Consider the following 57671-nt stretch of genomic DNA (forward strand, 5'->3'; position numbering starts at 1 on the left):
CAGCGCCCACTGGTCCAGCTTCAGGTCGTAGACCACGTTCTCGCCGCTGACCAGGCCCGCCGCCCGGTAGATGGAGGTTACCAGTTGCTCGGTAATATCCAGCGGGTTGAAGAACTCGGTCAGCGTGGTGCCGTTGTGGGGCGTGGACACCGTGGTGATGCTGTGCACCCAGTTCCTGCCGCCCTCGAACACCGTGCCGGCCTCGTAGTTCTCCTCCGGCGAGCCATCCCGCAGCAGCTTGAGCAGCACCCGGGCCGTCTGGCCGCCCTGGCTGTGGGCAATGATGTGGATCTTGTTGGATGCATCCCAGTCTGGCAGCAACGCGCCGAAACAGCGGCCAAATTGACTGTGCCCATGGGTCGCGGCATGGGTTGCGCCGTAGTTCACACAGCCGCCCTTCAGCTGGTAGTAGGCCTCAACCGCGCGGTCCCAGTTGGAGCTGAGCGGCCCGACCGCCAGGGTAACGGTGTCATGCCCCTGGGATTTCAGGTATTCCTGCAGGTCCTTCTTGCCGTTCCAGCCGCCGCCCCAGTACTTGAAGCCGAACAGCTCGTTGCGGCCCCAACCAGCGAAGCCATGCAGCAGGACGACAGTGTCATTGTTGGCGGCCTGCGCGGCAGCGAAACTGGCGGCGGTTGATAGAGGCTGCAGCTTAAACACCTGGTTGTTGTCGTAATTGCAGGTGTACTGCTCCAGTTCCTGGTAGCCGGAGCTGAACAGACTGTTGTTCACGTCCAGGCACTGGTAGCTGGACTTCGGCCGTATCACATAGCCTGAGCCGTAGGGCACGAAGCGGAACAGCTGGTTGTCACTGCCGAACCCCTCGCCCTGCTCGATTGCCGTACCGGCGGCGTCGGCAAAATCCCGCACCGACAGCGAGAGCCCGCTATTGGTGTTCTGGATTTTGTAGTAGCCGTCGGCTTGGTGGATCAGCTCGAACGTCTGCGCGCTGGTGCCGTTACAGGAGTACTGCTGCAGCTGGGTACCCGCGGAGGTGCTCGATCCCGGCACGTCCAGGCACTTGCCGCTGTGGGTGGCAACGATGTTGTAGATACCGTCCTGCACCGCGGCCTCGTAGACCACCGGTTCCAGCGTCCACTTCTGGTTGTCACCGCCATGCTCGTCCCAGAGGTGAATGTCGGCCCCGCTGTCCATGGAAACACCGGAGACATCGATCGGCTTGTTGCCCGACAGGGCGGTTTTTATAAAGTACGCCCCGTCGCCATTACCCTCGAGCAGGAAGCGCTGGTTGCTGCCCTGGTTGCAGCTGTACTGCTGCACTGGCGTGCCGTTGCCGGTCTGGCCCCAGTAGATGTCGACACACTTGCCGCTGTTGACATTGATGATCTCGTACTGGCCGGCACCGGCGTAGACGAAGTCGAACTGCTGTGCGGCGGTACCGTTGCAGCTCCACTGCTGCAGCTGCTTGCCGTTGGCAGTGCTCGACGAGGGCACGTCGAGGCACATTCCCGAGTGCACTGCCCTGGCGGAGTACCGGCCGGGCGCCAGGGTGCGCTCGCCGTCGATGGTCGGGTCGATGGCAAAGGTCTGCTGCGGTGAGCCGGTACAGGACATCTGCACCAGCCGGCCCCCCTCACCCTGCGACGCACCCGAGAGCTCGACGCACTTACCCGAGTTCCGGTTGCGCAGGAGATAGCCACTGCCGTTCCTCTGCGGCAGGAAGTGCTGGGAACCGTAGTCGTACCAGCTGTACTGGACCACCGCCGCGCCATCCGAACCGGAGCCGCCCTGCACACGCATCGCCTTGCCGCTGTTTGTATTGATGATTTTGTAATAACCGTCGCCCGCCGGGCTGACATCAAAATCCTGGACGGCCGAGCCCGAGCAGCTGGCCTGCTCCAGCTGGACGTTACTGGATGTGCTGCCACCGGGCACATTGACGCATTTGCCACTGTGGGCAAGCGTCAGCGTGTACCTGTCGGCAGGTAAATTTGAAGCGTGGGCAGCCATGCTTAGCTGCAGAACCAATAGCGAAATTATCCCGAGATAAACGGGGGTAAGTCTCTTCATCATGCGCCGAACCTTATTCTCTCTGTGAACTTGATTTGGCAACACGTCAACGATCAATTAAAGGTAGAGCTCGATTCCTTCGGGCAGGCCGGCCAATCCAGAAGCAGACTACGGCAATACGATACTTTGGACACACGGCTACTTGCCGGCGACTGATGATGATTTGGCGTGTTGTCGCTGTTTTTATTGGAAAAAATTTTATTGTTTTAAGAATGCATTGTTACTGACATCACAGCCATGGCGTACCACTCACATGGCTGACGAAGCGATTCTAGTCACGAAAATGAAACACTGTAAACGGCAAAAAAGTGACCGTACGTCCCTTGAGAAACAGCGCACAAACACACGCATACAGACGTACCAGTCCCGGATCGGACGCTTTCAATCGGGATAGCCCGATCAACAGGACGGTGAGAATTGGACAAAAAGATCGACCAGCCCCGTGGAGGGAAATAAATTTGGGGACTTTTGATCGAAAGATTGATTTCATCATCCACTAGGGGACTTCAACATCGTTATTTTACTCTGACTGCGACTTTTGGTTCGTATCTTCCCCTAGGCCTCCATCTGGAAAACCCGCCAATTCCATTCGAAAGTGGGGAGGGCTAGGGAACTCGAACGATTCAGCCAGAAACATCAAAACCTAATTGTTTCTTATGTTCTGCTTTGGCCTGTCTAATCGAGTCGATGATTTGTCGCCTAAAGTCTTCCCTGGAGATCATTTCTTCCACCTGCAGTAAGGTCGCATCAATTGAGACTCCAACAATCAAACCCACCCCAGCGCCTATCACGGCACCCGCAAAAGTTCCAGCTCCGGGTATGATTGAGCCAATCGCAGCTCCGGCAGCCGTTGCCGCACCGCCCGCACCGACTTTCGAAGCCGCAGCCTTGGCGACCGCTTTGGCCGCCAGCCGTAGTGTCCCTTTGGCAGCAGCCTTTGAGACTACCTTTGTGGCTACCATCGCTGAGATGGCGCCCAGCCCAGCGACCGCTCCCCGCATATTGCCATTTATTCGCTCAATTTCGGCTGAAGGCCGCAGTATACTTTCCTGCGAATACTCATCGATCACCCAGAAGTCTCCTTCCGGCATGGAAACCTCATTGTCTTTTAACAGTTTTAGAGAAGCTTCCCTGAAGCTCGCCTCCAAGATATGGTTCTGCTCAGAGACTGCGCGTAAGCTTTTTTCAAACCTTGCAAATGGCTCTCCGCTATTGAGCGTCCTGGTCAGATCCGCGGAAATGCGGCTCTCCAGCGAGTTACTTAGTAATGCCGCAAGCCGCATGTATTCTGCCGGCAGGCTGTAATATGCATCCAGATATGCATCCACATTACCCTCCATCACCCTATAAGCCTCATCCATCTGCTTCTCAAGTAGCTCCATTCCCTGTTGCTGCCGAGCCAAAGTGTCGATAGCCAGAGCATGAAGGCTGTCCCGGGTTCCTGCTTTGTAATAGCGGTTTTCGAACTTCTCGACCTGAGGCTTGATCGCCAGCTCGAACTGGGCAAAGTCACGGGCACTGACCTTACTCGCGACAAGCGTGTCCACGTAAATAGCGAGAGCTGGATAAATAAAGCAGAGTCCGACTGCACACATCGCTCCCAAAGCGCTCGACTTTTCAAATCCAACTGTGGGCACTTCTAATTTCTCGGCCAAAGGTACAGCAATGCGGCGGTATTCCTTTGCTGGAATAAGAAATGCAGAAAGCGCATTCGCGAAACTGGCTAATGCCGCGAACGTAACGAGTAGGGCCATCACGAAATATAGGCGTCCGGAGCTGACCTTTAGGATATGCAGCCCCATATCCATCACCGCTGCATAATAGGTAGTATACCGATCTATTATTTGTGCCAAAACACTCTGTTCTGAAGAGAGCAACACCTTTTGTTGTTCCAGCATTATCTCCGACAAGAGCGGAACGCTGTCACGGGGTATAAGATAGAGATGAATCAATATCCAAGCGACACTAACCAACAGTGCGAATACCCACTGGGACCAGGCCAGTCCCTTGGCGAAAGCTCGATATTCCCGAAACTCATTACGTGCAACTGATAGAAGCTTTGCGTGGATGCCGAAATATAGAGGTATCAAGGCACACAACAGCGCCCACTCAATATAAGAGAGCATATGAAACCAGTACAGCATTCCTATACCGGAACATAGCGAGACCAGAAACCAGAAAGGGGTAGAAAGTAGCCGGCTATTCTGAATCGCACGGAGAAAACCGCCGTGACGATATTGATGGGCATAAAACGTCTTTTGAATAGTACTTATATACAAACGACTCAAGAAAAATGGAAACCCCAGTACTACGGCTCCCAGTAGGAGAACCCACAGCTTACTATCGTTCGTCATTTTCGCGAGCAGCCAGCCTGCGGCTAGCCAGGAATAACTACCGACGAGATATTTCAAAGCCCCACCCCAAATGCACCTGGTTAATCTAACCCAATTTAATTTAGTTCTAATGTGAAAATGTATTTTTTGTTTCTGAAAAGTATCATTAAGTATTCGCTCTAGAAAGCAGCTGCCATAGGTTCAACCTTCTCAGATCTGACAGAGAATTTGCCTTAGTCAAACCCAAATTAGGGCTGCCGACGATCACAGCAAGAGCTTGCGCACGGGAAATGGCCACATTGAGGCGATGCTTATCAAACAGGAATGCTAATCCTCTCGGTGATTCAGCCGCTTCACTGGCACACATACTGATAAAGACTATCGGGGCCTCTTGGCCTTGAAACTTGTCAACACTCCCTACTCTGGCCTCCTCGCCCAATGCTTGCTTCAGTTTATTGACCTGATGGTTATAGGGGGCCATGAAGAGCATGTCCGCCAAGGTTAACTCTCTGGTCTTGCCGTTCTTATCGCAGTAATTCCGACCAAGAAGCTCCTCCGTGCGAGCAACAATTTCGGCCACTTCCTCCTCACTGGCTTGAGTATTTCCCTCATGCTCGACTGGCAGATAAATCACCCCGGCTTCACAGTCCAATGGCCCGTGATAGCTTGAAGGTACGTCGATAACTTGTTTCACATTGTCTGGATGCGCCTCGAGCCTCCCACCATAGAATGCGTGCGAGACAACATCATTGACGGCCGGGTGCATACGATAGGTGGTGTCGAGAAATACTCCCATCTGCTCGTCGATGGCTGCTTGTTCACCCAGCAAATAGTCCAGCACGGAGAGGCCGGCAAGCCCAGGGTGACTGCCCTGAATAGGCTGGCCCAGCTGCATCTGGTCACCCATCAGAACAATATTTTCCGCTGCCCCGCTAATAGCAACAAGATTAGCAAGGCTCACCTGCCCCGCTTCATCCACAAACACGTAGTCAAAACGCCCTTGCAGATCCTCCCGGGCAAATCCCCATGCGGTTGTCCCAACAACGGTTCCGGGAGCCACCGTACCCTCGATATCCTTGTTAGCTAAGACCTGGATACCCAGTTCTTCCAGTTGCGAATCAGTATCTTTGGTGCACACACAGGACACAGGAATCCCCTGATCGTGACAATAGCTGGCGGTACCGATCAATAAATTATTGATAGCCTTGTGGCTATTGGAGCAGATGCCAACAGTTCTCCCCTGTTTGACGAGCTCTGTGATGATGTGCTTACCGGTATAAGTCTTCCCAGCACCAGGCGGTCCCTGAATGGTTAGGTAGCTGGCCTGTAGATTGGAGACGCCCCTGATAACTTGCTTGAGTCGTTCCTTGGGGTCGGTCCCGGTCACTATCGACATGCCCGACGTATGCCCGTTGATGCGGGGCAAGGCGCGGGAAAGAAAATCACCGATTGCACATGCTCGCCACTCACCCCGCTCATACGCGGCAATAACCCGATCCAGAGCCTGCGGAATAGGGTTAGGATTCACGTATTCATCCGGTACCAGCGTGATTACCGCAGGCGGTTCCTGCATAGCGGAAATGACGATCAACCCTACTTCTAAATCACTCTCAGTATCCTCAAAGGAGACCTTCAGGGGTCTGCCCGCATCATCCTCCTCACCGGCCAGATAAAAGGTCTTGGCAGCACCTTTGAACTCCTGATTCGCATCAAATCGATACTCGAAGGCGTGCTTCCTGGCTCTTGGGCTCACCTTGAATGGTGGACGGGGAGTCCGTTCACACTGGGCAAGGCAATCGATATCATCTAGCAATTCATCATGCGTGAGCCCCAAGCGGTCAAAGAGCCTCCAAAACACCGGCTTGGCTTCGCGGCGGTGGAACTCCAATAGCCAGGCGAGGGTCTCGGTGACCACAGACTGAGGCACCCTGCTGGGGTCGGTTTCTTCGCCGCACTCTGATGCACGCTGCCGTTCAGCCAGTCCCAAAAGACGATCACGGAGCTGCGTGCGTTCCGACACCTCTTCAGTGACTTCGCTCTCTCGAGGTTCGGTGGGCCCAACGTAGGTGATACCGTGGCGCTCTTGCTCTTCGCGCAGCCACTCCACCAGCTCCTGAGTAGAATCACAGTCATCAATGTTGTATTCGCGGATGCTCTTCAGGATTTTGGAGGTCTGCCAACTATCCCCATCCCGTTGTTGGCGCCATTGTTCATAGACCACCACCGAATCTCCGCCCGTCCCGACGTCTGTTTCACGCTTTCCCCGATACAGATGTTCAACACTCTTGATCGAGTAATTGCGTTCGCCAAGACGCAACCCATGGCGGACGATCTTATAGAGGTCCACAAAAACCTCATTGCGCAGCAGCTGGTCAACCTCATGTTCACAGACGCCATACCGCCCCATTAGTCGCCGGCATGCAGCGATCTCGTAATTGGCGTAGTGGTAAATATGCATTTGCGGGTCATGCTGCCAGCGTTCATACACCCAGTGCATAAACGCCTCGAAGGCAGCTTTCTCCTCATTTGCATCGTGGGCCCAGAAGTCCCTGAAGCAGCGGTTTCCCGATTCGTCGAAGTAGGTGGCCCCCCAAAGGTACTCTAGCCCCCCTTCCTCTAGCGGGAATCCCTCGATATCGAAGAATACGTCAAGGGTAGAAGGCGGTGGCAACAAGCTTAGCCCCAGATGCTGCCCTGCCTCAGGGATCAATATTTCAAACCTAGGCTTCTCGCAATCCTGGCTAGCCTGCTGAATTCGCGCTTGCGCCTGCAGTCGCGTAAAAACAATATCGTTGATGCCCGGCACCCGGACCAGCTCGGATTCCGCCAGCCCCGTGAGCGTGTTAATACCTGCAGCTTGCAGCTTCTTGACCTGCGCTCGAGTGATATTGGCAACACGGCTGAGGTGGTCTCGCTCCTCCAGGATCTTTTCGGCGTACGTCCCCCAACGCCCCCAGCTCACGGAGTCCGCTGGATCCGGCATTACCTCGGCATTAAAGCTCGTCTCGGCGGATAGGAACTGACTTTTCTGTGCCTGGTAATAACTGAAGTAATCCCGTAGTGGGAAGCTATCTCGCTTACGCGAACCCAAAACAATCGACACACTTTCGGGCAGACACCCTTGGCACTCTGCAAGCATCTCCGCATAAGTGCACAACTGGACCAGATGCGAGGGCTTTACTGCGCCGGAGAGCTTAGTATCCCACACGGTGTAATGATAATGCCCCAGCGATGACGGCCCCTCTACCTTGACCAGGAAATCGGCAAAGCCACGAAAGGGCAGCTTCTCCAGGGCAGCCTGGAATATTACATCTATACCTCTACTCATGGCTTCACGGGTAGCTATCAGCTTCTCTGTGAATGAAAGCTGACTCGAAACCGCAAAAATCGACTTACCCGCATTCCTCATCTCATCGAGATGATCCTGCTCATGCGCGAGTCCGCGTGTTGCCAGTACCGCCTGTAGCGGATCCTCGCCATCTGGCTTGATCCCGCAATCGGGAAAATCCGTTGAAAGGCGCTCCATCCAAGCCGCGAATGGTGATTCTATAAAGCGACATAGATCTGAAGGTGAATAAATCACCCGACCGGACTCATAATACATAACTCAAGATTCCTTTCCTGCCCACTTTACTTACGAGTACTGGTTCAAATCATTTTTGAATCAAACTGTCTCCGTCTCCACCACCGGATAACACGCATCTCCGGGAAATGAATCAGGGTTTAGCATCATAATCTCAATGATTGATGGTACTAATTTCCCCATAATCGCCATTCCATCGCGGATCTGATCACGGTTAACCCGACCCTGCCAAGTGGCTCCACCATGAACTAACTGATTTCTAAGCGTATAGAGTCGGCTAAAAATCACACCCAGTACAGTTTTAGTGTCCGAACTAGCCAAGGAAGCTTTTACTGCCGTATTAGCGGAATTAAAACTCTGCCTCCAACTTTTAGCATCTATCTCTCCTCTCTGATAAGCCCAGAACGGATGAAATATAAATGGATTATCTAACAGCAACCTGATCGATCCGGAGAACTCATGCCAAACATGACTGTATAGATCGTTACTAGTATCCAGATCTACCAATCTATCAATAAACCTTCTAAAGAGATCTTGGTCACCGATACCTAACGTGCGGTCTATTTCCTGGGCGTACGCAGCATTGAAAGAGATCCAGAGAAAAATAAATGCACTATCTACATCTTCACACTGCTCCGCGCGGCAAAGCCAGCTAAGCGCACGGTGCACTCTCAACCCAATGCATCAGGGAACCCATCGCGATTCTCACGCTGAAATGATTTAAGCGCTTTGTGACCAAATTCCATTACCATTTAGTTCCCCTTAAATATGCGCTTAACTTGACACCCAAAAAGTCTATCAAATGGGCTAAATGCTCTAAAAGACCCCACCAAAATCCGAAGCTTCAACGGCCTCATTTGCCACCACCGCATCGCTCAGGTCTATTTTGTTACTTAACAAGCTATCAAGCTGCAGATCAAAGGATGCAATTTCTGGATGGAGCGCCATTGGCAGATATACGTTGACGTTCCGTCTTTGCCCGATACGGTACACCCGATCAGTCGCTTGCGCTTCTTTGGCTGGATTCCAGTGTCTCTCCAGATGAATTACATTATTTGCACCGGTTACGGTCAGGCCAACACCCGCAGCCACTGGAGACATCACTATCACCCCAAATCCAGAAGTGGACTGAAATGCATCAATAATCGACTTACGGGTAAGCTCGGACTGCCGCGTCGATACTGCCTTAGTATCACCATTAATAATATCTACCTTGATCTTATAGAGAGAAGAAATTAAGACGCATACAAACCGCTGAATTGACTTGGTCGTGGCGAAAATAATCACCTTCTCCTCGCGACTGCGAATCTCATCAAGCACGGACAGCATCGACTCGATCTTCACTGAATCCTTGGCAAACTCAATGAGCCCCTTAATATCTGACGGAATATCATGCTGACCCAACAACCTGTGATGGATAGAGCTTACCTTAAGCTTGAGTAAGCTCGGCAAGACCACCCCCCGCCGGTCCTGTTCCGAAGCATTTTTGACATGGGAGACAATATCTTCGTATGCAGAGAGCTGGGGCCCCTTCATCATTCCGGCTAAGGTAGATTGGAACTTAAATTTCTGAGCAGACTGATTACCGGAATAGATTGTCCTCTTGGGAAGTCCGTCAAGACGCTCCTCTTTGGTTCTCCGCAGCATGTAGACACCAACTTTATCTCTTAGCTGCTTACCGACCGTAATTTTTACATCTCTCTTATCCGGCTCAGCAGCATCCAATATAGGGGAAATATAGTTCTCCCTGAATGATTGCCATGCCCCTAAAAGACCTGGAACAGCGGTATCCATGAGACACCAGAAATCCTTTAGCGAGTTCTCAACCGGAGTTCCGCTTGCCAGCAATTTAAAGTCTGCCTTCAGAGCCTTTGCCGCTCGCGTCGCCAACGCGTTGGGGTTTTTGATATTTTGCGCCTCGTCAAATGCTACGATACTCCAATCAACGCGGCTGAGTGAGAACTGGTAATCTCTAAGCGTCTGGTATGTTGTTAAAACAAGTCTTCCCGGCATATCGAGGCGATCTTTGCCATATAACTTTCCAACCTTCAGCGAGTAGCGAATCGAATCAAGGTTACTAATCCCCTGAGCCTCTTGTGAGGTTTCTCTACCGGCTCCGGCGACACGGAATCGCTTTAAGTCTACCCCCGCCTGCAGGGTCACAATATCCTGGAAGGGCGATTTATGGAATGTTTCAAAAACCTCGGACTGCCAGTTTTCAAGGAGGCTTAGTGGCGCCACGATCATTACGGGCTTTTCTAGGCCTCCAGCTTGGCGCATTCGTCGAAGATATTCAGACGCTGCCACCAGGGTCATGTAGGTCTTCCCTAGTCCCATGTCGTCAGCTAATAATGCCCCCGTGTCCCGGCTACCAGAAAGTGTTGATTCCATATGAGCCAGAAGCCAACGAATGCCCTCATCTTGGTGTGGAAAGGCGGCTCTCTTAAGATTGCTCTTATCATAGTCCTGACGATCAACGTCAAATCCATTCAGCTCGGTCTCTCTGCAAAAGTCTTCTTCCTCATCATTAGTACCAATTGCAATCACGACTTGATCAGATGTTGAACTTTGAGCCTCATCCGGTCCAACACCCCTAGTCGGCACATCTACCTCATTCTCAGAAAGACGCCGCTCTGCCGCACGCAATGATTCCTCGACAGCTTCTACATCAGACACGTCAAACTTCCTGCCATCGAATTCGACGACTGTCGCACCGAGCTTCTGAGCATCGCTAACGCGCTGAATGAGTTCATCCAACGTTTCACGACTTTTAGCAAGTGCAGCTATGTTCCCTGTCGGCTCAATAAGCTTACTTTCTGCATCAAACCAATTGGTGCTCGACCTTTCCACATCTCCAAAATACTTATGCTCGAAATGCTCGGCACCAAGCACCCGCAAAGAAAATCCGGTATCGAGGTCAATCATGGCCGCGTTTAGATAAGCGGTTGGGGATTCAAAGAACGACTCTACCTGGGACTTAGGAATCACACGGTTGGTGAGTATCTCCTCGACAGCGTCTACTCTTTCTTGATCTAGCAGTACAAAACGGTTATTTACCCGGAGAATACTTCTACCTTCATCGGCGCCAATCTGCCCCAAACGACGCTTGACGTCATTCAGATCGATACCCGGGCCAAATGTCGGGGTGAGTACCAAATCACCAGTTTCAAGTTCTTCAACTCCGACACCAACAGATTCTGGGCGAACAATATCTATCTGATTAAAGTGCGCAAGATCAATCTCCGCACCTGCTTTCTTTGCAGTTTGCAGCTCAAAAATCAACCAGTTGTTTTCATACTCATTTCGCTCCGAGGCAGATAGACCTTCATGCTGAACAAGCGCCTGCAGCGCTGACCACTGCGCAGGGGTCAGGCGATATTGCTCTGTTTCCCCTAAAAATAGAAATGGTCCTCGAAGACTAAAGTGGGCGACTTCCTCCCCGGCAGGTAAGACCAACTCGGTTCTAACAGCGAAAGAGGACTTACCCGTGCTTCCAGAAATCAAGCACTTAAAAGCTCCCTCAAATAAGGGGGGGAGCCTGAATAGGGCTGCGAAATCTTCATCCAGATTAGAGACAGATGATGATGACACTGTAAAGCAATTAGCGTTTCGACGTGCAACGCCCTGCTCGTGCAGGCTCTTCAGGTATGCATACTTCATTCCGAAGATCGGGTTTTCCAATGAATACCCTTCCGGATCAGCCAGGCCAGGCCCCTTGAAAATAAAGTCCAGCCCCTCGACTGGGTCAATCCGCCAGGATAAAGATTCCTCTTCGTGCTTTCCTGCGAAACGCTTGAGAAACTGCGCTATCGCCATCACACTGCTCCTACTTTTTTCTTGAAGGCGCGATATTGATCCGGATGGATTAACCTTCCAGCCTCAACTTGAACCCCCTTGTACTTCAGATAAGCGATTGCCTTCCTTTGCCAGTTAAAATGGACATCATGGGTCAATTCCAACCCTTCGTCGGTATCGCCATATTCACGACGATAATCAAACATCAACTGGCTACGAAGGTAGCTATCATCAATTGCCCGGATATCGTAGTTTCTAATTTTCTGGTTGGAAGGCAACTTGTCCAAGAGCTTCAGCCTGAAGCTATGACTGCCTTCAATCATGTGAACCTTTCCGCCCAAATTGAGATAGATCATCGAGGTTTGTGGGGAATGCACTCTAGTAAAAGCCGGCAGTTCCTCTCTTTTATATTGCTTTCGCACGTAGTGCTCTGCGTAGGATCCCAGGAATAGTCGAGACTCAGAAACTGCTCCAGATTCAAGCAAACCCTCCATGAATGCTTTTCGCGGCTTGAACATCCGCTCCATGTCATCGATTTTCCCATCCCTGGCGCTCTGCTCAAGCACATCCAAAAATAGCTTAAGGTCAAACCGACTCAACCAGCCGCGGACCTTAGAAACACGGTGCTCACCGAGCAGCGACCACCACTTTTGGTAATTAGGATTTGAGCGGGGAACTCGCGGATCACCGGCAATAGACAAAATTACATTCTGCCACGGTTCACTTACCTCCCCATCTGGACTCCTATCAATGAGAGTCTCCAGCACTTCAAGGCCTAGCAACTTGCCCGGAATATAATTCGAATTGAAAACCGCTGGTTTGCATACCTCTTTCAGCACTGGATCATCAGCGCCGACAGGAATATTACGAATGGTCTCCAGATAATAGATATTCTGACAACGGCTGAGGAATACTCCCCCTGTGAAGCTTCCGAGGTGGAATCTTCTGATCAGCCCATCGAAGTCAATGTTTTGTTCGCGAGCTGCCTTCACCAGTCGATAGGGAGCAGATGGCGAAAAAAGCCGGCCTCGCTGTTCGGCATAGGTCTGAAGATCGCTGTGGCCATCCCTTCGAGCGAGATAGGCCAGTTGTTCTTGCAGGAAGTCAGTCCAAGCAGGCAGCCCCTCGTCTCCGCCAATAGTGTCAAACCGCTCAAAATATGCCCGAATCATTTGTAGGAGAGAGAGTTTGGTCATTGGCTCCCGAACGTCACGTACCCGGGCTAGCATGTCGCTACTGACGCCTACCTGCTTGGCAAATTCGACTTCGCTATATAGAAGGAATGTATAAGCTCTGACGTGGAGCGTATCGTCAATAGCACGGCGAAGCCCTGTACTATCACCTGCTGACGCTAACCTCTTTAGCAGATCACAAGCACGGCGAAATCTTGGTGAGCTTTGTCCAGAACCACTGCCGACTTTCTTTAATTTCTCTTCGGCGCCCCTCAGCGGCAGAAAGTCTCTCTCTGTCCACTCCGGCAATTGGAATTCGAGTCTTGGCAGCATGCTACTTTAATTTGGCTTTAATTTTCTCGAAGTCCGCTAGCGACGGTCGCTTGATTGTAAAGCGAATGTCGATTCGGCGGTTTTTCTTAAGCGACTTCTTGCTATCTGGGTCCTTAAGAGTGTCCAATCGTGGCCTGGTTTCGGCATAACCACTAACGGAAAATAACTTCTTATGGTCATGACTCACTAATTCCTCTGGGCGCTGTCCCTTGGGCAGTTTCTCATTCCAATACCGCCAAACTGAGATCGCTCGAAAAGTTGACAGCCCCCAATTTTCCTGGATAGCGGCATTTCGATAGGGAATTTTATCCGTATGCCCTTCGACAAAGACCGTATCCAAGTATTTCCAGCGATCATTTTTCTCTATCGAGGCAAATAGTACCCGCCCAATCTCCAGCGTAACTTTCTGAGAGCGCTCATCCTCCGGAACTTCATAACGTCCAGAACGGAAAGCAAGAACGTCCTCCGGAATTCGAAGTACTGTATCGTTTTCGCCTAGTGAGACCCGAATATCTTTTTTCCGTAACTCTTGCTCTATCTCCCGCAGTAGTTCTGCTCGGACTTCCTCTGCCTCGCGAATCTCATTAATTGCCGCATCCCAATCTTGCCGCTTTTGCATCAATTCCAGCACCAATGCGACTACAGCCAGGACGAAGATGACCAAGAGACCGGCCATAATGTCGGAGAATGACATCCAATATGGATTTTCCTCATCCACATTCGCGCCTTTCTGTAACGAACTAGCTAATCGCATCGGTTACCCTACTCTTCGAGCCGAACTTGCCATCGATTTCATCTACCAGTTCATTAATCGTACTGACAGCATTAGTCATAGAAGAAACGTAACTATTAGTTTGCTCATTCCACGCAGCCATACGGCTTGTGGTCTGGTTCTGAACTGTTTCTGCGTAGTCATTAAGCAAGCTGCTCATTTTCTCATTAAGATCGGCGACATGCTGCTTCATGCTATGCCCCAGACTATTGAAGCTTTCCTGTACCTTGCTTAGACCAGATTCTGCCAGCTCTGCTGCCGCCTGTAAGTTCTCAGTAGCGGCACCTATCGTTCCTGTGACCTGTTCCATTTTTTTCGACAGCGCTTCATAACCGACCAATACAGCCTGATTCTGATTGGTGATGCGCTCAAATTGATTGGCGGACGATTCAAGGTGCTCTTCTAGGCTATCACTGGCCTGCCGCAGATTAGTCGACAGCATCCCAAGCTGGTTCGACGAGCCTTTCATGTCGCTGGCGGCCTGCTGCATGGATTGGGTTGCTGCCGTATGGCTGTCAGCCAGTTCACGGAATCGCTCGATCAGGCTGTTGAGTTCCGTGCTGATTGACTCGTGCTGCGCCTGTTGGGACTCCAGGGTTTGTTGAATTCCCTGACTCAGGGCATCCTGCGCACTTACAAAGCGGCCAAAATTGGCATCAGCCGCTCGTTGCGCCTGCTCTTCACGCTCCTGCTGCTTCGCGAGATGTGAAGCCATAGCACTTTGCATCTCTTGGACAGTATTCGCACTTTGGGCCGTAAAGGTACCCATTTCACCCTTCAGCTGAGCTGTAAAGTCTGACAACCCGGACACCATCTGCTCCGAAGCATGCTCCATATCGACGGCAGCGTCCTTCATCATCCGCTGCTGAGCTTTACCAGCCTCACCGACACCATCAAGGAAACGCTCAAGCAAGGATTCCAGTGCCTTCTCCGAGCCGGAATGTGCATTCTGCACTAGTTGCTGGATGGCCGGCCCGAGAATGTTATGAAGACTCTGTTCCATGCCATCCCTAATCACCGTGGAAGCCTCTCGCATGGCTTCTTGCATCTTGTGTCCAATCTTCTCGTCCAGCTCAGCGAGTTTCTCCATACTCTGACGGGAGAAATCTTCGATATTTGAAAGGCTCTGTTCCGCCGTAATACGCGGGAAGAGATTGTCGATCCTGGCTTGAAAGCGGCTGATACGCGCTCGGATATTACGCTCTAGTAGCTTTTCGTAAAGATTGAATAGAACACTGGTAAAGACCCCCCAGACAGACGTCATGAACGCGATTTTCGCGCCACCGATCATTCCGAAAATCCCATTTCGCAACTCATCGACATCAGTGGTGGTCGTATCGATGTCCAGTGCGCCAAGCCCCATGGTAAGGCCGGCAAAAGTACCGATCACACCAATAGCAGTTAGAAATCCCGGCACAGCAGCCAAGAGTCGATTCTCGGTGAGGCTTCGCGCTAGCGTATGTGTATTAAAGAAATGCGCCGCATCAAGGGTATTACAGAGGCGCTGCTTCTGCGGAACAGGTACAAGCGACTCATCGAATTCACGCCAAAGATCGCCATACTTGGCATTCTGTAGGGCTATATTTGTCAGATCTCGCCGTCGCTCAAGCAAGCTCTCTGGCTTCACGTTGCCAATCAGCGACTCGTAAAATGCAACGGCTTTTCGGGCAGCAAAGAATCTAGTGAGCGCCCAGCCGCCAAACGCCGCCACGGCGATCACGAGAAACAGTACGAAGCCTGCGCTAAGACCCTCCGGACTCGAGAGCCTTCCATCAAAGATCGCACCGAGGTCGGGCATCAGATTTCCGAGACTGTAAGTTGACTGCTCCATAAGAAGTTTTACCGCATTTAGTTTTTGTTAATTCGACTCAGGCTTGACCCAGTCCACCGCACTGACAATGCCCCAATTGCCAGCGGCGTTGGGGCGACGCCACTTTGCTGTAGGCATCTTTCGCAAAAATTCCAGCGCTTCCATAAAATCGAGAAAATGCCTCTCATCACCCTTATTCCCAACTGTGTAGTGGCCACGTCCGTTACGGACACTAGGGGAAAAGATCGAGCCATCACGAGCGACTGGAAGGGCATCACGCCTTGCAGCCGGAGGCTCGAGTTCTGGAGCCGGCTCCGCTAACTCTGGTGTATTCTTGACTCTGTTGTTTTGATGCCGATCGCCCAAAAGGTAACCAGCACTAACCTCCTGATGCTTCTGAGGCGTCGCATCGCCCAGCTCCCAGTTCGCTTCCAGCTTTCCACACCCAAGCTTCAGGAGGATTTGGGCTTCGGGATTCAGAGTTACCCAAGTTACAGCACCGCTTTTATGCTGGTATGCAACTGGTTCCGGCAGAATGCGGATATCTTCCAACTTCCAGGCGTATCGCCATTTGTAGCCGGGAGCTGTATAGGTATCGGCACCAACCCGATGTTTATCAAAAGACGTCTCAAGCGCATGATCATCTAGGTAGTCGCTCACATCAGCGAGCCGTGCAATCCCTACAACTTCCCCACTACCCTTTCTGATTAGTCCGAACCAGCCTCGATACTGGGTTTGACGGCTGCGTAGCTCCCACGACTTCTTTCCCTGCAGGAGATAGCTGATCCAAGGTTCGTCGATGATCAATGCCTTACTGATTGTCGGCATCCTCTCTCCCCTCCCCTTTTGTCGACTTGCTCCACTTTCTGCTGGATCCATATTGCGCGGACGCCCCAGCTGCTTCCTGGAGCCCCTCAGATCGAACCATCATCGGCGGTACCATCAGGCCATCTGCCAACGGAAACAGCTTCAAGCAATGCGGACAACACACATCCTCGGCATAGCGAACCACAACCTTTTCTGACACAGTCCATCTCCTTCACCAGATTCATATCAGGTGTCATTACAATGAATGTGCCAATTCTTAAAAACCAGATAACCTATTGTTTTTAAACGCTTTTTAAATTTTCGAGCATAAACGGTCGGGCATTGAGATAACGATCCCGGCCGTTGCATAAAAATTTTTATCCAGCTGGGCGTGATCGTCCCGAGAATCCAACGTCTATAGCTGAACCAGGACCTATACCAGCCCGGTCGCAATGAAATCAGTTAGAGGGAAGGCAAAAAGTGTTGCCCGACATCACACTCGTTTCTCGAACCCAATATGGGTACTGGAGCGAGAGGGCCAACAATTACGGGTGACAAAAGAAGAAGAGATATTTACCGAGCGGCTGTCCCTAACCTGCGATCACCGTGATCACATTTTGCCCCCACATCTTTGCCGGTGAATGAATAGACCGGCGAGGGCTTCCAATCCGCTCTTCTTGTTTTTGCAGCAACGGCCCCTTTTTCGCCTCCCCACAGACGACTTCAGTGCCATCGATGTGAATTTATCATGTCACGTTTTGTGATGGAATTGGCACTTAGGAATATTCAATTAGCTCCAGTCGAAGAGCCAAAAACGCTCGCAATGCGTTCACCTATCGACCGGATTGATCACTTTTTGATCGGATTCGTCACACACACGAAAACTGTTCGCTTAGGAACTTATCATTTGGCACCACACGAGGCTGATGTCGGCCGCCGCGATAACCATCCATCCAGACCACCGAACGGCTATTCTCTGGGCCCACGCTGACATGGAACGGGCGGTGAGACGAATAGAAGTACAGGCGGTCAAAAGGCGTGTTCTGAACAATCCAGCGGGCCACCACCAGCGAACTCACGCCCCCTACGTAGCAGTCCACCGCAATACCCCGCCGGTCGCAGATCAATTCCCCTTTGGTGCTAAGCTCTGAACCGGCGTGCTGGTCACCGCGCGGGGTTATGTTCGGGTACGGATTCTGTTTGACGATACTGACCAATGCCGAAGAACTGAAGCCATAGGTCAGATAAACCTGGCCGAACACCTCGGAGACCGGATCCAGGATGTCACGGCACATCTGCCGGATGGCTGCGTATGTTTCCAGTTGCTTGGGTGTATTATCGATCTTGGAGCGCTTCCAGGAATCGCTGCATTCAAAGAAATCACGGTAGACGAAGAACTCGCCGCAGCGATCATCGGGGTGCGGAATGATAGTGGTTATATCCATATTTTCACCATTTGTCTGTATGTCCTGCCCCTATTCGCGGTGACGGCTTAAGGCGTTCTAACGCGCGGAGATCCCACCCCTGTCCGTCTCCGAGACTGGGTCAGGGGTCAGGGGATATCTCGATACCATGTGTCGGGTCAGTGATTAGAGCGTCTCTCGTCGACTCGCGTCGCCCGACAATTCCGAACCCAATTTGGCGGCCAACTCGACACAGAGGTGCAAGGCTGCATATGCTGTCCCCACGCCCACAGGAGAATCTTCCTGATGCTGGCCAAAATCACCAAACCGGTGAACTGCACACATCAACTCGTAAGTATCTTTACCGACCCATTTTGTTACGGGAGAGCTTCTATCGGAGCCTGTCATTAAATTCAGTAAACGGAGCCTTCTTCCTCCTTTAGGGAACGAAGTCGTAAAGTCATCGACATCTCTTTCCCCGTTGTACCTCCATGTCGAAATCCAATCGGAAGGAATCTTTCTTTCTGATAACTCCGCATCCCAGATTAATTCAAAAGCATGGTTGGCAATCCCGCGGATATTCGCAAGAAAAACGCTTGGATAAAGCGGCATATCCTCAACGCCGCGCATTAAATAGCGCTTCAACTCGCCATCTACCGACTCTAATTGTGAAATCCTGAGCTCTAGAACAGTTCGAAAGTGCCTATTGTATTCGCCTTCCTTTCCGAAGAGCCGAAACATCGCACTATCCTCGTTATTTTGCGAACTCAAGTATTTGCACAGCAGTCGATTAGCCCTGAAAAGCTTTCCCCTCCCTCTAGCAACGAAGCCACGGCTTATCAACGCCTCTCCCAGTTCATCGGAGACATCAGTTGTAGCAACTGCATTATCAGACTCTATTCTCCTGAATACTTCCTGTGCAGCAGAAGAACACTCCCCCCAAAGGGTATCGATTGGATCGTAAAGAGAGGAATATGCACTCTGACAGGCATCCCGAACGGCAACATCAGTTACATTTCCTAATTCTTCAGAATCAGCAATACAATTCAGCGTTTCTAAGACCATTAGAGGGAATCCGTTTGTCGAATTCCAAATTTCTGTCAGCGCACCACGTGTAAAGGAAACATGTGAGAGTCTTGTTAGCGCGTCATCCAAGTCATCCTCATCGAAACACCCAACCCGGACTGGATTTGGAGCGAAAATATTCCAAAAATCACTGGTCTGCGCATCCGGCTGACGAATCAGCTCACGAAGACTCCTTCGGCTAGCTGTTACGAATCGCAAACTTGGCTTAATTGCGAGTTCGCGCAACTGGTCCCATAAATTTCGCGTTAACTGCCCGTTAAGTAATGGGCGATCAAACCCGTCCAAAATTGCCAATACTTTCCCGTTCTCCTCTTTAAGGACTTCCAGGACTTCAGCAATTTCCTGATATGACACATCCTCTAGTTCATGTAGATATTCCGACAAATCTGGGTGATTTTTCTTCAGTGCGGAAGTTAGCTTCTCTGTAAACCGGATGATGAATTGCTCATCCGTTTGGGGCGTGCAATGCCCCAAATCCCAGAAAAAAGTCGCCGTATAGGTGGTGTCTTCCTCTTGGAAATAGCGAGCAATCTCATTGAGCAATACGGTCTTTCCAGAAAATCGCGCACCTACAACTTGAATATGATCCGGCGTTCTTTTTTTAAGCGCATTTTCAACGCTACCAACCAAAGCCTTTCTACCTATCAATGGCGCAATAGTAGTCCCCAAAATTGGAAAAATTCGATCATCCATTTGCTCACCCCGCTTCATTTCTTGCTCTACTAACAATCACATTTCCGTCGTGCCGTTGTTCTATCCAGTCAGCCATCATTGGTATTGATAGTTGGTAGTGCCCCCCTGCCGCCTCTCCAACAAACGTTACCAATTCAAGCTCACGCAAGTATAAGAGATCATCATCCAGTGCTGCCTCGTTAATCTCTATACCGGACTGCACCATCTCTTCGTACATTGATCCGAAGCTGATCAGAGATTGATCGGCCAAAGCGGAAGCACACCGAAACAGAATGAACTGCCTTCTGGACTTTCCTGTCGCGGGCCCCTGGCCTGCGTAATCCCAAAGACTGGCGAAATGTTCATTATCACTCACTAGCGCAGATGCAGCGGCGCCAACTTCGTTGAGTGTAATCGATGAGATCTTATTATCTGCAGCATACTCAAATATCCGATTACACAGGCATTGGACTAAATAGGGTTGGCAGGCCGTGAGGTAAACAATTCTTTCTACAGAATCGCTTGAGAACACCAGCTTCCCTTCGACGGGCTGCGTGACTACGTTTCTCGCACTTTCTATGTCTAGAGCGGTGACCTGGACCCGAGTACCTAGCCCATATAGAGCCGACCAATACTCTTCGCGAAGCCTCTTCAACCTGCGAGAGCCAGTCAAGATTGCAGAAAATGACGAGTAGGTTTGAATTAAGAATCTGATATTCTCTGGAACCTGCGCCGAAGTAATCCCGCTATCGATACCCTCCTGCAACTTGTCGAACTCATCCAGCATTAGGACCAGGCCGAAGCCGTCTTCCTCCAACTGACTAAGTACGGTTTCCAGATACTCACGAAAATCGATAAATGGGGAGTCTTCACTGATGCCTTCTCTACAAGCTCTGGCGATCCCCAGGGCGGAACTTCCCGCAGGAACCAACTTGCCGTTCGGCAACGGACACTCCATCTTATTTTTTATTAAGCCTGCGGCAATACTCCGCGCGACTTCCCGAAAAACTTCAGCTGTCGGAATGCCGAGAACCTTTGAGTCTCCCTCCGCGCCTTGGAGGCTAGCGTAAACGGAAATCCATTTGGGTATGACGTTCACTCCCTCCAAGTGTTTCAAGATTGATGTTTTTCCTGCTCGACGATTGCCCTCTAGCAGAACTACGTTACCATTGTCCCTAATCTGACGGGATATCCTCTTCAGCAGACCCTCACGGCCAAAAAAAACTTTATGACCATGCTTTGGCTCCAAGGGGCTACCAGTAACATATGGGCTTCCGCCCAAATCCTTTGTGGTCTCCTGGTCATCGACATCCCCAGCGGCGATCCTGATCGGAACCTCGATATCAGAGTCAATATGGCTTCCATCTAGGGCTTGCGCTCTAGACTTGAGTCGCAACTCTAGCAACTGCCCATCTGCCGGTGCTCTGCCTCGTAAAGAGAGCCTAAATTCCCCTCCCTCCGGCAAATAACCAACCTCCGCATGGCCCCAATCAGGAACTGTTTTCATGCGTAGATTTCTGACAGGAAGTGCCCCCTGATTCTTGATTAATACAGTGAACTCGTGCAGTGAGCCTGCGTTCAGGGTCTCCGGGATTGAGGAAACTCCCAAGCTAAAACTTCCGGCTAATCTAGCGATATAGCCACTTAGATAGTCCAACAGCCGCGACACCGTAACATAGATAATATCACCACGGGATTGAGGCTCTTGTGAGCCATCCAGAACAACTCGCAAACAACGCTCAGCGTCTTGTAATACACTTAGCAAGCCAGGCCCTGGGGGTATCTTTGAGACGCCCGTCAAAGAGCGTAGAGAATTGACGAGATCTACGAACCATGGCGCTACAGCTCTATTGGCTCCTTCATGATTTGTCCACTTGGTTGCTGACTGAGCAAGCGTGGCAGCCTTTTCAAGAGGAGCAAGACTTAAAAATAACTCATCACCATCCTCTTGCTTCGGGACGGCGTTGCTTAGCTGGACAATCCAGGACCTCAACCCAGAAAACCTTTCCTTTTCAGCGACTTGGCGGAGAGTTGAAACAACATCTCCGCCAGAATTTTGGAACTTGCCCGCTAATCCTCTTTGCAGATTGATCGGTAAAATCGGACAGGAAAGATTTTCTAGAGACTCGCGCCCCAAGTGCTTGACTACAGCGCCTCTGGCTTTCAAGGAGAACCAATTTTGACAGACGGAACTACTCAAATAGGCCTGAAGGAACTCGGGAACACATTGTCCAGTCCTCAAGCGCAGGATATACACGCCTTCCGACGCCACACAGCCAACTGCGTCTCCACGTACTACAGAGACTCTACCTATCGACCCGGCCCGCGAAAGAACGAGGTCACCATCTCGCAGGACACTACTACGTATCGAATCCATCGTTGAAGGCCCTAGCCAAGTCGAAGGACGATCGACCTTCCAGCCTGAAAGATCCTTGATGCGTATTATCCCGATTGAATTCTCGCTGGCCTTGAAATCTGTCAAGGCAGAGAGATCGAGCGAGGCACCCGAAATAACTTCCGCGATGTCGCCCAGAGGAGAAATAGAGCCGCCACTTTTTGAGAGAAGCTTCTTAAGGACTTCCACTACCTCCCCTGAACCTTCGCGGCCACTCACACGAGGTGACAGGTTCCACCCAGTGGCCTTGAGTTCATCGAACTCGAGCTCCCAAAAAAGGCTCGACATGACTGAAGACCTACCAGAAGAATGAGACTTCCCGTCCCCCTGTATAATCTGACTTAGCGAAGCACTTCCAGTGATGTAATTCGCCATTTCCTGCGCAGCGGCAGTATCGAATGACGATGTCGTCATCGATGCTTTTTGATCAAATAGAACCGAAGCATCGGCCATGCGAATCTTGACTTTTTTTGCGTCATTTTTCAGCAGTAGAATACTTTGCTTGACCTTTAGGTCCGGGGAGAAAACACCAGCAGGAACGCCAACCACCGCGCTCAGGTAACCTTCCTCTACCAGAAACTGGCGAAGCTTCTTATCTTCGTCATTCGATACAAGAAATCCGTCGGGTACAACTACAGCCGCCCTACCGCCTTTTTTTAACTTTGATAGAGCGTGCTGAATAAAAGCTCCTGCGTTACTTTTTACCGGAATAGCGAACATTTCGGAGCTGCTGACAGTCGAATAGGAGTAAATACCGACGGGGGGATTTGCAACAACCAGATCAAACTTCTTGTTCGGATCGATAGTATTCACATTTACATCAAGACTATCCGCGGCCGCAAAGTCTGTACCTAGCAGTCCAGCGAGCATGAGCCGAGCCATGCCAACCACAAATGTGCCAACCTCCCTTTCGAGCCCAGAGTGATTGAGATAAACCTCATGCGAATTTTCGAAATTGGCTCTCTTTGCCTGCTGGCTCGTAGAAATCAGCAATGCAGCATGCCCGAAACAGGGGTCGTAGACATCTTCGCCTGCCTGAGGCTCAGCTATTGCCGCCAATAAAGATGCCGCATCTGTGGAAGGTGAAAATTGGAAACTGCCAGACCTGGGCTGTCGATAGAAAAATTCATCGAAAGCCTTCAAAACGCTCCCTTTATCCTCAAGACTACTGAAAGGTAGCGATGCTATGGAGTGGATATAGTCCTTTAGGAACTTGTAATTTTTTCTTGCAATCCGAATTAGTGGCCGAGCTAAAGATCGAGCCCAGGGGTACCTATCGCGCCTCTGATAGCAAGACTTATCGGTCAGGCATTTTATTATATCGACCAGTCGGCCAAGTAACACTTCTTCGCTGTCGACCGCAGCCCAATTGTTCCACCGCAGATGATGGGGGAAAACAGGGTGGAAGGTGTTGCCATCTAACCTTGCCCGTACTTCACAGTTAGTTTCAAATTCGTCGATCCAGCGTAATAATAAAAGTGCCGCCGTCGACTCCTGCAAGATTGTATTGACTTCTGTAGCCGGAACCCGGGTCCTTAAGCCTTTTTCAGCTAACCGCCAGGCTTCAGTCACTTGATCAGTATTTCCAGTATTCATAATTAACTTGTGCGCCACAATCCGAAGAAATTTTAAACTACACAATTCCATTCAGATAACATCTGAGACGCATAATCCCCCTAGTTAAAGCACGACCAAGATCTCTTGGATTCCGACACCCATTTTGCACAAACTGCCGCATACGCGCACTAGACTCGGTGATAGTCACCAGTCTCAAAATTTATAAGCCAACGGGTTAATTTACCCGGGGTGTTTAAAGATAGCCTCTTCCAAATGGATGGATCCCAGCACCGGTGGCTGGCTGCCGATTTTCAAAAAGTCGTTTTGTACTGCCATGGCTAACCTTGTTAAAAAAGTATATGAAGATCAATTTTCACCCGGAGCTATATTTAAAATGAGCATATTATCCCGCTGCGCAAAATTCATCCCGGATCGACTCTCCCAATTGTCGCCACTCATGAAATTTCGCACGTTCTTTACTCCTTTCATTTAATGTCTTGGCGAGTGAAGTCAACTCATCGTTTAGAGTCACATAGTCAGGAAAGAAGGTTTCCTTAAACTGGTCATTGTTAATGAGGTCCAGCAGCTCCTTCCGGCTCCGCTCTAAATCCTCCTTCATTTTTCTCACCCCCCTGCCAAACTCAGCCTCGCGCTTCTTCTCCTGGTAGGAATCCCACATCTCAAGCACTACACCGGCTGCTATAAGAAGACCATTCACTGCGTTAGCAGCCTTGATGGCTCCAAATGGTTTAAACTTAAGCAGCTTACCGACATCAACACCCACCGCCTTGGCCATACCGACAATGCCTTTTCGAGCAGCAAAAATTGCGCCCTTATCGATAACGGTATTATTAACCATATATTTGACGGCTTGCTTCCCAAGGGCATTCATCACCGTATTAAAGTGGGCAATCTCCTGGTAAAAACCTACTTGCAAGCTGCTCACCTCCAAAGTCACAGAGCGCAAATGTCGGTCGAATTCACTCTGCAGGCGCGCATTCAAGACAATGCCTTCATCGCCGATCTCACGCTCATAGAAATCGCCGAAAGTGTCAAGATCGGTACCGATTAGCTGCAGGATAAGGTCAGAAAAATAGCTGCTGGCAAAATCGCGAAGTGCCGCGCGAGCATCAGTAATTCGGCCATTTACAGCGCCAAGCTTAGAATTCAGGCTAGAAACAACATCTTGCAACCTTTCAACTTCGGCTGCGATTTCTTCATCACGTGTCACAGCCCTTGGCAACTCCTTGTCAAGCACATCAAGAACAATACTACTCCTGGCATCCTCTGCCATTTTCCAGCGGCCCCCACCACTCTTAATTTTATAGCTGGTAGCAGCCTGTAAAGCAGACACACGAGAAATCGCATTAAATTCGTCACGATTCTGAAGCCAATAATCAGCCCCCTTATCAAACGGATTGGCAGCAATTGCGACAATACTCAGCTGTTTGGATTCATCGGTGGAAATCTGTATGCAGTCCTCCAGACGCGCCCGCACGCCAATGGTTTTTACCGTAAGCTGTTCTGCATAATCCTCTTCATCCTCGATGTCAGCCACCTTGTCAAAGCCACTCAACACAAACACTGTTCTGGGCAGAAGATTGAGGGTGCGAAACAGCCATACGAGGTCATCCTTATGGCTGTCCTTGACTGGATTGACCGGGTCCATTACATAAAGGACAAGATGGGCCTCACTGACGTATTTCTTAGTGATCTCCTTGTATTTCTCGAGCTCGGCAATACCCGGGTTGAATTTTTCCTTAAACCCGAAAAGGCCGGGAGTATCAATAAGCTGCACTTCATTATCGATGTCGTAAACCACTACCTCATCTGATGATTCTTCCTGACTGATATGCATGGTCTCGCTGTCTAGCTTCCCCATCCAAGCGGCGGCTATAGATGTCTTCCCCTCAGAGTAACCGCCTATCAGGGCAATTTTCAGCTTGCTTCCGGAAACCGAGTCAATGGCCACATCAAGTTTCTTCTTTACGCTTGCTTCAATATTGACGCCCAATTCTTCGCCGAGACGTATGAAGCCGTAAATCCGGGTAAGAAATTCAGTTACTTCTGATTGCTGTGACTTAAAAATATCAACTGTATGAGTCATAGTTTCACCCCTTTTATCAAAAGATTTTCACGGAGAATCTTTAATCTAGCGCCTGACGAACCAAGAATTTCATTAATTTCTTGCACTGCAGAAATCGGTTTACTGAGCTGACCCTGTAGAGTTTCGATATGTTTATTTACCTCTTTAATCTGTCCGGAAGTCCGCTCGTTCAGTGCCGCCTTCAAGCCACCGGCTATCTTCTTCAGATTCTCATCCACCGCCTTTTTTTGTTGTGACCGCTTGAAATCCGATCTAAAAACGTTCTTTACTGACTTATAAAACGCAATCAAAGACGTCAGGACTATAGCTGCTACACCAATGGGACCCCAGACTCCACCAATGGCAATTGCTTTTGGAATCCAGAATAATGGAGCAAGCGCACCCATGAGCCCGAAATAATTGATTCCACCTTTTATATCCAGTTCAATCGGGTCGCTCCCCTCATATCCGCCGATCGCAAAATTGGAATGCATATCAACAAGCTCTCCGACATGCTTTTCGAATCTTTCCAGGAGCTTACGGACCTCCTCGGAAAATAGTGCCATTTCACTCGCAACACATTCTGAAAAGCGGGTATTCAATGACTTTTCGACCGTCTTCAAGCCCCTCTCAAGGTGCCTTTTCAGTGCGTCATCTGAAATACCTTTGTCAATTTTTGAGTAAGCCTTTTTCCTGGCATTTTTTTTAAATTCATCCACCAGACTGTTGGTGATTGCAGAAAGCCTGTTTTTTAAACCATCCGTGATCGAACCTAGCTGTACAACCAGTGAGTCATATTCACGTTCAAGATGCTTAACCAGAGGTATAAATTTTGTACTTTGCAACACATCCATATCGGAAAGCGCTGCCTCCAGAACTTTGGCTGTCTTTTGGTAGTTGGCACTGCGAATTCTCGCCATATAGTCGGAAAGGGAATCTTGCGAAAAAATCTCCAACACTCTATCAAGCCCGCTGAACGCTAACAGGCTAGCCTTATCGTATTGCTTGAAAAATTTTTCCTGTTTTCTCGCATATTTTTCGTCGGGTACCAAGCATTCAGCCAGAGCCAGAAAAGCAACCAGACCACTAACGGACAAGGCGCCCTGATAACTATCTCCAAGATGCTCGTTCATTTTCTTGTTCAAGACTTCGAGGCTACTCTGCTCCCCGCTACTGACCAGTGCGCCCACTGCCACTGAAGTTGGACTGGTAATACGCTTGTTGAACAGCGTCCAGACTTCTGTCTGGGAACCAAGGTGACCCCTTATTTTCTCAAGCGTACCTTTTACTTTCCCGTCACCGGTTTGTGGGGCGGCTGCCTTACTCGTTACGTAAAAAACAGCATGCGCCTTGCGCACTGCGTCCCAGATGCTTTTTTCAACCGTTGATTCCTTCCCCTCGATTCCGGGAACATCGAGTAACGCAACGCTTTGCCCCCCTACGGAAAAGAGATAGCGCTGATTCACCTGGGTAAAATCGGGTCGGCCATCGCCGATGATGGCCCCATCCGCGAATGGCGCAAGCTCTTGCAAGTGTGATTGCAGCCTATCGGCATATTGAGATAGACGAGCCAATTCGCTGGATGTGCGTTCAATATCCAGCTCCAGCTGTGCTTTTTCCGAATCGTAATGCTTTTCTGCGGAAGCAAGTACTTTCTCTGCCTCATCCAACAGCAAATGTTCGGGAAGCTTGAAAAAGAAACGGTATATCTTAACGAAGGCGTTCAGTGATTCCCATGTACGGCGCAGGTCATCGTCATATTGCTGCACACTCCTGCGCAACTGTTCGTCGCGCTGCGCCCAGCTTTCTTCCAGCCCTTTTACCCTTTCTTCAAGGGAATTGAGCGCTGCCTCCGCTGCCTGAGCATCGGCACGTGTTTTACGAATGGACTCGCTGTCAAGCGCGTATTTTTCTTGCAGGGTTTTGAACTGTCTTTGACTGTCCTTTTTCGCCTCCTCACCCAGCAACATTCTCAGCGCTTCAATTATGGTGGATTTACCTGCGTTGGTTTCACCATAAAATGCAACAGTAAAGGTATCCCAGTCCGCAGCGTTTTCCAGCGCTACCAGGTTCTCCGCAACCTCAGCCTGGATTTTGGAGAGCACCTCTCTTGCAACCATCAAAGATTCAGCCAGTTTGTTATCCGTGGTGTCCACATCCACGGTACTGAGTAATTTTTCGACCTCTTCCAGCACTTCACGGTGCATTGAGCGGGGAGTATCAGCCGCAATATTCACCAACTATTGTCCTTATAATTCTATTTTTATATTGTTAGTCAGGATTGAGAATAAAGCTGCGCAGCCAGCCAATACCAGCTGTGTCTTCCCCTCTCTCTACGATGTTACAGGCAATTACTGCAACGGGATTTCCCAAAGCTCTGCCAGCCGCTTTACTGTGTGATCCCACTTCGGCGTTCTGGGGCGCGCGACGGTGTTTTGGTTGCCGAACAGGCCGACTTCGTTGACGGCATTGGCTTCGTCCACCTTGTACAGCCATTTAACCGGTACGCAGTAGTCGGCATCGTCTTCACCGAACTCTTCGACCATGCAGTATTTTCCCTGGTGATCGGGATGTTGTGCGAGGAATTCGTCGACGATGATCGGGTGGCCAGTAACTTCGGCTACGCCGACGTAGCCTTTGCCGGGAATGAGGACCCAGAGGCGGTTGCCGGGTTTGAGGGTGAACAGGGTTCTGTTGTACCACCGGCCACCACCGGCGGCGATAAACCCGTACTCCACGGCGTCCTGCCAGCTGCGGCCATTTGGGGTAGCACCGTAGTTACAGTAGAATTCGCCGTTCCACTCGTTCTTCTGGCCGACGTTGACCGCGTGCTCTTCGGTTTCCACCGGGTCAATCATCCAGGCACGGCTGAGGTACTGGTTGTCGCCGTCGCGGAACACGGTAAAGAAGACCGCATTGACAGCAACACTGGCCCTGTCGTTCAGGTAGTTGATGATGCGCTCGGTGCTGGCATCCAGCTCGGCGGCGACGATCACCATCTGGTGGGAGCTATTGATGTCGTCGTCCGACGGGAAGACGCCGAAGCGGGCCTTGAAGGCGCTGTCGAAGGAGCGCTCTGCCAGTTCATACTTACCGGCGAACTCGCTGTAGATTTGGCTGATCTTTTCCGTGGGCAGGTGTTCCACCCAAGAGGCATAGTCGATGACTTGCGCCACCACGTCGCGGGGCGTGCGGTGCTTTTTCAGCTCGATCACGATAATGGAGCCAGCCGCGTCGATGGCCATCAGGTCGATATACTTGCCGAAATCGGTGTAGACCTGACGGCCGATCAGCATCCAGCTGGGATTGAGGATTGAAATATCCTTGTGAATCTGCTCTTCCAGTAGCAGCTCGTTATCTAACTGGATCGGCTCTAGCGCCTCAGGCTGGCTGCCGATTTTCCAGATTCCGTGTTGTACCGCCATAGTTCTACTCTTCCTTAGAATAATTATTTGAGCATCAAAATTTCACCCCAATTATTCTGCCTCCTTGCTTTTCTTAACTGTCATGTCAAGATTTGGCCCTTAGATTCCTTGAAATCCTAACTCGGGGTTCTGTGGCGAGCAGCGGTGCTCTGGCTACCGAAGAGGCCCTATTTGTTTCCGGCATCAGCCTAATCAACCTAATCAACCTATTAGGAGATCCAAGGGGATGTTGAGACGGACAAAATTTAGCCAAATATTTTCGACTTATCAGTTAGTTGTGATAATAATCACATTTCTCTGGCATATAAAGCATTCCAAATACTTCACACTCAAACTGCTAAAAGCGCAAAAATTCGCCAAGCGGTTTACGCACGAACCAGCTCAAAGTGTCACTAAAATCTAACAACCCGGGTATTTCTCCCAAGTCTTGCTTTCCGAATCTGGGCTCACGCCATAACCACCTATCTCCCAATCCGGGAACCCGAAAAGGTCATCGGCCAGTTCCTGAATCACGTCACGGCACTCTAGCGCCGCCAGCCAATCACGGGGGATGCTGCTATCGCCCAACATAGCCCCGAGCAGATTTCCGGTAATTGATCCGGTAGAGTCTGAATCACCATCATGGTTAACGGCCAGGATCACCCCCTGACTGAAATCTGTTGCCACCAACGCACAATAAATGGATACCGCCAAGGCTTCTTCCGCAACCCAGCCCTGCCCAAGTTGAGATATCGCACTTTGATGGTCCAATTCCGCGGCCGCCAAATGTTCAGCATTTTCTATCGCGGCCAAGGTTTCTTGGTGCCCGGCGGCTCTACGCAGGCAGTTCTTGGCCTCCTGCAGAGCCCTTTGCAGCGTTTTTCCATCGGTGAGCACCTGGATCACTACTGCAAGGACACCGGCAGTCAGGGCACCCGTTGGGTGACCGTGGGTCAAGGCAGCTAGATCACTTGCAAGGCGAAACGTTTCCTGAACCGATGTCCCTTGGTACCGACGCCAATTAAATAGCCCAACCGGTGCGACCCGCATGACGCCACCGCATCCCTTGCTGTCGTTGTCTGCGGGCATTCCCAGCGACTTCATGTCTTTTAACGCGGACAAGCAAGTCGCACCCGGAGCCCGGCGACTGTGCAACACTTCTTGCCGAAGGAGCCAACCATCGTTTTCCCCACTGGATGCTAACGCCTCCGGTACCGGCTCCCCCTGTGTCTGCAGCCAGCGTATGTAGGCGCGCGCGGTAACCTCCACACAACTTACGATTCCCCTCACCTGACCTCGGACCCAGGCACGCAACAGTCCCTCGGCGGTGAACAAGGTCATCTGCGTATCGTCTGTAATGGCACCTTCCCGGCCATAAGCCGGTGCATAGTGGGTAATACCCCCAAGGCCAAAAGTCTGCAGGATGTCCGCTCTTGGCAGGAATTCGACCGGCGCACCCAGCGCATCTCCAACAGCCCCTCCGAGCAAACATCCACGAAAACGTTGTTGGGCAGTAGGCCCGAGACTTTCTTTTAATTGCGGCATTCGAGTCACCCTTTAATACTATTTTCCTGCTTGGTGCTATCTGGACTAACGCAATCTGTCGCCAAGACATTACCCATACTATCACCGCTATAGCTCCGCCCGCCTATACGAATGCTCCCCATCGGAAAACTCGGCCTTTCGCTCTTGCGGGAAACCAGATCACCGCTGTTCGAAAATCGATAGCAAGTATTCACATCCGGAATAAAATCGAAGCTGCTGATCTTTCCAAAAAACTTTACCGCGTCGCCATTTGACTTAAGATAATCCTTTATCGTGGCGGTAACCAACTGGAACTGCTGCTCAATCGGCAGGTCGGGCGCCTCGTCGGGGAGTGAGATAGTACGCAGCTTCTTATCCGTCATGATGACAGCAAGCAGAGGACTGGGAAGCGGGCCTTGCGTTCTGATGCGGATGTGCGGCCCCAAAGAGTTGAAATATTGCTCGTCGGCCTCCCGCTGTTTTTCCTGTGACGTCAGGTCCAGCGCATGATTTAACTCCGCCCTTGAAATCCCGAGAACTCCCCGCAGTTTTTCTGCGAACTCCGCGCTCAGCTCACCGTCATTCAACAATCTATCGATATTCTTAAAAAGCTTGTTACGATTTCTCTGTTTTAGTGAGTCGGAAAGGGTTTTTCGCACCTCGTGCTTAGATTGCTCACCCAGAGACCGATAGACAAGTTCCTGAATCGCATACATAGGCCCCTCCTGATTGATCAAACATTGCTCTTCTACAAAAAGACCTTTTTGCAGCTTGCTATACAGTTAAGTCCAACCTCATTATCCTTTTTCGTCGCGTTATACGGCGGCTTTCCCCTCAGACATAGCCCGATAGCAATAAAAACAACCTGCCTTGCCTGGTGTCTCAGCATAAATGTAGCCACAAGCCGCCAGCATCCTCGCTAGGCGCAGGTACAGGTTACGACGACTGTTGTCATACCCGATAGAAAAATAGATATACGGCGGCCTGAAGCGAAACAGGTAGCATTTAACCTCCCGCATGACCTGCCTGAACAAGGTAACAACCTGCTCACCTTGATAGGTCCTGGCGTCTTGCGGATGACTCGATTCCGTGCCCCAGGCATCCAGTGGATCTCGCGGCGGATTTCGCAACAGCAACATCACCTCGAAATTACTATAAAAATTCAGGTCGTACTGCCAACGGCCAGCTTCAAGGTAAACACTGTGCACCAAGTTAATAGACACAACATTTCCTCCTAATTAAGTCAGTGCTTTTGCACAACGCTACAAGAGCTCAACGCGGGAAGACGCCTCTGCCGCTCCCGAAACTTGTGCTCCACCATGGAATCTGGACCCATTCGGCAAATTAGCGGGTATTAGCACCAGGTAAAATTCTTCCGGTCAAGGGATTGTTCACCACTCCAACGATAAGCCACCAGCTTTCCACTCTTGGCGATGGAGTAATCAAGGCATGCGACGTTATCAGCTAGAGGTCCCGGCGCCCCATTTAGCCAATAGTGGCCAATAAAACAGGGCACCTCTTCCCGCCCATATCGGGGCACACCCCGCGGTACCGGCAGTGCTGCCGCCTCTTGGAGGTCGACGCCCAGAGGCAGGGCGACCTCCCCGAGGGTACTGGCTGTGTCCTTCCACCACTGAACACGAACCGCATCCCGTACATTTTTGTCCTTATCCAGGAAGGTGATCCCTTCGGGAAGCGATGTTTCATATCCCTTCAACAGCACTTCGACGGCTTCAAACAGGGCTGTGCCCTCCTCGGACGCAGAAATCAGGCTGGTTTCAGAAAGACGCGCGTCAGCAAGTATGTCCTGCGCGGTGCGCAAATGCGCCTCGCTCCAGCAGGCATGGACTGCACGCATTTTCCGCGCACCCAGCTCCAACTCCAGCCACAAGGGTAGGCGATAGAAAAAAGCGAGCACACGCGCCTTTTCATCAGGATCTTGTGCAAATTCATTCAGAAAGGCTTGATGCTGCTTGATATTTTTGTCGTCATGCGCCCGCAGGGGCTTACCTTCGTTTATCGTGTGAAACGCTAGCGCGTTGAACTCATGGTTACCCATAACGGCGTGGGCATGGCCGTTTTCGACCATGGCCATAACCGTATCCAACAAGCGACGATGCTCACGCAGTTCTTCGCCGCGATCGATAAAGTCGCCGAGAAATACCACTTTTCGGTTGGGGTGACTGTAGCCGGTCTCCCCTTGCCCATACCCCAAATGCTCGAGCAAGTTTTCAAGGACTTGGGCGTGGCCGTGGATATCACCGATAATGTCGTAACCCCGAACTCTTTCTTCTTTTATTTCTCGCATCACTATCCCTTTCTTGCGGCCCAATACTGGTCTACCAAACACTGAGAAATACAAGCAGCGGTGCGAGCATCAGTCAGCATCGAAAATACTAAATAATTGGCGTGTTATAGAATCGCTCGTTTATCGCACTCTCGAGGCGCTCGAAGCCCTCAAAACGATGGCCACCATTCTCGAATATTTGTGTCTTCCATGCGCAGTCGTCCCCTATTAAAGCCAGCATGCGCTTGGGATCGAGCACGTCGTCGTCCATGGCAACAATATGCTTGGTCACCGTATTCGCCCCATGAACCGTGTAGCGTTTGAACACTTCCAGGTCTTCCTGAAAAACATGGATCATTTCGTCGCTGCCATAACAAGAGAATTCCCCGGTAGACAGCGTGGCCCAGGGCTCCAACGAGGGATTGATGGCTACCGCAGCCACCCGGTACTTGTTTGCCGCCCAGCGGGCCCAAAATCCACCCAGCGAAGTCCCCACAAGGCCGGTGATATTCTTTACTCCCAGTTCCGCAACCAGTTTATCGATTGCTAACGAAGCCTCATCTGGCTTATGGGGCTTATACTCAAGGGAGATAATGCTCTCTTGCGGCAACATATTCGCCAAGCTTTCCGCCTTGGATGAATTTCCAGCGATACTGCGGAAACCGTGCAGATAAATTACATAACTCATCGTTTTTCTCATTGGATGCCAGCAACCGGAGCAATACTCCTGGAGCACTCACCTTCTGGCCAGATGATGTACACAAATGCCATCCAAGCGCGGGCGGCACATGAACTCCTGCATATAAGTGCAATTTTTTAACTTTCCAACCTCACTCAATAACGGCACACCTCACGCCCAGTATCGTACTTTAGCTACTTCGGCTTAGCAGAAATAGCGGTCAAATTCGCTACTGCGGCTACACTGTCGAAGTGACAACTCTCTTGGCCTTAGGCTGCGTGCCGCGTGGCCGTTGATCGTGAATATGCTTTGAAACGCATCGCAACGTCTCGAGGGCGGCATCCAGATGGCACGCGCTGGGAGACAACCTCCGCCGATTGGCCTTGGGGTTCATCAGCTCCACCAACCAGTTCTCAACCTCTTCCGGTTGCCGGTGCTCTGGGGTTTCCACCCAATAAATATGCGTAGTGCCTGTTTTCCGGAGGGAACGGCGGTAGTGTGCCTCGGATCTGGGGCCGGGGTTTGCGTACTTGGCCAAAGCGTATTGCAGCAGCTGTTCATCGCTGGAAAAGCCTGGTCGCCAGAAAAAAATATTCTCGGTACACAGCTCCTCACTGAGGCGGGGTCTCAGCCCCGCTTTTTTCGACGAGTCTGTTTTTCCCACATAGATTGTGGACCAGCGCCCCCGCTTGTCGTAGCAGCCCCAAACATAGACGCCACCCAGGTCCGACACCCCATCCAACATTGAACGCACTTTGGACAAATATTCCTGCGCTATGGGATCATCGCCGTTAGCCGGATATTCACCACGATACCGGCTGGCATAATCGTGCAAGGACTGCAAATTCAAAATACCGGATTTCATATTACGATCTAGTTTCACTCTGGTCCCAAATCGCTGACCTGATACTGGCGGCTTGTTACTTAGACCAAGGCCAGCTGACGCACTTCGCCAGCAGCATCGAACTCCAGCGCCATACGAACTTCTCGGTTGTTTTCACGAAGGCGCTGATAGTGCTGGCCCAGTGAGTGAGCGATGCTCGCGTACTCCTCCTGCCCCGTCTGCGCCAACGTCAGCAACTCTTCCTGCTTACGCAGCAATTGCGCTCGTCTCTCATCCAGCGTGCTGGAGCGATTAAACAGCGCCTTCGCCAGCAGCTGAAGGGTGCGATCCCGCAGCACACCAAGCGTCGCCTGTGTTAGTTCAAGGTCGGCGACGCTTTGGGTCACGTACTCGAACGACAACCTTTCCTCATTCAGTGGATTCAGATACGCCTTGCCCACCTGCAGGGAAACCAGGATGCGCAACAGCAAATTGCGCTTGTCGATCAAATGCTGAGCCGACTGGGCCAGTTCACACAATGCTTTGAAGGTATACTCGGTGCCACCAAAACTGTCGACGTCTTCCTGCCTGGCGATCTTGGCCTTCAGCGCGTCCACCTCCAGTCTCAGCTGCTCGGCCCACTCCAGCGTGTCGCGATGAATGGCTTCGAGCTGCACCTTCTTCTCCGTGGGCACCTGTTCCGGAGACTCCAACCCGTTCATGACACCGAGCAGGTACTGCAGATACCGTTGGGTACCCTGCATGCGCGCCTTATCCTGGTTATTCAGGTGCGTCTTCACGTCATTGATTGCGCTGGATATTTCCTTCAGGCTGCGATTGATGTCGGCTAAATGGGACTGTGCCACCGCGATACTCACCAGGTGAAACGCGCCGGCGGCAACCTGGCGCACCCGACCGGCTTCCACGATGCGCCCGTGGCCGGCGATTTTTTTGCTGGCGACATCCCGCGCCATGACGCGCGCGCCGCCGCCTGCCGCCGGTACGATTTCCAGCGCGCCGTCATAGAAGCCCTTCATCACCCGCTCATCGAAGACGATCTGCACCGTTTTGCCGGGGATGGATACACCGGTTTTGAACAGGTCCGCGACTAATTGGCGACCGTGCTGTACGGCAATATCGTCTTCATCCTGCGCGGCTGCCACACTGGCGGGAAAGCGGTCAATTTCCGCCACCCGGATCAGGGCCTTGCCGTCCGGATCGCATAAATGGAAATCGCCGCTCAGCAGTAACTCTTCCTGCAGCTCATCGCCGGATGGCTTCTCCGGCTCTCCCGGCTCCATCACCTGCTCCAGCTGGGGAGGCTCAGAGACACGCGCGGCAAAACCGCCACTTTTCTCAGTGCCAGCCAGTAACCAAAACCCGCCACGGCCATTGCTGCCACCAGCGCCGCCACCCCAAGAATCAAAAAATCAGTCACCGAACTCCCCCGCCATACCGGCTCAAATTGTTTGTATTTTTATCGGACGCATAATGTAGATCCGCAGCTCACTTTCAGGTGGCCTGGCCACAGTCCGTTTTGGCCACTGCCGGCTTTTCCATATGTGGTGTTGTACAGCCATAGCTCCTACTGACTAATAATTTTTATATTCTGAAACTACCACTTCCGTCATCTATCAAAGCTGACCAGAGAAGGCTTTTTGGCTGAGCGATTCAAACGCGGAATTCGCCTCCAAATCAGATATTGTAATTTTATCTTTGATTGCTTCTATCCTTCCCCTAAAATCTGAAAACTCTTTCTGAAGCGTCAAGGAAGGAACCGGAATCCCCAATCTGCCGAGCTGACCAGAGCTCACTCTAGTCCTTGTTTGACCATGCAAAAGCCCTGTAAAGAAGTGCAAAAACTGGGGCAGATTCAAAAGTGATACTAGGTACCCTTTTGAAACTTTTGTTTCATCGGGAATACAGTGAACACAATCGGCTTTATTAATCGCCGTTTCGATATGCTCAGGAATCAAACATGCCCTAACATTGGGCTCCCCAAGGGTACCGATCACGATGTCGCCAGCTCTACATTCAAATTTACTCAAGGAGGCTCTAAAGTACTCTTCTGAAACATAAGCCCTGTCAGTATCTTTGAATTCGTCTATTCCGATATTTTGGAGGCGAATCACCCGAACGCCACTCTCCTCATAATGCTCAGACTTAAGCTTTGACCCGAACGGTCCGTCGCTAAAACGCTTACTCAAAGATTTTATATTGCCTACTGGCCACCCCTTCGGATTCGTCACCGGATCACCAAACATATCCAGAAACACCGCGCGCAGGAATTCGTCGGCGAGGGCGATGGCTTGTTGGCGTTTGCGGCGGATGGCGTCGGCCTTGTCGAGGATGGCGGCGATGCGTTGTTGTTCTTTTAGAGATGGCAGCGGGACCTCAAGAGCTCGTAACGTTGAAATATTCAGGCTTGCCCTCGTAGCGCCAAATGCATCAAACAATTCGCGCTCACCGTAGTACCGAAGAAACCAATAAAGATATTTCTTATCTATACGCGGATCTGGATCAATAACCGCGATTGTTCGAGAAATATTGGCACCTCGATACTTAAGCGGACATATGGCGACCCGCCCTATCGTTCCCTGAATTGAGACAAGTATTTCCCCGCCCTTCAGCTTGCTTCTAGAAAACTCCTTATCTAGCTCATCAGATATGTGATAAAGAGAACTATCATCAAAATAATTTCCAGTTATATCGGTAATACGCACCAACGGTGTACCACCCTCAACATTCTCTCCGGGCTTTAAGACCCCGTAGCAGATAGGCCGGGTTGACTGAGTTAATTCGCCGAGTGTAATTCGGTCCCAATTGGCTGGGATCGTGTAACTCACAGCATCCCCTCCAGCGCCTTCAGCTCGGTGATAATCTCGTCCTCCAGCTTCAGCAGGCGCGCCAGAATCTCCTTGGGCGGATCGTACTGCTCCTCCTCGTACAGCACTTCCTTGTAGCGATTGATGGAGAGGTCGTATTTGTTGGCGGCGATAACTGCGGCATCCACCACAAACGCTTTCTGGGTCTTGTCGCCGAACTTCTGCTCAATCTCGTCACTACCGGCATTGGCCAACACCAGCTGGCGGTAGGCCTGCCATTGCGCCAGTGCATCCGGCAGGTCGTTACTGCCCTCCCCCTTGAGCGGGGTGCGCTTGTCATCCAGTGAGTAGCCGTCGGCCTGCAGGTCGTAGAACCACACCCGTTCGGTGCTGCCACCCTTGGTGAACAGCAACACGGCGGTGGAGACACCAGCGTAGGGCTTGAACACACCGGACGGCAGGCTGACGATGCCCTCCAGCTGGTTATGTTCCAGCAGCTCCTTGCGCAGTTGCTGGTGGGCCTTGGAGGAGCCGAACAGTACGCCGTCAGGCACGATCACCGCGGCAAAGCCGCCGGGCTTCAGCGCGCGCAGGATATGGGCGACGAACAGCAGCTCGGTCTTCTTGGTCTTGACCATGCCGAGCACGTCCGGGTTGACGTTGCTCTCGTCCAGGCTGCCCTTGAACGGCGGATTGGCGAGGATCACGTCGAAGAAATCCTGCTCCTGCAGCGGGTAGTTCTCGCGCACAGATTTGTTCAGGCTGTCCTGGTAGTGGATATTGGCCCCGGCCACCCCGTGCAGCAGCATGTTCATGCTGGACACGCGCAGCATGGTGGTGTCGAAGTCGAAGCCCCAGAACATGTCGCTGTTGATATGTTCGCGGTAGGGCTCCAGCAGGTCGCCGGTGTAATGGGGGTTGCCGTCCTCGTCGGTGAAGGTGCCCGCCGGGCTTGAGTGCTTGCGGTTCAGGTATTCCATGGTGCGGGCGAGGAAGCCGGCGGTGCCACAAGCCGGGTCACAGATGACCGCATCCGGCTGCGGGTCGGCCATGGCGATCATGGTGTCGATAATATGGCGCGGGGTGCGGAACTGGCCGTTGATACCGGCGGTGGTGAGCTTGCTCAGCAGGTACTCGTAGATATCCCCCTTCACATCGGACTGGGTCAGCGGCAGCTGGTCGATCATTTCCACCGCGGCAACCAGCACGGACTCGTTCTTGATCTCGATATCCGCATCCTGCATGTACTCGCCGATACCGGCGAGGGCGTGCACGGTGGTGCCGTCTTCACCGATGTCTTGCTGGCCCAGGTTGGCGAAGAAGGGGAATACCTCTTTTTTGAGATGGGTGAGCATCTCCTTGCCGGCCATGTTCTTGAAGTTCTTCCAGCGCAGCAACTGGCCAGCCGGCGTCTGCGGGAACAGATGCGGGAAGTCCTTACCGGTACGCGCAGCCTTGCGCTCGGCCACCTCCTCCTGCATGTCGAGCATGCGCGCGAACATGAGGTAAGAGATCTGCTCGATCACGGTGAGGGGGTTGGCGATACCGCCGGTCCAGAATTTCTCCCAGAGTTTGTCGATATCGTTGCGGATTTGTCCGGTCAGCATGGGTTAATTCTCTACTTCTTCGATTTCGTATTCTGCGGCGGGCTCTTCTGTGCCCGCTTGCGGTTTGTCTTGTGGTTCCGCTAGCTGCTCCTGCTGCGGGATATAGTCAATTTCCAGTTCGGCCTTGTCGGTGAAATAGCCGGGCAGCTCTGCCTTGATGGCCGGTGCTAGATTCTTGAACTCGCCCACCTGCTTGACCAGATTGCCACGGCCACTGATCAGCTGGCCTTCCGCTTTGGTATAGGCCTCGCTGGCCTTGTCGAGGCTCTTTTTGATGCTCTCGAAGCTTCCCAGGAATCCGTTCAGCTTCTTGAACACGCTCTCGGCCTTGTTGGCCAGCGCCGCGGTGTGCTTGTTCTGATCTTCGAAGCGCCACAACTGGCGCACGATATTGAGGCTGGTCAGCAGCGTGGTCGGCGTGGCGACCAGTACATTACTTTCAATGGCGGTCTGGAACAGGCTCTCATTGGCTTTCAGCGCTTCGACGAAGGCGGACTCAATGGGAATGAACAGGAACACCATCTCAGGAGAGTTCAGTTCATTGATCTTGTAATAGTCCCGGTCCGCGAGTTCCTTAATCCGCTCACCGACTGCCTTGACGTGCTCCTCCAGCGCCAGGGCACGCTCGGCCTCATCTTCGCTGTTGACGTAGCGGGTATAGGCATTGAGGGAGACCTTGGCATCTACAATCAGGTGCTTGCCCTGGGGGAGGTTGACGATAACGTCCGGGCGTTGCTTGCCCTCCTCCGTGGTAAATGACTTCTCGCGCACGTAGTCCTTGCCCTGCTGCAGGCCGGAGCGATCGAGTACATTCTCGAGCATCATTTCGCCCCAGTTGCCCTGCAGTTTCTTCTGCCCGCGCAGGGCGGTGGAGAGCTCGTGGGCCTCGGTGGTGATCTGATGGTTGAGCTCTTTCAGCTGCTCCAGTTCTTTGCGCAGCTCACTGCGCTGGCTGGTTTCGCGGTGATGAATGTCCTGCACCTCCTTCTTGAAGCTGTCGATAGATTGCTTGAAGGGGTTCATCAGCGCGTTGAGGCTGGTGTTGCTGTTCTCCTGTAGGGCCTTGCTTTTCTGGTCGAGGATTTCACTGGCGAGCACCTTGAACTCTTCGCCCAGTGCCTTTTTCTGCTCCTCGAAATGAGCCAGCTGTTTGCGATGGCTTTCATCGCGCTCTGCCAGTGAGGTCTGCAGTTGTGCGTGTTCCGCATTCAGTGCGCTGTGCTGCGCTTGCAACTGCTCATGCTTCTGCTCCAGAGCACGATAGCTCGCTCGCGCCTCTTCCAGGCGCTGTTGTAGATCTTGCGAGCGCTCGCCAAGCTGCTGCCGGCTCTGTTCGAGTTCTTTGCTAGTGGCGTGCAGGCTGTTCTCGGCCTTGCGCAGGTCGATACGTTGCGCTTCCAGAGTCTGTTCCAGCTTCTGGTAGCGCTGCTTGAGCTCTGCCTCGCTCTTCTCTACGGCTTGCAGCCCGGTGCGAAGCGCCCGTTCTTCCAGTCGCAACTCGCCGAGTTCCTTGTTTGCGGACTCCAATTGCTGCTGCGCCGAATCTCGTTGCAGCAGTAATTCCTGAACACCCACTTCTGCCTTGGCCAGCTCGCCCTGCACCAGCGCCAGGGCTTTACCAGCGCGACTGCTGGCAATTAAATAGGCCAGCAAGGCCGCTATGGCTGCAATGCTGCCAGCCAGGAGCCAGTATTCCATCGGTAGTTGCTGCAAATTCACTCGTTACTCCATACCTGTATCACTTCGGCAAAAATATTCGCGGCCAACTTAGCCACCGCATTCAGAAAGCCACCCCGGAGGGACAACCACGTTTTAGCCGAACCACTCCTTGAGTTTTTCTGCCGCTTTGGCTTTGACTTCATCGGTGATGTAGGTTGCTACTGTGCCAACGGCCAACGCCAGCACGCCCAGATCATCGGCGTAGCCGACCACTGGCGTAAGGTCCGGAATCGCATCCAGCGGACTGATGAAATAACCGAGCGCGCCGATAATCGTCGCCTTGGCCCAGGCCGGCGTGCTCTTTTCCTGGTAGGCGTAATACAACCAGAGTGCCTTTTCGATTACCTCGAAACCCGCATCCTTGGCATATTTCTTAACCTTTTCCCAGAAGCTGTCATCTGAGTATTTATCTTCGAAATTTGTTGTATCGGTCATATCGCCACTCCTAGTTAGTACTTTCTAGTTAGTTATATTGTTGAGTACTTCTTCGTTATTGCTTCGATTTTTCTGCTTTCCCGCTAGACAGCTTGTCCGTCAACGAACTGAGGTCATCAACCACCCGCTTTGCCTTGAGAATGTTTTCAACCCCGACCTTGTCGATGACTTTTTCCGAGATACGATCAATATCCTTGTCGTATTTTCCCTCCAAGTTAAGCTTCTCATTCACTTTGCCCTTTACAGCACGCTTGATGAGAGACTTTTTGACAGATTCAAACAGCTTCATATTTTTGTTTTCCTGCTTTTAGTATGTTCTGTCGGCATTCACAAAGAGTCTGTGGCAGAGCCTGACCGCATGAATGGCTTGAGTACGGCTACCAGCTCGTCGACATGCTCCGGCTGGAACACCCCATCCACACCCTCATGGGAAACAGAGGTGAACGGTGCCTCGTAGAGCTTCTCCACGGTGATGGTGCCGTGCTCGGCAATGTGATTCTTGAGCAGGTTCATAAATTGCACCTGCCGGTGAGTCAGCTGCGGGTGCGCGTGCAGGAAGCCGGTGAAGTGGGCTTCTACCGCCTGCGGGTTCATGCCCACCAGCTCCTGTAGCGTGAGCTGCAGCTCGCCCGCGGTACGGCCGTAGAATTCGTTCAATGCTTCCAGACTGACACCTGGGTGCTGAGTGAGGATGCTGGAGGCCAACGTATTGAGTTCTTCCTCTTTCACCGGTTCGCCCTGGCGCACCTTCTGCAGGATGGGGTTGCGCTCGAGCATCTGGTCGAGGATGGCCTTGACGCGGCGGCGGTAGAGCATGGCCTCGTTGGCGCCGGCGATGGTGACCTTGCGCTCGGCCTCTTCGATGCCCTGATCGGTAGTGCGGGTGCTCGGGGTCGCATAGAGGCCGCCACCCCCAGCTTGGCGGTATTTCATGATGCCGCGCAGCTCCCCGCGCGCCCACTCGAGACGGCCGATACTGGCGTTATGCCAGAAGTCGGCGCTGCGCACCTCGTCGATCACTCTGTCTTTCTGGCGCACGGCCTGGATGTTCACTGCAAGCTTGTCGAGTTCCTGCAGCAGCTGATCCTTGCCGTCATCAAAGCAGCTGGCCTTTTCCACGAGGCAGCGCTGGATGGTGGCGATCAGGCGGTCGAGGCCGATGGCGAACTTGTCGGGCAGTACCCGGGCGCCCATCAGCGGCGCGATGGTGCTATGCAAAATATGCTGGGTGTTGCCGTCCATGCGGCTGAGGGCATCGGTCTGCTGCAGCTGGTGCACGGTGCGCAGTTGGCGCTTTACGGTGATGCTGCTTTCGGGCAGGTCGTTGATATCGGCCTTGAGCAGTTCCAGCGCGGCATCGAAGCCCTCGCGGTGGTTGGCTTTGAGGCTGGCGAGCGCCAGCTCGAGTCGCGCTTCGAACAAGGTCTGCAGCAGGGATTTGCTGCCGGTGTCCTCGGCTTCCTGGTACTCCTCGTCAAAGAAGCTGAAGTTACCGTAGTGGTCGAAGATCAGGAACTCGGATTTGTGTTTGCCCGGGCCGAACAGGTTTTCGCACAGTCGTGTGCCACGGCCGATCATCTGCCAGAACTTGACCCAGGACTTCACCGGGCGCGCAAACACCAGGTTGACCACCTGGGGCACGTCGATACCGGTATCCATCATGTCCACGGAGATGGCGATGCGGAAGTCGGTGCCGGCTTTCTTGAACTCGCCGATCAGGCTCTCGGCCTTGGGCACGGCGTTGTGGATCACCTTGCACACCCGGGTGCCGTACTGCGGATAGAGCTTGCAGAACAGCTTCTCCAGGTGCTCGGCATGCTTCTGGTTCTGGGCGAAAATGATGCTCTTGCCCACCAGCGAGTCGGTTTCGTCCTTGATGCCGTTATTCACCAGGTTCTCGAGGATGATGCGGTCGGTGTCTTCACTGAATATCTTGCGCCCCACGTCCTTGCCGGCGAACTTGGCCTTCTGCGCCTCTTCCTCGCCCAGGTCCTCTTCCAGCTGGGCGCGCTGCTCGTCGCTCAGGTCCTGGTAGTGGATGCCCTCGCGCAGGAATTCCGTGGTGAGGTCCCGGACCCGGAACGGCACCAGGTAAGGCGGCTCGTTGTTGATGGCGGCATCGAGGCCGAATTCGAAGGTGGGGTCGGTGCTCTCGCAGCCGAACATGTCGAAGGTGTTGCGGCTGATGAACTTGACCGGGGTGGCGGTAAGGCCCAGCTGCAGTGCATCGAAGTAGTCGAACAGGTCGCGGTACTTGTTGTAGATACTGCGGTGGGATTCGTCGGCGATGATCAGGTCGAAGAAGCCCACATCCAGCTGCGCGAAGCGGTTCATCATGCCGGGATAGGTGGCGATGTAGATACGCGCGGACTGGTCGATCTTGTTGCTCTGGCCGATCGCACAGCGCGGCTCGCTGGGCAGCAGCTCCTTGAAAGCGGTGTCAGCCTGGGTGCGCAGCTCCTTGCGGTCACACAGGAACAGCACGCGCTTGCCCCAGTTGGTGCGCAGCAACAGTTCGCTGATGGCAATCGCCACCCGCGTTTTGCCGGTGCCGGTGGCCTGCACGATCAGGGCGCTGCGGCGCTGCTCCTGAAAGCGGTTGGCAACGGCCTTGATGGCCTCGATCTGATAGGGGCGACCGGCGATGTCGGTTTTCGGGTTGAACTGTTCCGGGTGCGGCTCGCGGTACTGGCGCTGGAATATCAGGTACTTAAGGCTGTCGCGACTGTAGAAGCCGTAAACCGGGCGATAGGTGTTGTACTGGGCATCGTCCCAGATGAAGGTCTCGTAACCGTTGGTATAGAAGATTACCGGGCGGCGGTAGCCCATCTTTTCCAGAGAGTCGGCGTACAGGCGCGCCTGTTCCCTGCCCGCCTGCAGGTTCACTTCACCGGATTTCTTCGCCTCGATCACTGCCAGCGGCTGGCCGTCTTCGCCCCACAGCACATAGTCGGCATAGCCCTTGCCGCTCTGGGTAGGCTGATGGGTGACCTCGAACTCCAGGGAGACCTGTTCCTTGTTGTTCAGATCCCAGCCCGCCTGGGCGAGCATGGTGTCGATCAGCAGCTGGCGGGTCTTGGCCTCGCTCCACTGCAGGGAGTCGGCGACCTGATGGCTCTTGGCCTGCTTGGCGGCGGCATCCTGCTTGTGCGGCGGCTCGATACCGGCACTGTTGCGGGTGCGCTCTTTCTCCAGCTCCTCAATGACCCGCTCCAGTTGCGCGGCCTGCTGCTCCAGCTCCCTCTCATATTTGCTGACCGACTTCTGCAATTGGCTCAGCCGCGCCGTGGGGTCCTCGACATCCCGGTAAGGAGGGATATCAGACTTGGACTTACGGTAGTACTTGAGGCCCATGTACATGGCCAGCTGGTGCGCGGTGCCCAGCGCCATCTGCGCACTTCGCAGGTCACCCTCGGCGCCGTGGGCGGTCTCATTGCCCTGTACACGCAGAAAGTTGAGCTGGTGGATCAGTGAGCGATCCACACAGCTCTCGAAGACAGAACTCTTTACCAGCTCGTAGAAGTTGGCCTGCGGCACACGCGGCAGGTACTCTTCCTTGTAGATGCTCTTGGTCACCTCTTCGGCAAAACCGCGCAGGCGCGTGAGCGCGCTGCCGGGGTCGACATGCAGGACCGCCTCGGCGAGACCGCCCAGATTGGCGAGGGCCTCGTTTTCCGGCCGGAGGAATTCGAAGTTCTGCGATTTCATATAAAAAATTCTATCCATGCACGCTTTATTGCGAAGAGCGTGCCAGCTTTCACTTGAGGTCGAGTTTGTCCATCAGATTCGTCAGCGTCTGGTAGTTATTCAGGCCGAGCAGCGCCGCCGCGCGGGTCTTCTTACCATGTGCGGCATCCATCGCACGCGGGATGTAGTGGCGCCAGATATCATCACAAAGCTCTTGAATATCAATACCTTGGGAGACATCCCGATCCAGTAGCCCCTGCCCTCTCTCCGGCATCTGGAACAGTGCCTCGCGCAGGTCTTCGGCTTCGATGGTCTCGGTAGAGCTCCAGAGCGCAGCCCGCAACAGGGTCGAATGCAGCTCGCGCATATTGCCCCGCCAAGGGTGCCTAAGGATAAGATTTTTTGCCGCTGCAGAAAGTTTTTTATCCTTCAGATGCGTATCCTGATGCCCCAGGGTCTCGAGAACTCGCCCGGCGAGCAGGCCCAGATCCCCGTGCCGCTCGCGCAGCGGCGGCAGATGCAGTACGCCGACGGCGACCCGGTAGAACAAGTCTTCGCGGAAGGTGTCCTCGGTCACTGCCTGCAGCAGATCCCGGTTGGTGGCGGCCACGATACGGACATCAACCCGACACTCCTCTCGTCCACCCACCGGGGTGAAGGTGCCGTCCTGCAGTACCCGCAGCAGGCGCACCTGTACCGCGGGATCCAGCTCGCCGAACTCGTCCAGAAACAGCGTACCGCCATCGGCCTGCTGAAAGACCCCTTCCCGGTCAGCGGTGGCGCCCGTAAATGCGCCTTTCTTGTGGCCGAAGAGAATGGAGTCGATTAGCTCGGGAGGGAAAGCGCCGCAGTTGACCGCGACGAACGCATTGTCGGAACGGCCACTGGCATTGTGTATAGCTCGGGCAAACAACTCCTTACCAGTGCCGGATTCCCCATAAATCAGCACCGGCACCTCTCTAGCCGCCAGAATCGCCGCCTGGGCCTTGAGGCGCTGCATCTGAGGGTTCTGGGTGACGATATCGTCGAATGCTGCATTGGTAGGGGCGCTGGCCGTCGACAATTCGCTGAGTGTCTGGGAGTCAACGCTGCCCGCAGTGGGGACATACTCAGCGGCGATCTCGAAGGGGATCTCGACCTTCCGCACCCCCTCCTCCACAGAGGACTGCCAGAAGATCACCGGGAAGCGCGTCTTGCCCAGCAGAATCCAGACCGCCTGCATGGCGGGAGTACCGGGGCTCAGAAGGACATTCAGTTGCACCGCTGAGGGATTCTTGGCCAGACGAGCCAGGGCGGCTTCCGCCATTTGGTAGATTTCCCCAAAGTTGACCGGAGAGGAAAGATCACAGCGTGAGGCTACAACGGCGATCGCAGTGCGCGATCTCAGCCACTGGAGATACGCGGCAACATCGGATTCCGGGTAGTTGTAAAGCAGCTCTACCCTATCGAAACAGTGATCGGCAAGGGCTTGTGCCACCGGCCCCAACTGATTCCCCATGCCCTGCGCGGCTGTTAGGTCTGCCCCCCCAACCCAACTAACTAATATTTGTTCTTTAGCCACCAGTTGACCTTCAAGTGGGCAAGCATGCCGGTCACTAGACCGCAGCACCCAATTCTTGTTTTTATCGCCACAATAACCTTGTGATCATAATCACAATTTTTTAACTATTAAACCCGCGCCTGCCTGTTGAGTTAACAAATGGCGTTTCGTCGACTCACTTATTAACAAAATCGACGAATTAATACACTTACGGTCTGGAAATAAGCTGAGCAACTAACTTCATATAGCGATTGCTTTTTGCTCCATCGCTGCGCTTCAACAATTTATGACAGTTAAACTGCTGTAGTTAATAAATGCTCGAACACACCGGCTTCAATCGCTCCTACGTCCGACCTGTACATTTAATAACCCAAAGGCTTGATTAATCTCTTATCAATTTTCGAAAGCTTTCCAGCCGCCAAACAGCTTCCCTCCGGTCGAAATTTCGAGCATTCACAGTAAAACTGAAACGTGCGATCAATGCCGTCCGAATAGGATTGGGGCAATACTTTAATGCTTGATTTAAAACGAGATGACAGTGTTGGGCGGTAAGCAAGATCAACAATTAAGATGCGTCAGTTGGAGCTCACGATCGTACCAAATCCAATTTGCACTAGTCCGGACAGCCCCTGATGTGCCAATACCATCAGCACAAGCTGAAATTTCAGACACAAAAAAGCCCGCTCAAGAGCGGGCTTTTTATTTGATATATGGTCGGAGTGGCCGGATTTGAACCGACGACCACCACACCCCCAGTGTGGTGCGCTACCAGGCTGCGCTACACTCCGACGAAGCTAAATCAAGCACTCAATTCGACGTAAGTGATTGATTTATAAGGGGCATCGCATCGCGATGAGGCGCAAATCATACATTAGTGGCGGGGGATTGCAAGCCCGGATTTGCGGCCTTGGAACTGGTGAAAAATCAGGCCTCCAACAGGGTCAACACGCTTTCCAGCTCGGCGATCACCTGGGGAATCACCTGCTGTACCTGCACCGTCTCGGCCTTGTCGCTGCCGCTCTCCATCTGCAGGCGGGCGCCGCCGATGGTGTAGCCCTCTTCATACAGCAGAGCGCGGATCTGGCGAATGAGGATAACGTCCTGGTGTTGGTAGTAACGGCGGTTACCGCGGCGTTTGACCGGGCTCAGCTGGGGGAACTCCTGCTCCCAATAGCGCAGCACGTGGGGTTTCACGGCGCACAATTCGCTGACTTCACCAATAGTGAAATAGCGCTTGCCGGGGATAGTTGGCAATTCGCTATTGTGACTCGCTTCCAGCATCTTCTTCTACTCGTGCCTTGAGTTTTTGTCCCGGTTTAAAGGTCACTACCCTGCGCGCGGAAATAGGGATTTCCTCGCCGGTCTTGGGGTTGCGGCCCGGTCGCTGGCTTTTATCACGCAGGTCGAAATTGCCGAAACCGGACAGCTTTACCTGCTCGTTATTTTCCAGCGCGTTGCGGATTTCCTCGAAAAAGAATTCGACGATTTCTTTGGCTTCGCGTTTATTAAAACCCAGCTCTTCGTACAGCTTTTCGGCGAGCCCGGCCTTGGTCAGTGCCTCTGTCATTGGTTCCTACCAACAGATTCAGAGGCGTCGACTCCAGATCGGAAGCGGCCCAAACCGCGGCGGCTTCAACCCGGTAGCAGACGCTCTCGGGGTGCCAGACAACCTGCACCCGAGAGCGTCGGGCTCTGTTAGCGCAAGCTGGCGTTGTATTTTTGTTCTAGTTTGCCGACCACCGAATCCACGGCGGCATTGATTTCGTCGTCGTTAAGGGTGCGCGACGGATGCTGAAAGGTCAACCCCATGGCGACACTTTTTCTATTGAAATCAATACCTTTGCCCTGATAGACGTCAAAAATCTTGAGGTCCGTCAAAGTTTCACCGGCGGCCTCGATGGCGGTCTCGACCATGCTGGCGGCCGGCACGTCGGCGTCGATCAGCAGCGCCAGGTCGCGGCGCACTTCCGGGAACCTGGACAGCGGGCGGAACGCCGGCAGGCGCGCCTGGCCGAGGGCCTCGAGGCTCAGTTCGAACACGAACGCCGCCTTGGGCAGGTCCAGCTTCTTCTGCAGCTGCGGGTGCAGGGCCCCCACTACGCCGACCTCGCGCTCGCCCCGGTAGATGCGGGCGCACTGGCCCGGGTGCAGCGCCGGGTGCTCGCCGGCTTCGAAGCGGAACCCTTCCTCGGCGCCCAACCCCTCGAGGCCACAGTGGGCCAGCAGGGCCTCGACGTCGGCCTTGATGTCGTAGAAATCGACCAGATCCTTGCCGCCGGTCCAGTTCTCGGCGAAGCGGCTGCCGTAGACCAGGCCGGCCACCATCGGCTCCTGCTTCAGATCGGCAACAGAATTACCATTGGGTACGAAGCGCAGGCCGGTCTCGAACAGGCGCACGCGGTTCTGCTGGCGGTTCAGGTTGTACTGCAGTGACTTGCACAGGCCCGGAATCAGCGAGGTGCGCATGACCGCCAGCTCGGCGCTGATCGGGTTCTGCAGGGCCACCGGCTCGGCTTTCGGGTCGAACAGTGCGGCGGAGTCGCTGTCGATAAAGCTGAAGGTGATCGCCTCGTTGTAGCCACGCGCCAGCAGGGTCTGCTCCAGCGCGCTCTGGGCGATTTCACTCTCTTCCTGCGGCACGATATCCAGCGCGGCGGTGAAGCTCTCGCTGGGAATGCGGTTGTAGCCGTAGACCCGCGCCAGCTCTTCGAGCAGGTCGGCCTCGATGGCGATATCGAAGCGGAAGCTCGGCACCAGGAAGGTCCAGCCGTCGGCGTTCTGCTCGATTTTCTCCAGGCCCAGGCGGGTCAGGATATCGACGATCTCGTCGTCGCCCAGGGCGACACCCAGGCCCTGCTCTACCCGCGCGCGGCGCAGGGAGATATGGCGCTCGGCGGGCATGAGTTCGCTCAGCTCGCGCAGGTGTACCGGGCCCGGTTCACCGCCGACGATATCCAGCAGCAGCTGGGTGGCACGCTCGACCGCCTTTTCCTGCAGGCGGTAGTCGACACCGCGCTCGAAGCGGTGCGAGGAGTCGGTGTGCAGGCCATAGGAGCGCGCCTTGCCGGCGATGGCCAGCGGGCTGAAGAAGGCGCTCTCGAGGAAGATATCGCGGGTGCTGTCGGTCACGGAGGAGTCGAGGCCGCCCATGATGCCGGCCATGGCCAGCGGCTTCTCGTCGTCGGTGATCAGCAGGGTGCCCTCCTGCAGTTTCACTTCCTGGCCGTCCAGCAGGGTCAGTTCTTCGCCCTTCTCCGCCAGGCGCACCTTGATGCCGCCGCTGAGCTTGTTCAGGTCGAAGGCGTGCATCGGCTGGCCCAGTTCGAGCAGCACGTAGTTGGTGACATCCACGACCGGATCGATGGAGCGCAGGCCGCTGCGGCGCAGGCGCTCCTGCATCCACAGTGGCGTGGTGGCCTTGATATCGATATTGCGGATCACGCGGCCGACATAGCGCGGGCAGGCCTCTTCGGCCATCAGGGAGACCGGCAGGCTGTCGTCGATCTGCTGGGCGACCGGGGTGATCTCCGGGCCGCAGACCGCGCAGCGGTTCAGCACACCCACATCGCGGGCGATACCGGCGATGCCGAGGCAGTCGGAGCGGTTCGGGGTCAGGTCGACCTCGATGGTCTCGTCGTCCAGCTGCAGGTATTCGCGCAGGTCCTGGCCGGTGGGCGCGGCTTCCGGCAGCTCCCAGATGCCGTCGCTGTCCTCACCCAGCTCCAGCTCGGTCTGGGCGCACAGCATGCCGAAGCTCTCTACGCCGCGCAGCTTGGCCTTCTTGATCTTGAAATCGCCCGGCAGCTTGGCGCCTACCAGCGCGAACGGGATCTTGATGCCGGCGCGGGCATTGGGGGCGCCGCACACGACCTGCATCTCGCCGTCCGGGTGGCCGGCCACTGTGCATACGCGCAACTTGTCCGCGTCCGGGTGCTGTTCGCAGGCGAGGATCTCACCCACGACCACGCCGGAAAATTCACCTGCGACTTTCTCAACGCCATCCACTTCCAGGCCGGCCATGGTGATCTGGTCGGCCAGTTCCTGTGCGGTCAGTTGCGGGTTAACCCAATCCCGCAGCCAGGAGTTGCTGAATTTCATATCGCTATCTCTTTGTATTCTCTGTCAGCGCCCTCGGAGCGCTTTTCAATTCTGTTCGACTCTGGTGTTGGCCCGCTGGCGGGCTCCGTTAAACGCTTCGTTAAAACTGTTTCAGGAAGCGCAGGTCGTTGTCGAAGAACAGGCGCAGGTCGTTGACGCCGTAGCGCAGCATCGCCAGGCGCTCTACCCCCATGCCGAAGGCGAAGCCGGAGTAGGCCTCGCTGTCGATATTGCAGGATGCGAATACGTTCGGGTGCACCATGCCGCAGCCCATCACTTCCAGCCAGCCGGTGCCGGAACATACGCGGCAGCCCTCGCCACCACAGGCGGTACACTGGATATCCACTTCCGCGGACGGCTCGGTGAACGGGAAGTAGGACGGGCGGAAACGCACCGGCACGTCCGCTTCGAAGAAGGCTTTCAGGAACTGGTCCACGCAGCCTTTCAGGTGGGCGAAGCTCACGCCCTTGTCCACTACCAACCCTTCCACCTGGTGGAACATGGGCGAGTGGGTTACGTCGGAGTCGCAGCGGTAGACGCGGCCCGGACAGATGATGCGAATCGGCGGCGCGGCCTTTTCCATGGTGCGGATCTGTACCGGGGAGGTGTGGGTGCGCAGCACCGTGGACGGATCGATATAGAAGGTGTCGTGCATCGCGCGCGCCGGGTGGTGCGCGGGAATATTGAGCGCTTCGAAGTTGTGGTAGTCGTCTTCGATCTCAGGCCCCTCCTCCACGGAGAAGCCGAGGCGCACGAACAGCTCTTCGATGCGGCGCATGGTACGGGTGACCGGGTGCGCATTGCCCTGCTCTTCGCCGCGCCCGGGCAGGGTCACGTCGATGGTCTCTTCGGCCAGCTTGGCGTTGATCGCCGCCTGCTCGAGTTCGTTGCGGCGCGCGTTGATCTTTTCCTGCACCTGCTGCTTGGCTTCGTTGATTTTCGCCCCGGCAGCCGGACGCTCTTCGGCAGACAGTTTGCCCAGGCCTTTCAGCAGCGCAGTGAGCTGCCCCTTCTTGCCCAGGTAATCCACGCGCACCTGATCCAGTGCCGCCAAGCCGTCGGCCTGCTCCACCTGCTCCAGCGCCTGATCGGTGAGGGACTGCAAATCTTGCATCGAACTATTCCCGTTCCAAGTTAACTCTAATTCTTTCTGCGTCATGTTGCCGGCATTTGGTCGCCGGCGGGGCTTCGCCCTTTGGTGTCGCTATCGGTAAAAAATAGCGGAAACCCCATAAAAAAATAGGGAAGGGCCAAACAGCCCTTCCCTATTTTTTGTATTCAGTTTTGCAACTGAAGTGACAGCTTACGCTGCCAGGGCTGCCTTGGCTTTTTCAACTACGGCAGCAAAAGCGGCTTTGTCGTATACCGCCAGATCGGCCAGAACACGGCGATCCAGAGCGATGTCCGCTTTCTTCAGACCGGCGATCAGGCGGCTGTAGCTCAGACCTTCAGCGCGGGACTGGGCGTTGATACGAGTGATCCACAGAGCGCGGAAGTTACGCTTCTTGACACGACGGTCGCGGTAAGCGTACTGGCCGGCTTTGATCACCGCCTGCTTGGCTACGCGGAATACGCGCGAACGCGCACCGTAGTAACCTTTAGCCTGCTTCAGAATTTTCTTGTGACGACGACGCGCCTCTACACCACGTTTTACACGGGCCATAACTCTATCCTCTTAAACCTTTTAGCGATGAGCCAATTACTTGGCGCGCAGCATACGATCGACCAGGGTGGCATCAGACTTGTTCATAGTCGAGGTGCCGCGCAGCTGACGCTTACGCTTGGTGGTCATCTTGGTGAGGATGTGGCTCTTGTTAGCGTGCTTGTGCTTGTAGCCCGCAGCCGTCTTCTTGAAGCGCTTGGCGGCGCCACTGTGCGTTTTTGCTTTCGGCATTTTGTACTCCAAAAGTATCTAAGTGTCTGCGAACAGACTGCTTTAATGAACCGCCGGAAACCGGCGGCGTTGTGAGAGTGGGGAGGCAGCCGTCGCCCAACCACTTCTCAAAGGAGACCTGACTCTCTTTGCAGAGACTCAGGAACTCACTTTTTCTTCTTGCTGGGGGCTATCACCATGATCATCTGGCGGCCTTCCATTTTCGGCCGCTGCTCCACGGTGCCCAGCTCTTCCAGGTCTTTCTCGATGCGCTGCATCATTTCCATACCCAGTTCCTGGTGCGCCATTTCCCGGCCGCGGAAGCGCAAGGAAATCTTGGCCTTGTCGCCTGCTTCCAGGAAACGGGTCAGGTTGCGCAGCTTGATCTGGTAATCCCCAATATCGGTACCGGGGCGGAACTTCATTTCCTTGATCTGCTGCTGCTTCTGTTTCTTCTTGGCAGCGTTTTTGGCTTTTTTGGCCTCAAAAACGTGCTTTCCGTAGTCCATGATCTTACAGACTATCGGATCGGAGTCCGGCGCAATTTCAACGAGATCCAGACTGGCCTGCTGTGCGGCCTCCAGCGCTTCATCCAGGGAGACAACTCCCACCTGTTCACCATCGGCGCCGATCAGGCGAACTTCAGACGCTTCGATCTGATCATTAATGCGGGCCTTTTTGGACCGTCCCTTGCTCTCTCGTTTAATAGCTATCGTCTCCGTTAATTTTCAGAAATAGACATACGGCCACGGCGCTCCACGTCCTGGCCGAGAATCTCGAGGAATGACTCAAAAGTCATGGTCCCAAGATCCTCACCGCTGCGTGTTCGCACGGCGACCGTCTGGCTTTCCACTTCCTTATCGCCGATCACCAGCAGATAAGGAACACGCTGAAGCGTGTGCTCGCGGATTTTAAAGCCGATCTTCTCGTTTCTCAAGTCGGCGGCCGCGCGATACTGCAGATCACCGAGGCGCTGTTCCAAATCGCGACAGTAATCCGCCTGGCGGTCGGTGATATTCAGGATCGCCACCTGCTGCGGCGCCAGCCAGGTCGGGAAGGCGCCCTCGTAGTGCTCGATCAGGATACCGATAAAGCGCTCGAAGGAACCCAGCGCCGCACGGTGCAGCATGACCGGGGTCTGGCGCGAGCCGTCTTCCGCCACAAACTGGGCGTCCAGGCGGCCCGGCATGGAGAAGTCCACCTGAATGGTACCGCACTGCCATACACGGCCGAGGCAGTCCTTCAGGGAGAACTCGATTTTGGGTCCGTAGAAGGCACCCTCGCCCGGCAGCTCTTCCCACGGCAGGCCGGCGGCGTCCAGCGCGTCGGCCAGCGCCTTCTCGGCCTTGTCCCAGCTCTCGTCGGAACCGACACGCTGCTCCGGACGGGTGGAGAGGCGGTAGATAACGTCGTCGAAGCCGAAGTCCTTGTACACGGAGTGCAGCAGATCCATGAAATCGGACACTTCCGACTGGATCTGGTCTTCGGCGCAGAAGATATGACCATCGTCCTGCACGAAGCCGCGTACGCGCATCAGGCCGTGCAGGGAGCCGGATGGCTCGCTGCGGTGGCAGGAGCCGAACTCCGCCAGGCGCAGGGGCAGATCGCGGTAGCTGCGCAGGCCCTGGTTGAACACCTGCACGTGGCAGGGGCAGTTCATCGGCTTGATCGCGAACTGGCGCTCCTCACTGGTGAGGGTGAACATGTCGTCGCCGAACTTGTCCGCATGGCCGGATTTGCGCCACAGGGAGAAGTCCACCAGCTGCGGGGTCTTGATCTCCTTGTAGCCGTACTCGCGCTGACGGCGGCGCATGTACTGCTCGATGGTGCTGTAGATAGTCCAGCCGTTCGGGTGCCAGAACACCATGCCCGGCGCCTCTTCCTGAATATGGAAGAGATCGTATTTCTTGGCCAGCTTGCGGTGATCGCGCTTTTCCGCCTCTTCGATGCGGTGCAGGTAGGCCTTCAGGTCTTTCTTGTTGGCCCAGGCGGTACCGTAGACGCGCGTCAGCATCTCGTTGTTGGCGTCGCCGCGCCAGTAGGCGCCGGCCACCTTGGTCAGCTTGAACGCTTTCAGCTTGCCGGTGGACGGCACGTGCGGACCGCGGCACAGATCCTCGAAGTCGCCCTGCTTGTACAGGGAGATATCTTCGTTGGTGGGGATACTGGCGATGATCTCCGCCTTGTATTCCTCGCCCATCTCGCGGAAGTATTTCACCGCATCGTCACGCGGCAGCAGGCGGCGGCTGACCGGAATATCTTCCTTGGCCAGCTCTTCCATACGCTTCTCGATTTTCTCCAGATCTTCCGGAGTAAACTGGCGCTCGTAGGCGAAATCGTAATAGAAGCCGTCTTCGATCACCGGGCCGATAGTTACCTGGGCGCCGGGATACAGTTGCTTCACGGCCTGCGCCAGCAGGTGCGCGGTGGAGTGACGGATAACCTCCAGCCCTTCCGGCTGGCGGTCGGTAATAATGGCCAGTTCCGCGTCGCGGTCGATCACATAGCTGGTATCGACTTCTTTGCCGTCAACCACACCGGCAAGGGCAGCTTTGGCCAGGCCTGGACCAATATCATTGGCGACGTCGTATACGGAAACCGGATTGGAGAATTCGCGACGGGAACCGTCGGGGAGAGTGACAACAGGCATTGTACTTCCTTTCTATCAGTGGCGATCCCTACCAAAGACCGCGTGAATCAACTTGATGAGCTGGGGCTTCTGGCCCAGGTACGCAAGGCACCAAAAAAGATGGTAGACCCGAGCGGACTTGAACCGCTGACCTCTGCCATGTCAAGGCAGCGCTCTAACCAACTGAGCTACGGGTCTGTAACTTTGCAGTGGGGAACCCCGTGCTGCAGAGGACGCGAACTTTAGCACCGGTTTTTAGTGTTTTCAACAACTTAGTGAGCTTTTCGATCATCGAATTTGCCCGACAAAACGGTCGCCCCGCCGAACTCATGTCAACTGACCGGAGCCCGCTGCACAGAACCGTCTACTGCTCTTCTTTCAGGCTGGTGATCTCGTCGCGCAGCTTGGCCGCCGCCTCGAACTCCAGGTTCTTGGCATGGTTGTACATCTGCTCTTCGAGCTCCTCGATGCGCGCCCAGCGCTGCTTGTCGGACAGCGGTTTCTTCTCCGCCTTGTAGGCGCCCTTCCCTTCAGCCACCTTGCGGCGCCCTTTCGGCACCCCGGGCGCGATGGCACCCTCCATGATGTCGGCGACGCTCTTGCGGATTCCCCGGGGGGTAATGCCGTGCTCGGCATTGAACGCCATTTGCTTCTCGCGACGGCGCCGGGTTTCCTCCAGGGCGCGATCCATTGAAGCAGTGACTTTGTCTGCGTAGAGGATCGCTCGCCCCTGCAGGTTGCGTGCGGCGCGGCCGATGGTCTGGATCAGGGAGCGATCGGAGCGCAGGAAGCCCTCCTTGTCCGCGTCGAAGATGGCTACCAGCGCCACTTCCGGCATATCCAGGCCCTCGCGCAGCAGGTTGATGCCCACAAGCACATCGAACTCGCCGATACGCAGGTCGCGGATGATTTCCACCCGCTCCACCGTATCGATGTCCGAGTGCAGGTAGCGCACGCGCACGCCGTTTTCGCTGAGATATTCGGTCAAGTCTTCCGCCATGCGCTTGGTCAGCACAGTGATCAGCACCCGCTGGTCCGCATCGACGCAGCGGTGGATTTCCGACAGCGCGTCGTCCACCTGGGTCGACGCGGGGCGGATTTCCACCTCGGGATCCACCAGCCCGGTGGGGCGCACCACCTGCTCCACCACCTGGCCGGCGTGTTCCGCCTCGTAAGGCCCCGGGGTCGCGGACACGAAAATAGTCTGCGGCGCCAGGTGCTCCCACTCCTCGAACTTGAGCGGCCGGTTGTCCAGAGCCGACGGCAGGCGGAAGCCGTACTCCACCAGCGTCTCCTTGCGCGAGCGGTCGCCGCGGTACATGCCGCCGATCTGCGGCACGGTGACATGGCTTTCGTCGACAAACAGCAGCGCGTCGTGCGGCAGGTAGTCGAACAAGGTGGGAGGCGGCTGGCCGGCGTCGCGCCCGGACAGATAGCGCGAGTAGTTCTCCACGCCGTTGCAGTAACCCAACTCCTGCATCATCTCCAGATCGTACTTGGTGCGCTGCTCCAGGCGCTGCGCCTCCAGCAGCTTGTCATTATCCCGCAACTGCTTGAGCCGCTCATGCAGCTCGTCCTTGATCCGGTCGATGGCGCTGACGATGGTTTCCCGCGGTGTCACGTAGTGCGACTTCGGGAAGATGGTGATGCGCGGCACCTTCTTCAGCTGCTCGCCAGTCAATGGATCAAACAGCGTAATCTCCTCGATTTCCTCATCGAACAGCGACAGCCGCACCGCCTCCATATCCGAGTCCGCCGGATAGATGTCGATGATGTCGCCGCGCACCCGGTAGGTGGCGCGACGGAAGTCGGTATCGTTGCGGGTGTACTGCAGTTCCGCCAGCCGGCGCAGGATGGTGCGCTGATCCACCAGATCACCGCGATCCAGGTGCAGCACCATTTTCAGATATTTATCCGGATCACCCAGGCCGTAGATCGCGGAAACGGTTGCCACCACGATGACGTCGCGACGCTCGATCAGCGCCTTGGTGGCGGACAGCCGCATCTGCTCGATATGCTCGTTGACCGAGGCATCCTTCTCGATAAAGGTGTCCGATGACGGCACATAGGCTTCCGGCTGGTAGTAGTCGTAGTAGGAGACGAAGTACTCCACCGCATTCTTCGGAAAGAACTCCTTGAATTCCCCATACAGCTGGGCGGCCAGGGTCTTGTTGTGGGCCATGACGATCGCCGGACGCTGCAGTCGCTCGACGACATTGGCCATGGTGAAAGTCTTACCGGAACCAGTCACCCCCAGCAGCGTTTGGTGACTGAGACCATCCTCCACGCCCTCCACCAGCTGTTCAATTGCGGCTGGCTGGTCACCCGCCGGACTGTACTTGCACACCACCTGAAATGGTCGCGACTCCATAAACCCACCGCCAAAACCGTCTGAAAAGCAATCTGCGATTGTAGAGCCTGACCCCAGCCCCCACAAATGCCGACCGGCCCAGGACTATTCCGGCGCCAGCCCGAGCAAATTGCTGACTTTTTACCCAACAACCGCCCAAAAATAAATTCCCGACAAATCAATTAGTTAAAGTGCAAAAAAGGGGTTGACCTGCCCAGGGGGGCTATATAAGATACGCGCCATCTGAACGGCACGGCACACACGCCAGCCGCTAAGAAATTCCGCCTTAGCTCAGTTGGTAGAGCAAATGACTGTTAATCATTGGGTCGCTGGTTCGAGCCCAGCAGGCGGAGCCA

39 protein-coding genes and 3 tRNA genes (1 of these 42 running past the window's edge) are annotated in these 57671 nt (G+C 53.8%); 1 reads left to right on the top strand and 41 read right to left on the bottom strand.

The annotated features are described in order from the left end of the window. From BLW36_RS03945 to uvrB, 41 genes are all read right to left on the bottom strand, one after another. Nucleotides 1–1971 carry the 5' portion of a lipase-like domain-containing protein gene (locus BLW36_RS03945; RefSeq protein WP_170833110.1) on the bottom strand. Its footprint begins 513 nt before the window's first position, so the window shows 1971 of its 2484 coding nt (coding positions 1–1971); the start codon lies at nt 1969–1971; the stop codon falls past the left edge of the window. 683 nt (nt 1972–2654) lie between these two features. Then, on the bottom strand, nt 2655–4442 hold the full coding sequence (locus BLW36_RS17395) for a hypothetical protein (protein WP_211567130.1): 1788 nt from the start codon (nt 4440–4442) through the stop codon (nt 2655–2657). Nucleotides 4443–4530: 88 nt separating this feature from the next. Beyond that, nucleotides 4531–7968, bottom strand: coding sequence for a TM0106 family RecB-like putative nuclease (locus BLW36_RS03955; RefSeq protein WP_091385373.1), 3438 nt, complete (start codon nt 7966–7968; stop codon nt 4531–4533). Between the two features lie 60 nt (nt 7969–8028). Continuing rightward, nucleotides 8029–8616: a HEPN domain-containing protein gene (locus BLW36_RS03960; protein ID WP_244506119.1), complete on the bottom strand. Its 588-nt coding sequence runs from the start codon at nt 8614–8616 to the stop codon at nt 8029–8031. Nucleotides 8617–8763: 147 nt separating this feature from the next. After that, nucleotides 8764–11763: a DEAD/DEAH box helicase gene (locus BLW36_RS03965; RefSeq protein WP_091385375.1), complete on the bottom strand. Its 3000-nt coding sequence runs from the start codon at nt 11761–11763 to the stop codon at nt 8764–8766. Continuing rightward, nucleotides 11763–13247: an EH signature domain-containing protein gene (locus tag BLW36_RS03970; RefSeq protein ID WP_091385377.1), complete on the bottom strand. Its 1485-nt coding sequence runs from the start codon at nt 13245–13247 to the stop codon at nt 11763–11765. The genes BLW36_RS03965 and BLW36_RS03970 overlap by 1 nt, the downstream gene beginning before the upstream one ends. A gap of 1 nt (nt 13248) precedes the next feature. Next, entirely contained in the window at nt 13249–13965 is a 717-nt protein-coding gene (locus tag BLW36_RS03975; protein WP_244506120.1) for an OmpA/MotB family protein, read from the bottom strand. Between the two features lie 22 nt (nt 13966–13987). Then, entirely contained in the window at nt 13988–15817 is a 1830-nt protein-coding gene (gene zorA, locus BLW36_RS03980) for an anti-phage ZorAB system protein ZorA (RefSeq protein WP_244506121.1), read from the bottom strand. Nucleotides 15818–15877: 60 nt separating this feature from the next. After that, a complete protein-coding gene (locus BLW36_RS03985) occupies nt 15878–16657 on the bottom strand; it encodes an ASCH domain-containing protein (RefSeq protein ID WP_091385384.1) in 780 nt (259 codons plus the stop codon). An 848-nt stretch (nt 16658–17505) separates the two neighbouring features. Further along, nucleotides 17506–18081, bottom strand: coding sequence for a hypothetical protein (locus tag BLW36_RS03990; protein ID WP_091385386.1), 576 nt, complete (start codon nt 18079–18081; stop codon nt 17506–17508). 144 nt (nt 18082–18225) lie between these two features. After that, nucleotides 18226–19854 carry a hypothetical protein gene (locus tag BLW36_RS03995; protein WP_139304810.1) on the bottom strand — a complete coding sequence of 543 codons (1629 nt, stop codon included), beginning with the start codon at nt 19852–19854 and terminating at the stop codon, nt 18226–18228. Continuing rightward, nucleotides 19823–23839: an N-6 DNA methylase gene (locus BLW36_RS04000; RefSeq protein ID WP_091385391.1), complete on the bottom strand. Its 4017-nt coding sequence runs from the start codon at nt 23837–23839 to the stop codon at nt 19823–19825. The genes BLW36_RS03995 and BLW36_RS04000 overlap by 32 nt, the downstream gene beginning before the upstream one ends. 313 nt (nt 23840–24152) lie before the next feature. After that, entirely contained in the window at nt 24153–25856 is a 1704-nt protein-coding gene (locus BLW36_RS04005) for a LeoA/HP0731 family dynamin-like GTPase (protein ID WP_091385393.1), read from the bottom strand. Beyond that, entirely contained in the window at nt 25853–28072 is a 2220-nt protein-coding gene (locus BLW36_RS04010) for an AAA family ATPase (RefSeq protein WP_139304811.1), read from the bottom strand. Before BLW36_RS04010 ends, BLW36_RS04005 begins: the two co-directional genes overlap by 4 nt. Before the next feature lie 114 nt (nt 28073–28186). Beyond that, nucleotides 28187–29260, bottom strand: coding sequence for a PDDEXK family nuclease (locus BLW36_RS04015; RefSeq protein WP_091385397.1), 1074 nt, complete (start codon nt 29258–29260; stop codon nt 28187–28189). 399 nt (nt 29261–29659) lie between these two features. Continuing rightward, nucleotides 29660–30784 carry an ADP-ribosylglycohydrolase family protein gene (locus tag BLW36_RS04020; protein ID WP_091385399.1) on the bottom strand — a complete coding sequence of 375 codons (1125 nt, stop codon included), beginning with the start codon at nt 30782–30784 and terminating at the stop codon, nt 29660–29662. Between the two features lie 5 nt (nt 30785–30789). Then, nucleotides 30790–31479 carry a hypothetical protein gene (locus BLW36_RS04025; protein ID WP_139304812.1) on the bottom strand — a complete coding sequence of 230 codons (690 nt, stop codon included), beginning with the start codon at nt 31477–31479 and terminating at the stop codon, nt 30790–30792. 99 nt (nt 31480–31578) lie between these two features. Then, entirely contained in the window at nt 31579–31986 is a 408-nt protein-coding gene (locus BLW36_RS04030; RefSeq protein ID WP_091385403.1) for a hypothetical protein, read from the bottom strand. Between the two features lie 131 nt (nt 31987–32117). Beyond that, nucleotides 32118–33071 carry a metallophosphoesterase gene (locus BLW36_RS04035; protein WP_091385406.1) on the bottom strand — a complete coding sequence of 318 codons (954 nt, stop codon included), beginning with the start codon at nt 33069–33071 and terminating at the stop codon, nt 32118–32120. Nucleotides 33072–33159: 88 nt separating this feature from the next. Continuing rightward, nucleotides 33160–33738 (bottom strand): YqiA/YcfP family alpha/beta fold hydrolase, encoded by a 579-nt coding sequence (locus BLW36_RS04040; protein ID WP_170833111.1) that lies wholly within the window; start codon nt 33736–33738, stop codon nt 33160–33162. Nucleotides 33739–33967: 229 nt separating this feature from the next. Beyond that, nucleotides 33968–34594 carry a hypothetical protein gene (locus tag BLW36_RS04045; protein ID WP_139304813.1) on the bottom strand — a complete coding sequence of 209 codons (627 nt, stop codon included), beginning with the start codon at nt 34592–34594 and terminating at the stop codon, nt 33968–33970. A 59-nt stretch (nt 34595–34653) separates the two neighbouring features. Next, nucleotides 34654–35853: a hypothetical protein gene (locus BLW36_RS04050; RefSeq protein WP_091385413.1), complete on the bottom strand. Its 1200-nt coding sequence runs from the start codon at nt 35851–35853 to the stop codon at nt 34654–34656. Then, on the bottom strand, nt 35853–35990 hold the full coding sequence (locus BLW36_RS17315) for a hypothetical protein (protein ID WP_170833112.1): 138 nt from the start codon (nt 35988–35990) through the stop codon (nt 35853–35855). Before BLW36_RS17315 ends, BLW36_RS04050 begins: the two co-directional genes overlap by 1 nt. Nucleotides 35991–36186: 196 nt before the next feature. Then, a complete protein-coding gene (locus BLW36_RS04055) occupies nt 36187–37398 on the bottom strand; it encodes a restriction endonuclease subunit S (protein ID WP_091385415.1) in 1212 nt (403 codons plus the stop codon). Beyond that, complete coding sequence (locus BLW36_RS04060) at nt 37395–38984, bottom strand: type I restriction-modification system subunit M (protein WP_091385417.1); 1590 nt, start codon at nt 38982–38984, stop codon at nt 37395–37397. Before BLW36_RS04060 ends, BLW36_RS04055 begins: the two co-directional genes overlap by 4 nt. Nucleotides 38985–38987: 3 nt before the next feature. Continuing rightward, the gene (locus tag BLW36_RS04065) at nt 38988–40682 is read right to left on the bottom strand and encodes a DNA recombination protein RmuC (protein WP_091385419.1); all 1695 of its coding nucleotides are present in this window, start codon (nt 40680–40682) and stop codon (nt 38988–38990) included. A 114-nt stretch (nt 40683–40796) separates the two neighbouring features. Further along, nucleotides 40797–41138, bottom strand: coding sequence for a YkvA family protein (locus tag BLW36_RS04070; protein ID WP_091385421.1), 342 nt, complete (start codon nt 41136–41138; stop codon nt 40797–40799). 55 nt (nt 41139–41193) lie between these two features. Beyond that, nucleotides 41194–41427, bottom strand: coding sequence for a hypothetical protein (locus tag BLW36_RS04075; protein ID WP_091385423.1), 234 nt, complete (start codon nt 41425–41427; stop codon nt 41194–41196). Nucleotides 41428–41465: 38 nt separating this feature from the next. After that, a complete protein-coding gene (locus BLW36_RS04080) occupies nt 41466–44846 on the bottom strand; it encodes a type I restriction endonuclease subunit R (RefSeq protein WP_091386931.1) in 3381 nt (1126 codons plus the stop codon). A 49-nt stretch (nt 44847–44895) separates the two neighbouring features. Beyond that, nucleotides 44896–46131: a sigma-54 interaction domain-containing protein gene (locus tag BLW36_RS04085; protein WP_244506122.1), complete on the bottom strand. Its 1236-nt coding sequence runs from the start codon at nt 46129–46131 to the stop codon at nt 44896–44898. Nucleotides 46132–47076: 945 nt separating this feature from the next. After that, nucleotides 47077–47153, bottom strand: a tRNA-Pro gene (locus BLW36_RS04090). 136 nt (nt 47154–47289) lie between these two features. Beyond that, complete coding sequence (locus BLW36_RS04095) at nt 47290–47646, bottom strand: MerR family transcriptional regulator (RefSeq protein ID WP_091385425.1); 357 nt, start codon at nt 47644–47646, stop codon at nt 47290–47292. Further along, entirely contained in the window at nt 47624–47932 is a 309-nt protein-coding gene (gene ihfA / locus BLW36_RS04100; protein WP_073271291.1) for an integration host factor subunit alpha, read from the bottom strand. Before ihfA ends, BLW36_RS04095 begins: the two co-directional genes overlap by 23 nt. A gap of 128 nt (nt 47933–48060) precedes the next feature. Beyond that, a complete protein-coding gene (pheT, locus tag BLW36_RS04105; RefSeq protein ID WP_091385427.1) occupies nt 48061–50463 on the bottom strand; it encodes a phenylalanine--tRNA ligase subunit beta in 2403 nt (800 codons plus the stop codon). Between the two features lie 100 nt (nt 50464–50563). Then, nucleotides 50564–51577 carry a phenylalanine--tRNA ligase subunit alpha gene (gene pheS, locus BLW36_RS04110; protein ID WP_091385429.1) on the bottom strand — a complete coding sequence of 338 codons (1014 nt, stop codon included), beginning with the start codon at nt 51575–51577 and terminating at the stop codon, nt 50564–50566. A gap of 189 nt (nt 51578–51766) precedes the next feature. After that, a complete protein-coding gene (gene rplT, locus BLW36_RS04115; RefSeq protein ID WP_020413350.1) occupies nt 51767–52126 on the bottom strand; it encodes a 50S ribosomal protein L20 in 360 nt (119 codons plus the stop codon). Between the two features lie 36 nt (nt 52127–52162). After that, nucleotides 52163–52357, bottom strand: coding sequence for a 50S ribosomal protein L35 (gene rpmI / locus BLW36_RS04120; RefSeq protein ID WP_091385431.1), 195 nt, complete (start codon nt 52355–52357; stop codon nt 52163–52165). A gap of 146 nt (nt 52358–52503) precedes the next feature. Continuing rightward, nucleotides 52504–53049, bottom strand: a complete 546-nt coding sequence (gene infC, locus BLW36_RS04125; protein ID WP_425286749.1) for a translation initiation factor IF-3 — start codon at nt 53047–53049, stop codon at nt 52504–52506. Between the two features lie 8 nt (nt 53050–53057). Next, nucleotides 53058–54986 (bottom strand): threonine--tRNA ligase, encoded by a 1929-nt coding sequence (gene thrS / locus BLW36_RS04130; protein WP_091385434.1) that lies wholly within the window; start codon nt 54984–54986, stop codon nt 53058–53060. 100 nt (nt 54987–55086) lie between these two features. Beyond that, nucleotides 55087–55163, bottom strand: a tRNA-Val gene (locus BLW36_RS04135). A gap of 166 nt (nt 55164–55329) precedes the next feature. Next, nucleotides 55330–57336 carry an excinuclease ABC subunit UvrB gene (gene uvrB / locus BLW36_RS04140; protein ID WP_091385436.1) on the bottom strand — a complete coding sequence of 669 codons (2007 nt, stop codon included), beginning with the start codon at nt 57334–57336 and terminating at the stop codon, nt 55330–55332. Nucleotides 57337–57595: 259 nt separating this feature from the next. On the opposite strand from uvrB, the gene BLW36_RS04145 reads away from it, so the two are divergent. Next, nucleotides 57596–57671, top strand: a tRNA-Asn gene (locus BLW36_RS04145).

Source organism: Microbulbifer marinus (assembly GCF_900107725.1).
GTDB classification, from domain to species: Bacteria; Pseudomonadota; Gammaproteobacteria; order Pseudomonadales; family Cellvibrionaceae; genus Microbulbifer; species Microbulbifer marinus.

Excerpts from the sequence above, each read along its gene's own strand:
- BLW36_RS03955 (WP_091385373.1), bottom strand. The coding sequence starts at position 7,968 with ATGTATTATGAGTCCGGTCGGGTGATTTATTCACCTTCAGATCTATGT.
- BLW36_RS03965 (WP_091385375.1), bottom strand. The coding sequence starts at position 11,763 with ATGGCGATAGCGCAGTTTCTCAAGCGTTTCGCAGGAAAGCACGAAGAG.
- BLW36_RS03970 (WP_091385377.1), bottom strand. The coding sequence starts at position 13,247 with ATGCTGCCAAGACTCGAATTCCAATTGCCGGAGTGGACAGAGAGAGAC.
- zorA (WP_244506121.1), bottom strand. The coding sequence starts at position 15,817 with ATGCCCGACCTCGGTGCGATCTTTGATGGAAGGCTCTCGAGTCCGGAG.
- BLW36_RS03985 (WP_091385384.1), bottom strand. The coding sequence starts at position 16,657 with ATGCCGACAATCAGTAAGGCATTGATCATCGACGAACCTTGGATCAGC.
- BLW36_RS03990 (WP_091385386.1), bottom strand. The coding sequence starts at position 18,081 with ATGGATATAACCACTATCATTCCGCACCCCGATGATCGCTGCGGCGAG.
- BLW36_RS04000 (WP_091385391.1), bottom strand. The coding sequence starts at position 23,839 with ATGGAATTGTGTAGTTTAAAATTTCTTCGGATTGTGGCGCACAAGTTA.
- BLW36_RS04005 (WP_091385393.1), bottom strand. The coding sequence starts at position 25,856 with ATGACTCATACAGTTGATATTTTTAAGTCACAGCAATCAGAAGTAACT.
- BLW36_RS04015 (WP_091385397.1), bottom strand. The coding sequence starts at position 29,260 with ATGGCGGTACAACACGGAATCTGGAAAATCGGCAGCCAGCCTGAGGCG.
- BLW36_RS04020 (WP_091385399.1), bottom strand. The coding sequence starts at position 30,784 with ATGCCGCAATTAAAAGAAAGTCTCGGGCCTACTGCCCAACAACGTTTT.
- BLW36_RS04025 (WP_139304812.1), bottom strand. The coding sequence starts at position 31,479 with ATGTATGCGATTCAGGAACTTGTCTATCGGTCTCTGGGTGAGCAATCT.
- BLW36_RS04035 (WP_091385406.1), bottom strand. The coding sequence starts at position 33,071 with ATGCGAGAAATAAAAGAAGAAAGAGTTCGGGGTTACGACATTATCGGT.
- BLW36_RS04040 (WP_170833111.1), bottom strand. The coding sequence starts at position 33,738 with ATGAGTTATGTAATTTATCTGCACGGTTTCCGCAGTATCGCTGGAAAT.
- BLW36_RS04045 (WP_139304813.1), bottom strand. The coding sequence starts at position 34,594 with ATGAAATCCGGTATTTTGAATTTGCAGTCCTTGCACGATTATGCCAGC.
- BLW36_RS04050 (WP_091385413.1), bottom strand. The coding sequence starts at position 35,853 with ATGGAGCCGGGAGAGCCGGAGAAGCCATCCGGCGATGAGCTGCAGGAA.
- BLW36_RS04060 (WP_091385417.1), bottom strand. The coding sequence starts at position 38,984 with ATGCTGACCGGACAAATCCGCAACGATATCGACAAACTCTGGGAGAAA.
- BLW36_RS04065 (WP_091385419.1), bottom strand. The coding sequence starts at position 40,682 with ATGGAATACTGGCTCCTGGCTGGCAGCATTGCAGCCATAGCGGCCTTG.
- BLW36_RS04070 (WP_091385421.1), bottom strand. The coding sequence starts at position 41,138 with ATGACCGATACAACAAATTTCGAAGATAAATACTCAGATGACAGCTTC.
- BLW36_RS04075 (WP_091385423.1), bottom strand. The coding sequence starts at position 41,427 with ATGAAGCTGTTTGAATCTGTCAAAAAGTCTCTCATCAAGCGTGCTGTA.
- BLW36_RS04080 (WP_091386931.1), bottom strand. The coding sequence starts at position 44,846 with ATGAAATCGCAGAACTTCGAATTCCTCCGGCCGGAAAACGAGGCCCTC.
- BLW36_RS04085 (WP_244506122.1), bottom strand. The coding sequence starts at position 46,131 with ATGGCGGAAGCCGCCCTGGCTCGTCTGGCCAAGAATCCCTCAGCGGTG.
- BLW36_RS04095 (WP_091385425.1), bottom strand. The coding sequence starts at position 47,646 with ATGCTGGAAGCGAGTCACAATAGCGAATTGCCAACTATCCCCGGCAAG.
- ihfA (WP_073271291.1), bottom strand. The coding sequence starts at position 47,932 with ATGACAGAGGCACTGACCAAGGCCGGGCTCGCCGAAAAGCTGTACGAA.
- pheT (WP_091385427.1), bottom strand. The coding sequence starts at position 50,463 with ATGAAATTCAGCAACTCCTGGCTGCGGGATTGGGTTAACCCGCAACTG.
- pheS (WP_091385429.1), bottom strand. The coding sequence starts at position 51,577 with ATGCAAGATTTGCAGTCCCTCACCGATCAGGCGCTGGAGCAGGTGGAG.
- rplT (WP_020413350.1), bottom strand. The coding sequence starts at position 52,126 with ATGGCCCGTGTAAAACGTGGTGTAGAGGCGCGTCGTCGTCACAAGAAA.
- rpmI (WP_091385431.1), bottom strand. The coding sequence starts at position 52,357 with ATGCCGAAAGCAAAAACGCACAGTGGCGCCGCCAAGCGCTTCAAGAAG.
- thrS (WP_091385434.1), bottom strand. The coding sequence starts at position 54,986 with ATGCCTGTTGTCACTCTCCCCGACGGTTCCCGTCGCGAATTCTCCAAT.
- uvrB (WP_091385436.1), bottom strand. The coding sequence starts at position 57,336 with ATGGAGTCGCGACCATTTCAGGTGGTGTGCAAGTACAGTCCGGCGGGT.